The organism is Polaribacter sp. WD7 (assembly GCF_003335085.1).
GTDB lineage: Bacteria > Bacteroidota > Bacteroidia > Flavobacteriales > Flavobacteriaceae > Polaribacter.
This window is the reverse complement of sequence record NZ_QPEJ01000017.1, coordinates 519,043-576,713: the sequence shown is the minus strand read 5'-3', so window position 1 is coordinate 576,713 and position 57,671 is coordinate 519,043. Positions and strand designations below refer to the sequence as shown.

The 57,671-nt window shown below is 29.6% G+C and carries 55 protein-coding genes (2 of these 55 only partly in view); 30 read left to right on the top strand and 25 right to left on the bottom strand.

Annotated features, from left to right (window positions below):
- Positions 1 to 1,599, top strand: partial view of a S8 family serine peptidase gene (locus tag DUT90_RS08985; RefSeq protein WP_114426815.1) — the 3' portion only. It extends 513 nt beyond the left edge of the window; the window shows 1,599 of its 2,112 coding nt (coding positions 514-2,112); its start codon lies beyond the left edge, outside the window; its stop codon occupies positions 1,597 to 1,599.
- A 420-nt stretch (positions 1,600 to 2,019) separates the two neighbouring features.
- Positions 2,020 to 2,958, top strand: a complete 939-nt coding sequence (locus DUT90_RS08980) for a hypothetical protein (RefSeq protein WP_114426814.1) — start codon at positions 2,020 to 2,022, stop codon at positions 2,956 to 2,958.
- 155 nt (positions 2,959 to 3,113) lie between these two features.
- On the opposite strand, the gene uvrB is transcribed toward DUT90_RS08980, so the two are convergent.
- The 5 genes from uvrB to DUT90_RS08955 form a co-directional block, all read right to left on the bottom strand.
- Positions 3,114 to 5,102, bottom strand: coding sequence for an excinuclease ABC subunit UvrB (gene uvrB, locus DUT90_RS08975; RefSeq protein ID WP_114426813.1), 1,989 nt, complete (start codon positions 5,100 to 5,102; stop codon positions 3,114 to 3,116).
- A 76-nt stretch (positions 5,103 to 5,178) separates the two neighbouring features.
- Positions 5,179 to 8,106 (bottom strand): T9SS type B sorting domain-containing protein, encoded by a 2,928-nt coding sequence (locus DUT90_RS08970; protein ID WP_114426812.1) that lies wholly within the window; start codon positions 8,104 to 8,106, stop codon positions 5,179 to 5,181.
- Between the two features lie 41 nt (positions 8,107 to 8,147).
- A complete protein-coding gene (locus DUT90_RS08965; protein ID WP_114426811.1) occupies positions 8,148 to 8,993 on the bottom strand; it encodes an ABC transporter permease in 846 nt (281 codons plus the stop codon).
- A gap of 22 nt (positions 8,994 to 9,015) precedes the next feature.
- On the bottom strand, positions 9,016 to 9,915 hold the full coding sequence (locus tag DUT90_RS08960; protein ID WP_114426810.1) for an ABC transporter ATP-binding protein: 900 nt from the start codon (positions 9,913 to 9,915) through the stop codon (positions 9,016 to 9,018).
- A gap of 122 nt (positions 9,916 to 10,037) precedes the next feature.
- On the bottom strand, positions 10,038 to 10,529 hold the full coding sequence (locus DUT90_RS08955) for an IS1096 element passenger TnpR family protein (protein WP_114426809.1): 492 nt from the start codon (positions 10,527 to 10,529) through the stop codon (positions 10,038 to 10,040).
- A 72-nt stretch (positions 10,530 to 10,601) separates the two neighbouring features.
- Between DUT90_RS08955 and DUT90_RS08950 the strand changes: the two genes are divergently transcribed.
- Together DUT90_RS08950 and DUT90_RS08945 are read left to right on the top strand one after the other, a co-directional pair.
- Entirely contained in the window at positions 10,602 to 11,018 is a 417-nt protein-coding gene (locus tag DUT90_RS08950; RefSeq protein WP_114426808.1) for a PaaI family thioesterase, read from the top strand.
- A 13-nt stretch (positions 11,019 to 11,031) separates the two neighbouring features.
- On the top strand, positions 11,032 to 12,093 hold the full coding sequence (locus tag DUT90_RS08945; protein WP_309477133.1) for a chorismate-binding protein: 1,062 nt from the start codon (positions 11,032 to 11,034) through the stop codon (positions 12,091 to 12,093).
- A gap of 128 nt (positions 12,094 to 12,221) precedes the next feature.
- On the opposite strand, the gene DUT90_RS08940 is transcribed toward DUT90_RS08945, so the two are convergent.
- Positions 12,222 to 12,581, bottom strand: a complete 360-nt coding sequence (locus tag DUT90_RS08940) for a PUR family DNA/RNA-binding protein (RefSeq protein ID WP_114426807.1) — start codon at positions 12,579 to 12,581, stop codon at positions 12,222 to 12,224.
- Positions 12,582 to 12,659: 78 nt separating this feature from the next.
- Positions 12,660 to 14,414, bottom strand: a complete 1,755-nt coding sequence (locus DUT90_RS08935; RefSeq protein ID WP_114426806.1) for an ABC transporter ATP-binding protein — start codon at positions 14,412 to 14,414, stop codon at positions 12,660 to 12,662.
- A 145-nt stretch (positions 14,415 to 14,559) separates the two neighbouring features.
- Here DUT90_RS08935 and nusB point away from each other — a divergent pair, with 145 nt between their 5' ends.
- The 8 genes from nusB to DUT90_RS08895 all read left to right on the top strand — a co-directional run bounded on the left by nusB (position 14,560) and on the right by DUT90_RS08895 (position 21,061).
- Complete coding sequence (gene nusB / locus DUT90_RS08930; protein ID WP_114426805.1) at positions 14,560 to 15,498, top strand: transcription antitermination factor NusB; 939 nt, start codon at positions 14,560 to 14,562, stop codon at positions 15,496 to 15,498.
- 56 nt (positions 15,499 to 15,554) lie between these two features.
- The gene (locus tag DUT90_RS08925; protein ID WP_114426804.1) at positions 15,555 to 16,022 is read left to right on the top strand and encodes a DUF1573 domain-containing protein; all 468 of its coding nucleotides are present in this window, start codon (positions 15,555 to 15,557) and stop codon (positions 16,020 to 16,022) included.
- 5 nt (positions 16,023 to 16,027) lie between these two features.
- Positions 16,028 to 16,348: a preprotein translocase subunit YajC gene (gene yajC / locus DUT90_RS08920; RefSeq protein WP_114426803.1), complete on the top strand. Its 321-nt coding sequence runs from the start codon at positions 16,028 to 16,030 to the stop codon at positions 16,346 to 16,348.
- A 178-nt stretch (positions 16,349 to 16,526) separates the two neighbouring features.
- On the top strand, positions 16,527 to 17,387 hold the full coding sequence (locus DUT90_RS08915) for a CdaR family protein (RefSeq protein WP_258848531.1): 861 nt from the start codon (positions 16,527 to 16,529) through the stop codon (positions 17,385 to 17,387).
- Between the two features lies 1 nt (position 17,388).
- Entirely contained in the window at positions 17,389 to 17,985 is a 597-nt protein-coding gene (coaE, locus tag DUT90_RS08910) for a dephospho-CoA kinase (protein WP_114426801.1), read from the top strand.
- 103 nt (positions 17,986 to 18,088) lie between these two features.
- Positions 18,089 to 19,657, top strand: a complete 1,569-nt coding sequence (locus DUT90_RS08905) for a sensor histidine kinase KdpD (protein ID WP_114426800.1) — start codon at positions 18,089 to 18,091, stop codon at positions 19,655 to 19,657.
- A 10-nt stretch (positions 19,658 to 19,667) separates the two neighbouring features.
- Positions 19,668 to 20,369, top strand: a complete 702-nt coding sequence (locus DUT90_RS08900; protein WP_114426799.1) for a response regulator transcription factor — start codon at positions 19,668 to 19,670, stop codon at positions 20,367 to 20,369.
- 71 nt (positions 20,370 to 20,440) lie between these two features.
- Positions 20,441 to 21,061 (top strand): L-threonylcarbamoyladenylate synthase, encoded by a 621-nt coding sequence (locus DUT90_RS08895; RefSeq protein WP_114426798.1) that lies wholly within the window; start codon positions 20,441 to 20,443, stop codon positions 21,059 to 21,061.
- Between the two features lie 7 nt (positions 21,062 to 21,068).
- Here DUT90_RS08895 and DUT90_RS08890 read toward each other — a convergent pair whose 3' ends face one another.
- Both DUT90_RS08890 and DUT90_RS08885 read right to left on the bottom strand, forming a co-directional pair.
- On the bottom strand, positions 21,069 to 22,067 hold the full coding sequence (locus DUT90_RS08890; protein WP_114426797.1) for a glycosyltransferase family 2 protein: 999 nt from the start codon (positions 22,065 to 22,067) through the stop codon (positions 21,069 to 21,071).
- Between the two features lie 90 nt (positions 22,068 to 22,157).
- A complete protein-coding gene (locus DUT90_RS08885) occupies positions 22,158 to 22,610 on the bottom strand; it encodes a type I restriction enzyme HsdR N-terminal domain-containing protein (protein ID WP_114426796.1) in 453 nt (150 codons plus the stop codon).
- 17 nt (positions 22,611 to 22,627) lie between these two features.
- Here DUT90_RS08885 and holA point away from each other — a divergent pair, with 17 nt between their 5' ends.
- Both holA and DUT90_RS08875 read left to right on the top strand, forming a co-directional pair.
- Positions 22,628 to 23,629, top strand: a complete 1,002-nt coding sequence (gene holA / locus DUT90_RS08880; RefSeq protein ID WP_114426795.1) for a DNA polymerase III subunit delta — start codon at positions 22,628 to 22,630, stop codon at positions 23,627 to 23,629.
- A 60-nt stretch (positions 23,630 to 23,689) separates the two neighbouring features.
- Positions 23,690 to 24,142: a DUF1569 domain-containing protein gene (locus DUT90_RS08875; RefSeq protein ID WP_114426794.1), complete on the top strand. Its 453-nt coding sequence runs from the start codon at positions 23,690 to 23,692 to the stop codon at positions 24,140 to 24,142.
- A gap of 113 nt (positions 24,143 to 24,255) precedes the next feature.
- On the opposite strand, the gene DUT90_RS08870 is transcribed toward DUT90_RS08875, so the two are convergent.
- The 5 genes from DUT90_RS08870 to rlmH are packed head-to-tail and all read right to left on the bottom strand — an operon-like array spanning position 24,256 to position 28,290.
- Entirely contained in the window at positions 24,256 to 25,263 is a 1,008-nt protein-coding gene (locus tag DUT90_RS08870) for a M28 family metallopeptidase (RefSeq protein ID WP_114426793.1), read from the bottom strand.
- A gap of 44 nt (positions 25,264 to 25,307) precedes the next feature.
- Entirely contained in the window at positions 25,308 to 26,108 is an 801-nt protein-coding gene (locus DUT90_RS08865) for an ABC transporter ATP-binding protein (protein WP_114426888.1), read from the bottom strand.
- A complete protein-coding gene (locus DUT90_RS08860; protein ID WP_114426792.1) occupies positions 26,101 to 27,129 on the bottom strand; it encodes an iron ABC transporter permease in 1,029 nt (342 codons plus the stop codon). The genes DUT90_RS08865 and DUT90_RS08860 overlap by 8 nt, the downstream gene beginning before the upstream one ends.
- 51 nt (positions 27,130 to 27,180) lie before the next feature.
- Complete coding sequence (locus DUT90_RS08855; RefSeq protein ID WP_114426791.1) at positions 27,181 to 27,759, bottom strand: non-canonical purine NTP diphosphatase; 579 nt, start codon at positions 27,757 to 27,759, stop codon at positions 27,181 to 27,183.
- Positions 27,760 to 27,816: 57 nt separating this feature from the next.
- Entirely contained in the window at positions 27,817 to 28,290 is a 474-nt protein-coding gene (rlmH, locus tag DUT90_RS08850; RefSeq protein WP_114426790.1) for a 23S rRNA (pseudouridine(1915)-N(3))-methyltransferase RlmH, read from the bottom strand.
- Positions 28,291 to 28,456: 166 nt separating this feature from the next.
- Here rlmH and nadC point away from each other — a divergent pair, with 166 nt between their 5' ends.
- The 5 genes from nadC to DUT90_RS08825 all read left to right on the top strand — a co-directional run bounded on the left by nadC (position 28,457) and on the right by DUT90_RS08825 (position 33,194).
- Entirely contained in the window at positions 28,457 to 29,317 is an 861-nt protein-coding gene (gene nadC / locus DUT90_RS08845; RefSeq protein ID WP_114426789.1) for a carboxylating nicotinate-nucleotide diphosphorylase, read from the top strand.
- Between the two features lie 35 nt (positions 29,318 to 29,352).
- Positions 29,353 to 30,297: a YihY/virulence factor BrkB family protein gene (locus DUT90_RS08840; protein ID WP_114426788.1), complete on the top strand. Its 945-nt coding sequence runs from the start codon at positions 29,353 to 29,355 to the stop codon at positions 30,295 to 30,297.
- Positions 30,298 to 30,392: 95 nt separating this feature from the next.
- Positions 30,393 to 31,757 carry a histidine--tRNA ligase gene (hisS, locus tag DUT90_RS08835; RefSeq protein WP_114426787.1) on the top strand — a complete coding sequence of 455 codons (1,365 nt, stop codon included), beginning with the start codon at positions 30,393 to 30,395 and terminating at the stop codon, positions 31,755 to 31,757.
- A gap of 154 nt (positions 31,758 to 31,911) precedes the next feature.
- A complete protein-coding gene (gene folE, locus DUT90_RS08830; RefSeq protein ID WP_408962308.1) occupies positions 31,912 to 32,580 on the top strand; it encodes a GTP cyclohydrolase I FolE in 669 nt (222 codons plus the stop codon).
- A 53-nt stretch (positions 32,581 to 32,633) separates the two neighbouring features.
- Positions 32,634 to 33,194 carry an HNH endonuclease gene (locus DUT90_RS08825; RefSeq protein WP_309477132.1) on the top strand — a complete coding sequence of 187 codons (561 nt, stop codon included), beginning with the start codon at positions 32,634 to 32,636 and terminating at the stop codon, positions 33,192 to 33,194.
- A 77-nt stretch (positions 33,195 to 33,271) separates the two neighbouring features.
- Here DUT90_RS08825 and secA read toward each other — a convergent pair whose 3' ends face one another.
- From secA to DUT90_RS08805, 4 genes are all read right to left on the bottom strand, one after another.
- Positions 33,272 to 36,613 (bottom strand): preprotein translocase subunit SecA, encoded by a 3,342-nt coding sequence (gene secA / locus DUT90_RS08820; RefSeq protein ID WP_114426784.1) that lies wholly within the window; start codon positions 36,611 to 36,613, stop codon positions 33,272 to 33,274.
- 142 nt (positions 36,614 to 36,755) lie between these two features.
- On the bottom strand, positions 36,756 to 36,977 hold the full coding sequence (locus DUT90_RS08815; RefSeq protein ID WP_015479930.1) for a DUF2795 domain-containing protein: 222 nt from the start codon (positions 36,975 to 36,977) through the stop codon (positions 36,756 to 36,758).
- Positions 36,978 to 37,069: 92 nt separating this feature from the next.
- Positions 37,070 to 37,642: a cob(I)yrinic acid a,c-diamide adenosyltransferase gene (locus DUT90_RS08810; RefSeq protein WP_114426783.1), complete on the bottom strand. Its 573-nt coding sequence runs from the start codon at positions 37,640 to 37,642 to the stop codon at positions 37,070 to 37,072.
- Positions 37,643 to 37,697: 55 nt separating this feature from the next.
- Entirely contained in the window at positions 37,698 to 38,465 is a 768-nt protein-coding gene (locus DUT90_RS08805; protein ID WP_114426887.1) for an O-methyltransferase, read from the bottom strand.
- Positions 38,466 to 38,558: 93 nt separating this feature from the next.
- On the opposite strand from DUT90_RS08805, the gene DUT90_RS08800 reads away from it, so the two are divergent.
- Genes DUT90_RS08800 through DUT90_RS08790 form a run of 3 tightly spaced genes read left to right on the top strand, consistent with a single transcriptional unit; the run spans position 38,559 to position 42,352 of the window.
- The gene (locus DUT90_RS08800) at positions 38,559 to 39,356 is read left to right on the top strand and encodes a polysaccharide biosynthesis/export family protein (RefSeq protein WP_114426782.1); all 798 of its coding nucleotides are present in this window, start codon (positions 38,559 to 38,561) and stop codon (positions 39,354 to 39,356) included.
- Between the two features lie 5 nt (positions 39,357 to 39,361).
- Entirely contained in the window at positions 39,362 to 41,839 is a 2,478-nt protein-coding gene (locus DUT90_RS08795) for a tyrosine-protein kinase family protein (protein ID WP_114426781.1), read from the top strand.
- A gap of 6 nt (positions 41,840 to 41,845) precedes the next feature.
- On the top strand, positions 41,846 to 42,352 hold the full coding sequence (locus DUT90_RS08790; RefSeq protein ID WP_114426780.1) for a DinB family protein: 507 nt from the start codon (positions 41,846 to 41,848) through the stop codon (positions 42,350 to 42,352).
- Positions 42,353 to 42,393: 41 nt separating this feature from the next.
- On the opposite strand, the gene fumC is transcribed toward DUT90_RS08790, so the two are convergent.
- A complete protein-coding gene (gene fumC, locus DUT90_RS08785) occupies positions 42,394 to 43,791 on the bottom strand; it encodes a class II fumarate hydratase (RefSeq protein ID WP_114426779.1) in 1,398 nt (465 codons plus the stop codon).
- 159 nt (positions 43,792 to 43,950) lie between these two features.
- Between fumC and DUT90_RS13360 the strand changes: the two genes are divergently transcribed.
- The gene (locus DUT90_RS13360; RefSeq protein WP_181858172.1) at positions 43,951 to 44,124 is read left to right on the top strand and encodes a hypothetical protein; all 174 of its coding nucleotides are present in this window, start codon (positions 43,951 to 43,953) and stop codon (positions 44,122 to 44,124) included.
- Positions 44,125 to 44,179: 55 nt separating this feature from the next.
- Here the strand turns inward: DUT90_RS13360 and arsC are convergent, their stop codons facing one another.
- The gene (gene arsC / locus DUT90_RS08780) at positions 44,180 to 44,521 is read right to left on the bottom strand and encodes an arsenate reductase (glutaredoxin) (RefSeq protein WP_114426778.1); all 342 of its coding nucleotides are present in this window, start codon (positions 44,519 to 44,521) and stop codon (positions 44,180 to 44,182) included.
- A 118-nt stretch (positions 44,522 to 44,639) separates the two neighbouring features.
- Positions 44,640 to 45,737: a peptide chain release factor 2 gene (gene prfB / locus DUT90_RS08775; protein ID WP_114426777.1), complete on the bottom strand. Its 1,098-nt coding sequence runs from the start codon at positions 45,735 to 45,737 to the stop codon at positions 44,640 to 44,642.
- An 87-nt stretch (positions 45,738 to 45,824) separates the two neighbouring features.
- Here prfB and DUT90_RS08770 point away from each other — a divergent pair, with 87 nt between their 5' ends.
- Complete coding sequence (locus DUT90_RS08770) at positions 45,825 to 48,242, top strand: zinc-dependent metalloprotease (RefSeq protein ID WP_114426776.1); 2,418 nt, start codon at positions 45,825 to 45,827, stop codon at positions 48,240 to 48,242.
- Positions 48,243 to 48,432: 190 nt separating this feature from the next.
- Here the strand turns inward: DUT90_RS08770 and DUT90_RS08765 are convergent, their stop codons facing one another.
- The gene (locus tag DUT90_RS08765; protein WP_114426775.1) at positions 48,433 to 50,895 is read right to left on the bottom strand and encodes a hypothetical protein; all 2,463 of its coding nucleotides are present in this window, start codon (positions 50,893 to 50,895) and stop codon (positions 48,433 to 48,435) included.
- Between the two features lie 57 nt (positions 50,896 to 50,952).
- Here DUT90_RS08765 and DUT90_RS08760 point away from each other — a divergent pair, with 57 nt between their 5' ends.
- Entirely contained in the window at positions 50,953 to 51,972 is a 1,020-nt protein-coding gene (locus DUT90_RS08760; RefSeq protein ID WP_114426774.1) for a low specificity L-threonine aldolase, read from the top strand.
- Here DUT90_RS08760 and DUT90_RS08755 read toward each other — a convergent pair.
- From DUT90_RS08755 to DUT90_RS08745, 3 genes are read right to left on the bottom strand one after another with little or no spacing between them, the layout of a single operon-like run.
- Entirely contained in the window at positions 51,969 to 52,460 is a 492-nt protein-coding gene (locus DUT90_RS08755) for a hypothetical protein (RefSeq protein ID WP_114426773.1), read from the bottom strand. The two genes, DUT90_RS08760 and DUT90_RS08755, sit on opposite strands and share 4 nt — an antisense overlap.
- A 6-nt stretch (positions 52,461 to 52,466) precedes the next feature.
- The gene (locus tag DUT90_RS08750) at positions 52,467 to 53,081 is read right to left on the bottom strand and encodes a hypothetical protein (protein ID WP_114426772.1); all 615 of its coding nucleotides are present in this window, start codon (positions 53,079 to 53,081) and stop codon (positions 52,467 to 52,469) included.
- A 3-nt stretch (positions 53,082 to 53,084) separates the two neighbouring features.
- Positions 53,085 to 53,579 (bottom strand): RNA polymerase sigma factor, encoded by a 495-nt coding sequence (locus DUT90_RS08745; protein WP_114426771.1) that lies wholly within the window; start codon positions 53,577 to 53,579, stop codon positions 53,085 to 53,087.
- 118 nt (positions 53,580 to 53,697) lie between these two features.
- On the opposite strand from DUT90_RS08745, the gene DUT90_RS08740 reads away from it, so the two are divergent.
- The 5 genes from DUT90_RS08740 to DUT90_RS08720 form a co-directional block, all read left to right on the top strand.
- The gene (locus DUT90_RS08740; protein ID WP_114426770.1) at positions 53,698 to 54,591 is read left to right on the top strand and encodes a MerR family transcriptional regulator; all 894 of its coding nucleotides are present in this window, start codon (positions 53,698 to 53,700) and stop codon (positions 54,589 to 54,591) included.
- A gap of 61 nt (positions 54,592 to 54,652) precedes the next feature.
- On the top strand, positions 54,653 to 56,119 hold the full coding sequence (locus DUT90_RS08735; RefSeq protein ID WP_114426769.1) for an NAD(P)/FAD-dependent oxidoreductase: 1,467 nt from the start codon (positions 54,653 to 54,655) through the stop codon (positions 56,117 to 56,119).
- 1 nt (position 56,120) lies between these two features.
- Positions 56,121 to 56,963 carry a phytoene/squalene synthase family protein gene (locus DUT90_RS08730; RefSeq protein WP_114426768.1) on the top strand — a complete coding sequence of 281 codons (843 nt, stop codon included), beginning with the start codon at positions 56,121 to 56,123 and terminating at the stop codon, positions 56,961 to 56,963.
- Positions 56,964 to 57,410: a sterol desaturase family protein gene (locus DUT90_RS08725; protein ID WP_181858171.1), complete on the top strand. Its 447-nt coding sequence runs from the start codon at positions 56,964 to 56,966 to the stop codon at positions 57,408 to 57,410.
- A 94-nt stretch (positions 57,411 to 57,504) separates the two neighbouring features.
- On the top strand, positions 57,505 to 57,671 hold the 5' portion of the coding sequence (locus DUT90_RS08720) for a lycopene cyclase family protein (RefSeq protein ID WP_114426767.1). It continues 979 nt past the right edge of the window; only the first 167 of its 1,146 coding nucleotides appear in the window; its start codon is at positions 57,505 to 57,507; the stop codon falls past the right edge of the window.

The window sequence follows — 57,671 nt, the reverse complement described above, 5'->3', positions numbered from 1 at the left end:
CTTAGATTAGACCACGAAGAATTTGTAGGAAGAGTTTGGGTAAATGAAGATGAAATACCAGGTAATGGTATAGATGATGATAATAATGGTTACATAGACGATATTAATGGATGGGATTTTGTAAATGACGATAATGATCCTAGTGATGACAATAGGCACGGTACTGTAGTTGCTGGAATAGCCGCAGCAACAGGAAATAATGGAGTCGGTATTGCAGGAATGGATTGGAAATGTAAAATAATGGTGTTAAAAGTATTGGATGATAGAATTGATGGATTAATTTCTAACGAAATTGAGGCAATTTTTTATGCTGTAGATAATGGTATACATATAGGTAATATGTCATTTGGAGGGTTAGAGCGTTTAGATTCTTTTCAAGAAGCAGTAGACTATGCAGAATCAAAAGGAGTTTTGCTTATTGCTGCAACTGGTAATGAAGGTGAGGAAATAGCCCAGTTTCCAGCAGCCTATAGTTCTGTTATGGCAGTCGGAGCCTCTCATCCAGATGATACTAGAGTAACAAAGGCAACTACACGAGGTAATTTTGGTAGTAATTACGGTGACCATGTAGATGTTTTAGCACCTGGTTCAGGTATTTTTTCTTCTAGAATAGTTAGGTCAAATGCCTATGGTTTTTTTGGAGGAACCTCTTTCTCATCTCCTATGGTTGCAGGACTTGCTTGTTTAATAAAAGGACTAGACTTAACAAAGACTCCGCAAGAAATAAGGGCTATTATTCAAAATTCTGCTGAAGATGAAGTAGGGGATCCCAAAGAAGATACCGCGGGGTTTGACAAATTTTATGGTTTTGGTAGAATAAATGCACATAAAGCACTTTTGCTAGCTCAATCTAACTTTAATTTAAATGCAGAGTTTAATGTTTCTAAAAATTTTATATGTAAAGATGAGACTGTAACTTTTACAAATAGTTCATCAGAAAATGCAACTTCTCTTAAGTGGACTTTCGGAGAAGGAGCTTCTCCTGCTACTGCCGTAGGAAATGGTCCTCATAATGTAACATATACTAGTAAAGGTTTTAAATCAGTAATATTAGAGGTAAAAAATAGTGAAACTAGAGATGCAGAAGTAAAAAGAGAATTTATTGGAGTTGGTACAGGATTTTTAGAAAACATATCAGGTCCTAGATTGGTTGGAATAAATCAAACAGCAACATATTCTGTAGCACCTGTAGAGGGTATAGAAGAATATATATGGAGTATTCCAAGTGGAGCTACAATTATTTCGGGTAAATTAACAAATACTATAGAAGTAAAATTTGACAATCAGGCAGGTAATGAAGAGATTAGTGTTTTGATAATTAACGAATGTGGTGAAGAAGAGTTTACAGATATATTGATTGAAATAAGCACAACACTTTCCACAAAAGAAAACGATCTATCAAGTTCACAAATAACTGTTTTTCCAAACCCATCATCTAAAGGTTTGTTTTATTTATATAATTCACAAAAATATTCAGTTTACGACGTAAGAGGTCGTATTTTGTTGAAGGAAGAGGGTGTATTGGTAGATCTTCGTAATTATTCCGGTAATATATTTTTCTTAAAAATAAGTGGAAAAACTATAAAATTATTACGATGATATATTGATTTTTCTCTTTAAATATTTAGTATAAATCATAGATGATAAATAAGTAAAATATATTGATAGTCGCAAAGTAAGTAATTGCAACTGCAATAGAGTTCTAAAAAAAATCGATATTGGTTATAGTCATTTAATAAAAAGAATAAAGATAATAGATAAAAAGTCTCGTGAAAACGAGGCTTTTTTTTTAAAAAATTAAATTTTTGAATTTTATGTTTTTTAAATTTTTTCAGTATTAATCAAATGCTTTAAATTAATGCGAAATCCCTTATTTTTTAAGTTTTTTTTTGAAGATTTTGTTGTGTTTTCTGCTAAAAAATTATTGTATTAAAAACATCTTACAGGATGCTGCAGGATACCTCAGGTTACTTTTGTTTATAAATTTGAAACAACAATATATACTAAATTAACTCAAACATGAAAAATTTTAACATTAAAATTGGAGCTTTAGCAGTAGTAATAGCTCTGGGAACTTTTACTTCTTGTCAAGAAGATGATGATAACCTTTTTAATGAAAATGATATTTCTTCTGTAGAAGAAAATGATTTTCTTGCTAAGGGCACTTGCGATCCTAATAAATTTATGCTTATTGATGCTATTACTGGAACTGATTATAACTCTAAAATCAGTACAATGATTGATGATAGAAGTTGTTCTTATGATTATAAACAATCAACGTATGGTTCAAGTTATAGATGGGGTGGTTATAGATTAAACAGCGCCAATAACCAGTCAGGTAAACTTCAAGTAAGAATGGAGCGTACCACACCAAAACTTAACTATGCTCATAATAAGTACATCCAGCTTTCAGCCACTGTAAGAATCTTAAATGCAGGTTCAGTAAAAGATATGGTAGCTGATACTTCAATGTCTGATAATGATGGTACATATATAGCACAAGTAAAAGGGAAACATGATAAAATCCAAGGTAAAGAATCAAGAGATCCAGCAATTGCGTTATTTATTGCAAAACCAAAAAGGGAAAATAATGGAAAAGGAGATATAATTTATGAAAATGGAAAAGTAAAAGAATTTAAGATATTTTCAGAACAAGTTACAAAACGTGGAGGTTCTGGATCTTCTGGCAGAAAATTGGTTTACATTACAACAGTTAAACGTAATAAAAATTTTGATGTAGTTATAAAAAGTACATTTAAAACTGTAAACGGCCTAAAGAAACAATTTATTGATTATACAATAAACGGTGTAAGTAAATCAATACCTGTTTCATCAAAAAATACAGCAAATCAAACAACAGTTCCTTTAGAAACAAGAATTCGTATGGGTGCATACAGATGTAAAGGTGGAACTGCAGAAATTTTATGGAGAGACAATTTGACGGTTACAAAAAACTAAGTTAAATCTTAAAATAATATCATAAATTAAACCCAAAGCAAATTATTGCCTTGGGTTTTTTTATTTTACTAAAATAAGAGTTCTCTTTACCTTAATTTTATTAGATAGAAGATTCTGTATTTCCGGTAATCTTTTACTATTTATGTAAAGTGTACTTAAACTTTTTCTTTTAAGATGGCTATTTCGTCTCGTAATTTTGCAGCAGCAATAAAATCTAAGCTCTTTGCTGCAATTTCCATTTGTTTCCGTTTGTCTCTAATTCTTTTCTCAATTTCTTCTTTAGGTAAATACTGTAAATCTTGTTCTGCAGCAACTTGTTTTGCATTGTCATAATGATAACTTGAAACTGCAGATTTAGATAATGTATCGTCTATTTTTTTGTTAATTTGGGTTGGGGTAATATCATGTTTAGTATTGTAAGCAATCTGCTTTTCACGCCTTCTATTTGTTTCATCTATTGTTTTTTGCATACTATCAGTAACTTTATCTGCATACATAATAGCTAAACCATTTACATTTCTTGCGGCTCTACCAACAGTTTGTGTTAAAGATTTGTTGTTACGCAAAAAACCTTCTTTATCGGCATCTAAAATAGCCACCAAAGAAACCTCGGGTAAATCTAAACCTTCTCGTAAAAGATTTACACCAATTAAAGCATCAAATAATCCTTTACGTAAATCTTGCATGATTTCTACACGCTCTAAAGTATCTACATCAGAATGAACATACCTACATCGAATGTCTACTCGTGTTAAATATTTTGTCAATTCTTCTGCCATTCTTTTGGTTAATGTAGTTACCAAAGTACGTTCGTCTTTTTCAACTCGTAATTGAATTTCTTCTATCAAATCATCAATTTGATTCAAACTTGGACGAACCTCAATTGGAGGGTCTAATAAACCTGTAGGCCTAATAATTTGCTCTACAAATACACCTTCTGTTTTTTGAAGTTCGTAATCTGCAGGAGTTGCTGATACAAAAATAGTCTGATTTTGAAGTGCTTCAAACTCATCAAACTTTAAAGGTCTATTGTCCATTGCAGCAGGTAGCCTAAAACCATATTCCACTAAATTTTCTTTTCTGCTTCTGTCTCCTCCATACATAGCGTGAGTTTGAGGAACGGTTACGTGACTTTCATCAATAACCATTAAATAGTCATCAGGAAAGTAGTCTAACAAGCAAAAAGGTCTAGTGCCAGGGTTTCTACCATCTAGATAACGCGAATAATTTTCGATACCAGAACAATATCCTAGTTCTCGAATCATTTCCAGATCAAATTCAGTACGTTCTTTTAAGCGTTTTGCTTCTAAATGTTTTCCTATTTCTTGAAAATAAGCAACTTGATGCACCATGTCTTCTTGTATTTGATGTATGGCATTTTGCAAAACATCAGGAGAAGTAACAAATAAATTTGCAGGGTAAATATTTAATTGTTCAAATTGTTCTAATACTTGTTGATTCTCTAAATCAAATGCTTCTATTTCTTCAATTTCATCTCCAAAAAAGTGTACACGGTAACCATTATCTCCATAAGACGGATATATTGTTACAACATCTCCTTTTACTTTAAATGTTCCGCTTTTAATTTCATGCTCTGTTCTAGAATATAGACTTGTAACCAATTGGTGTAAAAATTTAGTTCTAGAAAGTAGTTGACCAACTTCTATAGGAATTACATTCTTTTTAAATTCTGTAGGGTTTCCAATACCATATAAGCAAGAAACAGAAGCAACAACCAGTACGTCTCGTCTTCCAGAAAGTAGCGATGAGGTTGTGCTCAAACGCAAACGCTCTATATCATCATTTATAGATAAATCTTTTTCTATGTAAGTACCTGTTACTGGTATATAGGCTTCTGGTTGATAATAATCATAATAAGAAACAAAATATTCAATAGCATTTTTAGGGAAAAATTGTTTAAATTCAGAATACAGTTGAGCTGCTAATGTTTTGTTATGAGCTAACACCAAAGTAGGCTTTTTTACTTCTTTTACAACGTTAGCTATGGTAAAAGTTTTTCCAGAACCAGTTACACCAAGTAAAGTTTGAAACCTTTCTCCAGACACAATACCTTGAGAAAGTTCTTTGATTGCCTGGGGTTGATCTCCTGTAGGAGAAAAATCTGATTCTAAATTAAATTCCATAAAAAGTATAACAAATATTCAGTTTCCGTAGCACTAAAATAGTTAGTTTTTATGAGTCAATCTCAAAAAAAGTGCGTTATCTAGTAATTAAAGAAAAGTGACCAGTTTCTGTTCTTACATTACCATTAATATCAACAAGTGTGGCTTTAAACCAATAATCATTTTGGGGTAATAATTTACCTTGATAAAAACCGTTCCAGCCGTTGGAGGTTTTTAAATCAAGTTTTTTAAGAAGTGTACCATATCTATCAAAAATTTCTAAATTAGCAATAATATAAAAAACGTTATTTATTCCATTAATTTTCCAAGTATCTAAGACTCCATCTTCATTAGGAGAGAAATGTTTAGGGATTTGTAAAAAAGAGATGCTCTCAGATGCTGAAATACCACAGCCTTTTTTATCTCTTACAAACACCGTGTTTAAACCAGGTTCTACTTCATTGAAAGTAAAAGAAAGATTATTTTCTCCTTGTCTAAAAGATGATAAATCTTGACTGTTTAGAGAGTATTCGTAATCGCCTTCTCCAGAAATATTTATAGTAATAGAATTACCGGAAATAGAGTTTTGGTCTTCAGTCACTGTAATATTTTGAATTACTGCTCTATTTGACTCTAAAACGATAAACGTATAATACCCCCTACAAGTAATATCGTCATTAAGATCTGATCTATCATTTTCATAGTCTCTAAATATTTCTACTCTGTAATTACCAGCTTCTTTCACTTTTAAAATAGGTGTTGTAGCACCAATTATTCTTTCATTATTTTTATACCATAGAAAAGTATCACTACTTAAACCTGTTGAAGCATCTATATCTACGCTTCTTTCTTGAGGTACATCTCTTGGGTTATTAACACATAAGACAACTGAGTTTGAATCTCTATTTAAAAAAGGCAAATCTTGTATTATGACTTTAAAGTTACCAATACTTTGGCAAGTACCTGAGTTCTTTAAAGAAATTCTCACAAAAATATTATCATTTTCATTTAGTAATGTATCTTCAAAAGGTTCGGTTATTTCTGCAGTTTGTGTAATTGCATCATTTCTATTTCTATAATATTGAAAGTTATGGGTATTTAAGGATAAGCTTTCATTAGAGTTTGCAATTATTTGAGTAGTTTTTTCATTAAAATTAAAAAAACCAGTTCCATTACCTAAACTATTTAAAGCATCTGGACTGTTTTTATTTACGTCGAATTCACAAGTATATACATCTCTAAAATTAGCTACACCAGAAGGAGTTGCTTTTAATTCTATTTCTGTGGTTAAAAAACATTTGGTTTCAATAATTGTAACTTTAGCAACAATTTTATGAGTATCATCAGCTGTTTTAGTGGGGGTTGAGTTTCTGTAGTTAGTTTTATTTAGTGGAGATGAGAAGTTGATATCTGTACTTTCAAAAAAATCAATTTCTACCTCTTGATTCCCATCGTATATTTTTTTTTCTAAAACTTCAAGATTAAAATTAGTAATACCATCTGAAGGGTCATTGTCAAAATCACATTGGTCAATTAAAGGAACAGTACTAAGATTTGGTTTTGGAGTGAATTTAATTTTAATTGAACTATTAAAAGTTTCAGGTTTTCCACATTCATTTCTGGTTATTATTTGAAGATTATAAGTTCCGCTTCCAAAATTTGAATTAGTAATTGATATTCGTCTTGTTTTTATATTTACAGCATTATTGCCTTCTTTCGTCCATAAATAATCGTAACTAAATAATGGGTTTTCAATAAGTTCTGGCTCAATATTTAAATTTTCACCAATACATACAGTTTGCTCATTTTCATTTAATATCTTAGTTCTGTCATCAGAGTTAACAATATTAACAGGAGAGAAAAATGACTGAATAAAAGGTGGGAGTCCTTGTTGAGTAATTTTTCCTTTTAGATCTACAGCATTTTCTATATATCTAACATTAGTTCCAAGGTCATTTGGATTTTCAATTACATCAAGAAATTTTTTTTCAGGAATAGAAGCATAAATTTTGCCATCAGGACCTAATTGTAAGGCGCTTCTAAAGCCTTCTTGATCATATATTTTTGTTTTAGAAGAAAAAATATTGTCACTTCTAAGGTCAAATTGAAAGACCAAGTTTCTATCTTCAATAATAGTTGATGTATATAATCTACTAGAGTTTTGAGAAAATTCAACTCCGTAAGGTATGCCATCAGTAGATAAATTAGTTAATATTGAAGAACTTGGAGAAACAATTCCAGTTTGGTCGTTAAATTCATAAAGCACTAGCTTAGCTTCGGGATCAAAAATATTATTTGTAGAAAATTTAAAATCAGCTAAAGCTACATATTTCCCGTTAGGAGATATTTTTAAATAGCCTCTTTTGTCTACTAACTCATAGTCAGTTGTACTTATAACAGGATTAGCAACATCAACTCCATTTTCACTTATATTGTATGCATAAAATTGATTTTTTACAGCTGACAAAACCCAAATTGAATTACAATCTCCCTGAATTGCTGTAACCTTTTCAGAAAAGTCTTCACTTATATCTTTGCCCGTTGAAGGTTCTATACCTAGTGTTATTGGTCCGTCTATAATTTGGCCTAATCCATTTTCTTTAGATTTATCTATGGTGTAAAATTTTAAACCTGGATTTTCTATACCATCAATTACTGAGTTTGTACCAAGTGTAAATAAATAATAGAGGTTTTGATTTTCAGGATTTGGAACAAATAATGCAGATTGAGTACTAGATGGGTTACCTCCTAAATCGTTAGCAAGGTTACCATTAGAAAATGTCATTACCTCATGGTTGGAGTTGTATAAAATAATACCATCAGAATAAAATAACAGGTTACCGTCTTTATCAGAAATTGTAGAACATCCTTCTTGAGTATTAAGTTCTCCATTTGTTAATGCTACAGGGGCTCCAGAACTAAAATCTAAACCAGCATTTTCACCAAAATACCAAAAATTAGCTTCTTTTTGAGCGTAGAAATTGGTAAAGTATAGTAGAAATATTAAGAAATAATATTTTTTCATTTAATAAAGGCAATTTCTTACATCAAATATATTTAAAAAAATTACAAATCTCTCTTTTTTAACAGTGTAAGAGAAATATAAATAAAGATGAAAGTCCAACCAGAAACGATTAAAATATTAAAAAAAGAGACATCATAACTTTTAGTAAATGTTTCTCCTATTTGGTTGGCTACAGATTTTACAGCACCTAATCTAGAAAAAGGTTCTTTAATTAAATTGGCCATAGATTCAAACGGAAGAAACTGCATGATGCTATCTACTTTTTCGCTTGTATTTGTAGCTTTCTTAAAAGTCCAAAATAAGTATCCTTTAAACATACTTTCTATAATAAACCAAACTACCATTGCACCTACTGCAAAAGCAGATCGTTTTACTAAAATCCCGAAAAACAGTCCCATAGAGAAAAAACTGACTAGTTTTATAAAAAAAGCAAAAAGATATTTTAAATCAGAAACAATAATTGCAAACTCATTGTAATCAGAATATACCAAGCCTAGTATAAGAGAAACAACAAAAACAAAAACAGTTGACACAAATGCAAATGCAATAACCGTGTAGAATTTAGATAAAATAAATTCTTTTTTACTTAACCCATCTATTAAATTTTGCTTTAAAGTTTTGTAACTGTATTCATTAGCCATCATGGATACAATAACTAACAACAAGAAAAACTTTAAAATAGAAGCTATATAAGTGTTAAAGTGCCATATGTAAGGGAAATTAAAAATTCCAGCATCAGCTAAGTGAAATTTTACTGGGCCAATATCAAATTTTATAGCAGCAATAAGAGCGATACAGGAAAGTAAACCGAAATATATTATAGATAGTATCTTACTTGCTCTATTGTATTTAAGTTTATGAAATTCTATAGTTAGTAGTCGTAACATAACTTTTGAGATTTAGTAATGATTAATTGTTGTTGGTTAGGTCTAAAAATTGTTGTTCTAAACTAGGTTTACGCTTTATTAAATGAGATAAAACAATACCTTTGTTAAATAAATAGTCATTTATTTCAGTGGCAGAAATAGAGCTTTGGATGGTAGCTATTATAGTCTCATGGTCTTTAGTTATTTTTGCGATATGTGGGTTTTCTTCTAAAGCGTTAAGTAATTTTTCTTCATTAGTTTCAACCTTTAATTCAAATAAACCATTAGAAGCGGTCATTTCATCTACTCTTCCGCTATATAATTTAACACCTTGTCTAATTACAACAACGTGAGAACATACTTTCTCTACTTCATCCAATAAATGAGAAGCTAGTAAAATTGTAGTTCCTGTAGCCGCAATTTTTTTGATAATTTGACGAATTTCATGAATTCCTTGAGGGTCTAGACCATTAGTGGGCTCATCTAAAATAAGAATTTCAGGATCATTTAACAATGCAGATGCAATTGCTAAACGCTGTTTCATCCCTAAAGAATAGGTTCTAAATTTACTATCTCTTCTTTCAAATAAATTTACAATTTTTAATTTTTCATCAATTTTTTGGTTTGTAATTCCTTTTATTTTACAGATGAGTGACAGATTTTCTGAGGCTGTCATATAAGGATAGAAATTTGGACGCTCTATAATAGCACCTACTTTTTTTAAAGCTTCGTGAGTTGATAATTTTCCATCAAACCAAGAGAATTCGCCAGAAGTTCTGTTTACAACATTTAATATAATACCTAAAGTAGTAGATTTTCCACTTCCATTAGGACCTAAAATTCCGTATACATTTCCTTTTTGAATGTCAAAAGAAAGATTGTTTACAGCATGGACTTTTCCGTATTTTTTGTCGAGGTTTTTAAGAGATAAGATAGTTTCCAAAGAAATAAATTTAGTCGGTTATGAGTGTATGACGACTAATTTACAATTTTGTTACCAAAAAAGTAGATTGTTTTTTAAGAAAGCTCTTTATCTAAATAAATGTTCTGATAGACTTCTAAATATTAATACTCGTTAAAATCAAAATCGTCATCAAAATGACCAAATTCATCATCTATATCTTCTTGATCACCAAAATTTTCTGCTTTAAATTCTTTATCAGGAGCCTCTTTTGGTAGATTACCTACATTTAAAATGGTTTTTGGTAAATCATCTCTAGTTTGAGAAGAGATTTCTATAACATCAACATAAAAAGTCCACATGTTTAAAAAGTCATAAACATAAATTAGCTTGCTATTTTCTATAGGCAAAGTTTCTTCTAAAATACATGTTTGCATAGCAATTCCTTCTCCTGCTTCTGCCATGTTAAACAACGGAATTTCTTCGCCTTGATTCCATTCATCATCAGTTCTATAAAAAGAAGCCATTTCTTGCCCTTCAAAACCAAATGATTTTGCAATTGTAAAATGCAATTCTTCTAAATTAAGACTATTTTCAACTAAAATAGTTCTAATTACATCTTCTTTTGTATCTAAAATTACACGTATTTTGTACATAAAGTGGTTTAACTTTTCTACAACAAAAATACAATTTTTTATATGTATTTTTACATATCTAAACAATTGTTGATGGATAAAATAAAAACACTTGCAACTCTAAATAATCTTAATAAAAATACTCTAATGGAAACGTTAGAAATAGAGTTTGTAGATGTAGGTGAAGATTTTGTAATCGCCAAAATGCCTGTTAATAGTAAAGTATATCAGCCTTACGGTATTTTACATGGTGGTGCAACAGCTGCTCTAGCAGAAACAGTAGGTAGTTGTGCTTCTGTACTTTTTATAAATGCTAAAACAAAAATTGTAAAAGGGATAGAGCTTAGTATCAGTCATATAAAAAGCAAAAAAGAAGGTTTTGTATTTGGTATTGCAAAGCCAATACATAAAGGAAGAACAACGCATTTGTGGGAAATTAAAATTTTAGATGAAGAGAATAATTTAATTTCTATATGTAAACTTACCAACATTGTTTTAGATAAACAATAATTGCTTTTTTATATTGAATACAACTTTTAAGAAAATAGAAACTGCTTACAAAAACAAGAAACCTTTTGTAAGTTATAGCGAGCCAGAATCAACAACAATATCTTCTTTTTTTATGAAGGAAGAGACGCTTTTTTTTACGTCTGATTTTACCGAAAGCGGATTTGTATTTTCTCCTTTTGATGCAGAAGAAAATACTGTTTTGTTTCCTGTAGATAAAGCTGATTTTCTGCAAGAAAAAATAGAACGTCTGGATAATTTTGAGTTTTTTAATAGGTATACAGATGATGAATCTGAAAAAGAAGCACATATAAATTTAGTAGATAAAACAATTTTAAAGATAAAAAACTCCTCTTTACAAAAAATAGTAATTTCTAGAAAAGAACTGATTTTATTAAAAGATTTTGATGTATTGCTTCTTTTTAAAAAACTTTTAAAGCAATATAAAGCAGCGTTTGTATATGTTTGGTACCACCCTAAAATAGGATTATGGTTTGGGGCAACACCAGAAACATTATTGCATATTTCTAATCAGCGTTTTAAAACAATGTCTTTGGCAGGTACCCAACTTTTACAAGAAAACACAGCTGTAGCTTGGGGGGCAAAAGAACTAGAAGAGCAGCAATTGGTAACCGATTTTATTGTCAATCAACTAAAACCTATAACAACATCATTAAAAGTAAATCAAAAGGAAACTGTACAAGCGGGTAGTTTATTACATTTAAAGACGAAAGTAGAAGGAGAGGTAAAAAGTAATTCTGATTTAAAACAATTAATAAGAGCATTGCATCCTACACCAGCAGTTTGTGGATTGCCTAGAAAAGAAGCATTTGTATTTATAACAGAAAACGAACCTTATAAACGCGACTTTTATACAGGTTTTTTGGGTGAATTAAACTTAGAGTCAAATCTTGATAAAAGTAAGCTATCGAAACTTTACGTAAATTTAAGGTGCATGCGTATTGATGGTAAAATGGCTTCGCTTTACGTGGGTGGAGGAATAACTAAGGATAGTAATGCTTTTAAAGAATGGACAGAGACAGTTTCCAAAAGCAAAACTATGAAAACAGTACTATGATTATTTATAAAAAAAACCGTAAGTAAATCTTACGGTTAGTTGTAGATGTAAATTGAATTTGAATTAAACTATTTATCTTTAAAGATAAATGGTGTTTTTCATAAAATTTAATATAAAAATTTTAACTTTTAGATATCGTCAAAAGAAACATCTGTAAAATTCTGTGCAGAACTTGTTTCTTCATTTGTTTCTTCCTTTTTAAAATCTTTTTGATGACGCTCACTAATTACTTCATTTCCTTTCTCATTAATGATGTAATCTGTTGCTTTTGTTAGCATTTCTTTAAAGTCAGAAAAATCTTCTTTATATAAATAAATTTTATGTTTTTGATAATGAAAAGTTCCATCATCATGAGTAAATTTTTTACTTTCTGTAATTGTTAAGTAGTAATCGTCTGCTTTTGTTGCTCTAACATCGAAAAAATAAGTTCTTCTACCTGCTCTTAATACTTGAGAAAAAATTTCTTCCTGTTCAACTCTCTCTGCCATAATCTTAAAATAGTTATTATATAATGTTTGTTATCTAAAACAAATCTAACAAAATATTTTATCTAGCAATGTTAAAGATTAAAATTCTTTTTCTAAAAGTTGTTGATTGTAAAGTTCCTTGTAGTATCCTTCTTCTGTTATTAGTTGATTATGAGTTCCTTGTTGAGTAATTTTACCATTATCTAATACTATGATTTTATCTGCGTTTTTAGCAGAAGAAACTCTATGGCTAATTATAAAAGTAGTAATGTTTTTTGAAATTCGTTCTAAATTCGATAGTATTTTCTCTTCTGTTTCTGTATCTACGGCAGATAAACAATCGTCAAAAATCAAGATTTTAGGTTTTTTAATAATTGCTCTTGCAATAGAAACACGTTGTTTTTGTCCTCCAGAAAGTGTTACCCCACGCTCTCCTAAAACGGTTTTATAACCATTAGGAAAATCTACAATATTTTTATGTACATCAGCATTTTTTGCTGCAGTAATAATTTCTTCTTCTGTAGCATCATCTTTACCAAATTTAATATTGTCTTCTATACTTTCAGAAAATAAGAAAGGGTCTTGTGGTACAAACCCTATTTGGTTTCTAACGTCATCTAAATTAGCATTCTTAATTGGTTTATCATCTAAAAAAATAGAACCATTATCAGTATCATATAATCTAGAAATGAGCTCTATAACAGTAGATTTTCCTGATCCTGTTTTTCCTAAAATAGCTAGTGTTTCTCCTGATTTTACAACAAAACTAATATTTTTTAAAGCCGTAATATTAGTGTCATCATAAGTAAATGTAACATTTTTAAACTCTACTTTTCCTTCTAATTCTGTAGTTGATGTATTGTTATTTTGAATTTCGGGTACTTGTTTTAAAAACTCATTAATTCTAAGTTGAGAAGCCTCTGCTTGTTGAATCATAGAAGTTACCCAACCTACAACTGCAACAGGCCATGTTAAAATATTAACATACAACATAAACTCTATAATAGTACCTATCTGTATTTCTCCATCAATATATTGTTTTCCACCCACGTAAATTACCAAGATATTGCTAATTCCTATCAACAAAACCATTAACGGAAAAAACAATGCGTTTGCTTTATGTAAGTGAATGTTTTTCTCTTTGCTTTCATCTGCAATGTCATCAAAATCTTGAATAATACTCTTTTCTATACCGTAAGATTTTACCACGCTTATACCTGAAATAAATTCTTGGTTAAAAGTGGTTAGAGTAGATAAATATTGTTGTACTACAGTACTTCTTTTATGTATAACCTTACTAAGTATAAAAATAGATATAGATAGTAAAGGGAAAGGAATCAATGTATACATTGTTAATGTTACATCTATGCTTATCATTTGTGTAAAACCAACAGCAAACAAAACAATCATGTTCATGCTATACATAATTGCAGGTCCTGCATACATTCTTACTTTAGAGACATCTTCAGAAATTCTATTCATCAAATCTCCTGTTCTGTTTTTCTTGTAAAAATTAAGTGATAGTCTTTGGTATTGCTGATAAATTTCATTTTTTAAATCAAATTCAATCAATCTAGAAGTTACAATAATTGTTTGTCTCATTAAAAACGTAAAAAAACCAGAGAGCAATGCAACTCCAATAATTATAAGTACATTGATTAAGAGTTGATGTGTAACAGCATCATAATCTGTAAGTATGCCTTTTTGATAGTCTTCTACAACATTTAAAGAATCTCCAACAATTTGAGGTACTTTTAATGCCAAAAGTTTAGCTAAAATGGTAATAACAAGACCTATAAGTATACGCCATTTGTATTTTGAGAAGTACTTATTTATATATTTTAATTCTTTCAAAAGGGTAAATTAATTATCTAAAATAGAAGTACGAAGATACAAGATTAACCACTAAACTTTTTCTTAAAAAAGAATTAAAAAGGATTCAAATTAAAAATAAAATAACACTACTTTTGCACCCATATTTATACCAGTTCTTTAGAAAATGATTAACAGAAGACATATTCGAGTTAAAGTAATGCAATCTGTGTACGCTATGTTACAGTCTCATAATGATGATATTATTAGGGAAGAAAAATTCTTAAAACATAGTATTTTAAAAATGTTTGATTTATATGTTCTAAATCTTTTACTTTTAGTAGAAGTTCAAAAACTTGCAGCTAAAAAAATTGCACTTTCTAAAAAGAAAATATTAGCTACAAAAGAGGATTTAGCACCTAATACAAAATTTATAGATAACAAAATTATAAACTCTATATCAGAAAGTGTTAGCGTAGAAAGTTATATGGAAGTTAACAGTTTAAAAAATTGGGAACTTGATGATGAGTATGTAAAAATTATTTTTGATGAATTACAAAAAAATAATTTATATAAAAAATATTTAGATACTGTAGAGGATTCTTTTAAAGTAGATAAAGCCTTTGTTATAGATTTTTTTAAAGAAATTATTGCACCAAATGAAAAACTAGCAGAATATTATGAAGACAAGATGATATCTTGGGTAGATGATATTCCTTTTGTGAATACTTGGGTTGTTAAGTCTCTTAGTAAATGTAAAGAGAACAAAACCTTTATGTTGGGTACATTGTATAAAGACAAAGATGATGAAGATTTTGTGGCTAATCTATTTAGAAAAACAGTTTTAAAACACAAAGAATTTGAGGCAGATATTGAGGAAAAAACTCCAAATTGGGAAAGTGATAGAATTGCCGAAATAGACATGATTTTGATTAAAATGTCTCTTACTGAGTTTGTGCATTTTCCTTCAATACCTACAAGGGTTACTATTAATGAATATATAGAGATTTCTAAAGATTACTCTACAGAAAAAAGTAGCTACTTTATAAATGGAGTTTTAGATAAAATTTCTAAAGACTTTCTAAAAAATAAAAGAATCGTTAAAATTGGTAGAGGTTTATTGTAAAATATGGATATCGTTCTATAATTTACTATTTTTACGCAAATTAATTAATATTTAAGATGAAAAAAATAACACTTTTAGTATTGGCAATAACTATGGTATCTTTTTTTACAGCATGTAAAGATGGGGCTGATGCGGCAAAAAAAATAAACAAAGAAAACTTAGATCAAGCAGTAAATAGAGATGCAGAGATTAAAAAAGGAACAGCTTCCATTACTTTTGATAAAAAAACATATGATTTTGGAACTGTTAATGAAGGAGATATAGTAAAAACATCTTTTACGATAACAAATTCAGGTAAAACAGATTTAGTAATTACAAATGCACAAGGGTCTTGTGGATGTACAGTTCCAGAGTGGCCAAAAGCCCCTATTAAACCAGGAGAAACAGGAGAAATAAAGGTTAAATTTAATACTTCAGGTAAACCAAATAGACAACAAAAAACAGTAACATTAACAACAAACACAGAATCGGGTAGAGAAGTATTAACCTTAAAAGGTTCTGTAACACCAAAACAAAAATCATAAGTATAATGAATTTTACAATTATCGCTTTACAAGAAGCAGCAGGAAGTTTAATGAGTATGTTACCTTTCTTGGCAATAATAGCCGTTTTTTACTTTTTTATGATAAGACCACAAATGAGCCGTCAAAAGAAAGAAAAAGCATTTCAAGCAGAGATAAAGAAAGGAACAAAAGTGGTAACATCTAGTGGGATTCATGGTAAAATAGCAGAAATTAATTCTTCTGACAATACAGTTACTGTAGAAACAGGTGCTGGTAAAATTAGATTTGAACGCTCTGCGATTTCTATGGAGCTTAGTAAAAAGCAATCTAACCCAGTAAAAAAATAAAATAAATTTTACAATTTAAAAAAGTGAGTTTTTATAGTAAAAAAACTCACTTTTTTTTTGTGTCATTTTTATGTAGCTTGCAACAAATAAGTTTATCAATTTGAAAAAAAGGAGAAAAATTTCAAAAAGTTTCATAGGATTCTTGTTTGTTTCTATGCTTATTTGGGTATTAATTACAATGTCTAAAGAATATGTAACAACGACAGAGGTGCCTATAGCGTATATTAATATCCCTCAGAACTTGTTGTTACAAAAACAACCCAAAAAAACAATTGAAATTACTGTTAAAGCATCTGGTTTTAAGATAAGTATGTTAAACTTAAGAAAAAAGGTAATAGATATAGAACTTAATACACTTTCAAAAAAAAACACGAATACTTATTACGTCTTAACTAGAAATTATTTCTCAAAAATAAAAAATCAACTTGCAGATGGTGTTACCCTTCAGCAAATAGAAATAGATACTTTATTTTTAAGTTTGGGTAGTTTACAAAGTAAAAAATTAGTAGTGGTACCCAATTATAAAATTAATTACCATATAGGGTATGATTTGTCTGAGGCAATTGCAATTTCTCCAGATAGTATTTTAGTTTCTGGTCCAAAAAATCAAATAGAACAATTGCAAGAAATTCAGTTAGAACCCTTTGAGTTATCTAATGTTAAAGAAAATTTTTCAAAAGAAATACATATAGCAAAACCCAAAAAGCTATCTAATTTGCGGTTTGAAACAGAAATTGTTACCCTAAAGGGTAAAGTAGAAAAGTTTACAGAAGGTACTATAAATGTAGATTTTGAAATAATTAATGTACCCAAAGATTTTAACATTACAACCTTAGTAAAATCCATAAGTTTAACTTTTATAGTTTCTCTATCAGATTTTAATAAAGTAAACGAAGACTCATTTAAAGTTGAATGTGATTACAACATATCTTTAACTAATAATTTAAATTATTTAGTGCCAAAAATTGTAAGAAAGCCTTCATTTGTAAAAAGTATTAAATTTGTTCCTAGTAAAATTGATTATTTAATTCAGAAATAATATGATAGTTGGTGTAACTGGAGGAATTGGCAGTGGAAAGAGTACAGTAGTAAATTTTTTTTTAGAGTTAGGTAACATTGCTTTTTATCACGCAGATATAGAAGCAAAAAACATAATAAATTCCTCAGTAAAAGTAAAAACTAAAATAGAAGCATTTTTTGGTAAAGAAGCATACAAAGACAATGTTCTTAATAAAAAGTATATTTCTAATATTGTATTTCATAATCCAGAAAGTTTAAAACAATTAAATGCAATTGTACATCCAGAGGTAAAAAAACATTTCAAAAACTTTGTAAATCAACATAAAAATAAAGAATATATTTTGTATGAAAATGCAATTTTATTTGAAACAAAAAGCCATCATACTTGTGATTTTATAATTAGTGTTTATTGTGATTTAAAAACTAGAATTTCCAGGATAAAAAATAGAGACAATATTTCTGAAAATGCAATTTTAGACAGAATAAATAACCAATGGAAAGAAGATAAAAAATTACTTCAATCTAACTACCTAATTACTAATTTCGCTCAAATAGAAACTAAAAACCAAGTAAATCATATCCATAATATTTTAACAAAAAAGCGTAAATTGATTTAAATAAATTCAACGTTTTTGTTAAAAGTTACTTAAATTTTTCTATAATTTGTTAATTTAGGTTAAAAATCTTAAAATCAAATTTTGAAAGCAGTAAATTTGGTTCATGGGTAAGAAGATGTTTATTCTCATTGTTATTTTAATGAGTATTTCTCTTATAGGAATTATAGCTGTACAAGTGTATTGGATTAATAATGCATTAGCTAGTAAACAAGAACAGTTTAAAAATGATGTGCAAAAATCTTTGGGTAGTGTTTCTCAAAGAATTGCAGACAAAGAAGAAGCTAGTTTAGAGAAAGATATTGAAAATATTATTAGAGATAAAGGAGTTGCAGATAATGCTCAAATTAAAAATTATCTTTTTCAACAAATAGATACTACAACAAAACAAAAATTTACTTTTGGAGCCACAATTTTAGAAGAAAATTTTAAACTACCTACAGATTTTTTAGACAACGATACAATTATTTGGAAACGAATTTCAGGTAAAAAAGATTTTTTTAGTTCAAGCTATATAAAAGGTGTAGACAATTACTTTACAGATACAGATGAAAGTAGGTTTTCTGTTTCACAGAGAATGGCAGCAGTAGAAAAAAGTCAGTTCAAAGAGGTTTTTAAAGACTTTTTGAGTATAAAACCCATACATCAAAGAATAAGTAATAGAGAATTAAAAAAAACTATTGCAGATGAGTTAAAAAAACGAGATATCGATCTTGATTTTAAGTATGGCGTGTACACCAATGATGGTTTGGCAACAAAATTAAAATCTGGATATTATACTATAAATACAGAAAATGGTTACGCTTATCCATTTATATATGGAACCGATGGTGAGTTAGATTATAAACTATATGTTACGTTTCCGACTAAGAATGAACATATTTTGGCAGGCATATCAGGTATATTACTACTTTCTTTATTGTTTATCTTTATTATAATTATAGCTTTTTCAAGTTCATTATATCAATTAATACGTCAGAAAAAAATATCAGAAATTAAAACAGATTTCATTAATAATATGACCCATGAATTTAAGACTCCTATTGCAACTATAAATTTAGCATTAGATTCAATAAGAAATCCTAAAATATTGGGTGATGATGAAAAGGTTTTAAGATACATTCAAATGATCAGAGATGAAAATAAAAGAATGCATGCTCAAGTAGAAAATGTATTAAGAATCTCTAGATTAGAAAAGAATCAAATAGAAATTAGTAAGGAAACTGTAGATGTCCACGACATTATTGATGATGCTATTTCTCACGTCAACCTACTAATAAAAGATAGAAAAGGAAATATAAACACTCATTTTGAGGCGATTACTTCAGAGATTAGTGGAAACGAGTTCCATTTAACCAACGTAGTTGTAAACATGTTAGAGAATGCATTAAAATATTCTCTAGGTTCTCCTAAAATTGATGTGTATACAGAAAGTACCAATAAATTCTTTCTTTTTAAAATTAAAGATGAAGGAATTGGGATGAGTAAAGTAGTTCAGAAACAAGTTTTTGATAAGTTTTATAGAGAACAAAAAGGAAATATACACGATGTTAAAGGACATGGGTTAGGTTTAGCTTATGTAAAAGAAATTGTAGATAAACATCATGGAACAGTATTTGTAGAAAGTGAAAAAGGAAAAGGAAGCATATTTACAGTTAAACTACCGTTAATTTAAAAAGTATAAAATGGGAAGTAAAAAAATTTTATTAGTAGAAGATGATCCAAATTTTGGTACAGTCTTAAAAGATTATCTAGCATTAAATGACTATAATGTTACACATGCTAAAGATGGTATAGAAGGTTTAATCATGTTTAAAAATAGTGATTATGATCTGTGTATTTTAGATGTGATGATGCCTCGTAAAGATGGTTTTTCTTTGGCACAAGATATAAGAAGTACCAATAAAGAAATTCCAATCATCTTCTTAACAGCAAAAACCTTAAAAGAAGATGTGTTAAAAGGATATGCTGTAGGAGCAGACGATTATTTAAATAAACCTTTTGATTCTGAAGTATTGTTACATAAAATAAAAGCAATTTTACAAAGAAAAGAAACAGATAAATCAACAGAATCTGAACAATTTGAATTTACTATAGGAGGTTTCTTTTTCAACTCTAAACTACGTCATTTATCGATTGGTGAAGATGGAGAACCTACAAAATTATCTCCTAAAGAAAGCAAGTTGTTAAGAATGTTAGCTATTCATAAAAACGATTTGATGCCACGTGAATTAGCGTTGACAAAAATATGGAGAGATGATAATTACTTTACCTCAAGAAGTATGGATGTTTACATTGCTAAACTGCGTAAATATTTAAAAACAGATGAAAATGTAGAGATATTAAACATACATGGAGAAGGTTTTAGATTGGTAGATAAATCTTAATCAATATTAAATACTTCCCTTATAAAATAACTCAACTTAATTTTAAGTTGAGTTTTTTGTACCTTTAATCTATGGCAGAATTTATCAAAATATATAATGAAAACCCTAATCAAAAAGAAATTGATAAGGTTGTAAAAATATTAAAAAAAGGAGGTTTGGTTATTTATCCCACAGATACAGTCTATGGTTTAGGCTGCGATATTTCAAATACAAAAGCTTTAGAAAGAATAGCACAAATAAAAGGTGTTAAGATAGATAAAGCAAAATTCTCTTTCATTTGTGATAGTTTAAGTCATTTATCTGACTATGTAAAACAAATAGATACGGCAACATTTAAGATTTTAAAAAGAGCGCTACCAGGGCCGTATACTTTTATTTTACCAGGAAATAGTAGTTTGCCAAAAATATTTAAAAAGAAAAAAACAGTTGGAATTCGTATTCCAGATAACAATATTATTAGAACTTTAGTAGCACATTTAGGAAACCCAATAGTATCTACTTCTATTAGAGACGATGATGAAATTTTAGAATATACAACAGATCCAGAACTCATCTACGAGAAATGGCGTAGTAAAGTAGATGTTGTTGTAAATGGTGGTTATGGAGATAATACAGCGTCAACTATTATAGATTTAACAGAAGATGTGCCCAACGTAATAAGAGAAGGTAAGGGTAGTTTAGATGTTTTATAATGTCTTACTAATTTAAATCATCAAACTTTTTTTTACCCAAAACAAAGTGTTGCCATACAATACTAGTATGTAAATTGTAATTTTGTTTTTTTGATAGTTTTTTTCTTTTCTTTAAAAAAGGTAAAATGTTTTTATAAAAGCTCATATGTGCTTTTAAAATGGCAATTGTATGCACAGGTCTTACTTCTAAAATAAATTTAATTCCAGCAATACCATCTAAAATCAAACGCGAAAAAATTACAAATAGAAACCATTTTTTAGGTACATTTTTTACCACATTTAGCAAACTATTTCTAAAATTTAAAAAGGTTTTCTGCGGATTAGTTTCTTGCAGTGTAGCTCCTCCAACATGATAAACAGTAGATTGTCCAACATATTTTACTTTGTAACCAATGTTTTGTGTTCTCCAGCACAAATCAATTTCTTCTTGATGGGCAAAATAATCTTCATCTAACCCGCCAACTTTTTTATAAACCTCAGATCTTATAAATAAACAAGCACCAGAAGCCCAAAAAATATCACTAATATCATTAAATTGATTGTTGTCTTTTTCTAGGTGATTAAAAACACGCCCTCTACAATAAGGATATCCAAATAAATCTATAAATCCACCACCAGCACCAGCATATTCAAATGTTGTTTTATTTTTAAAATCTAATAATTTTGGTTGAATAATGGCAGTTTTTTCATCGTTTTTAAAAACTTCAATAATGGGTAATAGCCAATTTTTTGTAACTTCAACATCAGAATTTAGTAAACAAAACACGTCTGCGTTTATAGATTGCAGAGCATCATTATAACCTTTGGCATAACCGCCATTAGTAGCATTTTTGACAATTTTAACCGAAGGAAAAAATTCTTTAACATAAGCTATAGAATTATCTGTAGAAGCATTGTCTGCAACGTAGATATCTGCTTGCTGTGAACTATAATTCACAACAGATGGTAAAAATTGTTCTAAGAGCTTTTTACCGTTCCAATTTAATATAACAATTGCTAATTTCAAGGATGCGAATTTACACTTAAATACTGAGTTTTAGGCTAAAGTTTTCTTAATTTGACAAACTCTATTGATGTTTTTTAAACGCAAAAAAGATTACAGAGCACTTTTGTAATCAGGAATTTCTTTTAAAAAAATGTAAGTTTCATTATCAAAATCCATTCTACAATAATAATGTTCTAAACCGTTGGTAACAATTAGAAAATTTGCTTTCAATTTTAGGTTGTAACGCGCAATTTGATCAAAAGTATCTTGAGTTATTTTTACAGACGGCGCTTTACACTCCACTACAATATCATGATGCCCCATATTGTTAAAAACAAGTATATCTGTTCTTTTAGTTCTATTGTTTATAGTTAATTGCTTTTCTATAGCAATTAATGAGGTAGGGTAATCTTTGTCATCAACCAAAAAACGAACAAAATGTTGGCGTACCCATTCTTCTGGTGTCAAGACCAGGTATTTTTTTCTCAAATTATCAAAAATAAGCGTCTTATTTTCGCTATTTTTGAGTTTAAAATGATAAGTTGGTAGATTGAGTTTTTGCATCAATCAAAAGTAAGAAAATGAACGACATAAGAACTATAGTTTCTAATATCAAACAAGGAAATCTAAAGCCTATTTATTTTTTAATGGGAGATGAGCCTTATTACATAGATAAAATTTCTGATTTTATTGAAGAAAACGTCTTAGAAGAGTCTGAAAAAGGATTCAATCAACAAGTAATGTATGGTAGAGATGTGAGTGTAGAAGATATTGTTGGTGCAGCAAAACGCTATCCAATGATGGCAGAAAAACAGGTTTTAATTGTTAAAGAAGCTCAAGATTTAAGTAGAACTATAGAAAAATTAGTGTCTTATGCAGAAAATCCTCAGCCAACTACTATTTTGGTAATTAACTATAAATATAAGAAATTAGATAAACGAAAAAAGTTACATAAAGCTGTTGCAAAAACCGGACTTATATATGAAAGTAAAACCTTATATGAAAATCAAGTTTCTGATTGGATTAGACGTGTTTTAGGAGGAAAAAAATATCATATAGAGCCAAAAGCAGCTCAAATGTTAGTAGAGTTTTTAGGAACAGATTTAAGTAAAATAGCAAACGAATTGTCTAAGTTGATGTTAATTCTTCCAAAAGAAACGATCATCAACGATCAACATATAGAAGAAAATATTGGGATTTCTAAAGATTATAATAATTTTGAGTTGAGAAAAGCTGTTGGAGAAAAGAACACAACAAAAGCCAACAGAATAATCAATTATTTTGCAGAAAACCCTAAAAATAATCCTTTAGTAATGACCATTTCATTACTCAATAGTTTTTTTACTCAATTATTACTTTTTCATGGTTTGCAAGATAAATCTAAAAATATGGTTGCTAAATCTTTGGGTGTTAGTCCTTATTTTGTTGATGAGTATTTTTTAGCTGCTAGAAATTATCCTATGAGAAAGGTAGCCCAAAATATAGCAATTTTACGAGATGCAGATGTAAAGAGTAAAGGAGTAGGAGCCAATTTATCTAATAAAGATATTTTAAAAGAATTGTTATTTAAAATTCTTCATTAAACCTACACCCAAAGAGTTTACGATAGTATTTTTTAGTGAACAAAATAAAAATCAACCAAAATGAAAGATATTTTTAATAAAAAAGGAAGTCAAGAAGTTATTGATAGAATTGAAAGTTTAACAGCATCAACTCAACCTAATTGGGGTAAAATGTCTGTTGCACAAATGCTAGCACATTGTTGCGTTACTTACGAAATGATGTATACCAACAATCATCCAAAACCAAATGCGTTTACAAGATTTATTTTAAAAACCTTTATTAAAAAAGTTGTGGTTTCTGATAAACCTTATGCTAAAAATGGGAAAACTGCCCCACAGTTTATCATTACAGGTGAAAAAGAGTTTCTAGCTGAAAAAAAACGTTTGGTAGATTATATATACAAGACACAAGAATTAGGAGCTGCTCATTTTGATGGAAAAGAATCACACTCTTTTGGAGTACTAAACAAAAATGAATGGAATAATATGCTTTATAAACATTTAGATCATCATCTAACACAGTTTGGAGTCTAACTTTTTTTGATGATGATTAACACTAAAAACAATTCTGTTTTATTTGAATAATGTCAATCTTTAGAACAAAAAACCACGCATTTTGCGTGATTTTTTTTGTTTTTATAAATACCTTATTTTTTAGTTACAGCTTTGTCTACTATAATTCTTTCTTTTCTGTTAGCAATTTCCCAAGCTGTATGAAAAATTAAACGAGCTCTTTTTTCAAGTAACTCATAATTTATTTTATCTGGAGTATCTGTAGGTTTATGATAATCTGCATGAGTTCCGTTAAAATAAAAAATTACAGGAATGTTATGTTTTGCAAAATTATAATGATCAGATCTATAGTAAAAACGATTGGGGTCATTGTCATCGTTATATTTATAATCTAAGTTGATATTGGCGTATTTTTTATTAATATTTTCAGAAATTTCATGCAATTCTGTACTTAACTTATCAGAACCAATTAAATATACATAATTAGAGTCTGTTTGATGAAATTTATCAACTCTACCAATCATGTCTATATTTAAATTAGCTACAGTATTGGCTAGTGGAAAAATAGGATGTTCTGTATAATATCTAGAACCTAATAAACCTTTTTCTTCTCCGGTAACATGCAAAAATAAGATAGATCTTTTTGGTCCGTTTCCTTTTTTAGCTGCTTTTTTAAAAGCTTCAGCAATTTCTAAAATTGCTACAGTACCAGAACCGTCATCATCAGCACCATTATAAATTTCTCCATTTTCAGTACCTACATGATCTAAATGAGCAGAAATTACAATGATTTCTTCTGGTTTTTCTGAACCTTCTATAAACGCTAATACATTTTCCGAATCTTTTAAAGATCCTCTTCTAGAAGCATTGGTTAACCATGCAGAAGAGATGGGTTGAAAGTAATTTTCTGTTCCTTTTGCAGCAGTAATTTTATTTTTTGTGTAGTAATTTCTTAGATATTCAACTGCCTTTTTTTGTCCTGGCTCACCTGTATCTCTACCTTCAAATTCATCAGAGGCATAAATATATAAGTGCTTTTGTAAATCTTTAGCTTTTATTCTTTTGGCAAATTTGGTTGCTTCTATATTAGAAGCACAACCTGTAAGTGCAATTACACTTAATAGAAATATAATTTTTTTCATGAATGAATGAGTTTTTAAGAACATCAAAAATAAACAAATAAAAGTTAAATGTCTTTAATGATAAACTGTTGTAAATTAGAATTAAAGTAAACCAAATCTTCTGGAAAAAGATTGGTAAACGCTTTTTTTTGAATGAGCTGTTTTGGTGTTGCAAACTCATATTTATTTTCTTTTAAAAGCAACACATAATCTGCCAACTGAATAGCTAAGTTAACTTGATGAGAGGAAATTAGAATAGTTTTATTAGTTTCTGAAACTAATTTTTTTAGAAGCGAAAATATTTTGATTGTATTGTGTAGGTCTAAATGAGCTGTAGGTTCGTCTAAAATGATAATTTCTGTATCTTGTGCTAAGGCCCTTGCTATTAAAACACGTTGTAGTTGTCCGTCGCTTAACTCATAAAAACGTTTGTTTTTTAGGTGATAAATTTCTGTTTGCTGTAAGGCCGTATCAATTTTTTTAAAATCGTTTTCAGATAGCTTATCAATCCAATTTGTATAAGGCTGTCTACCTAAAGCAACCAATTCGTATACGGTTAACTGACTTTCTGGTAAACGTTCTGTAAGTACTAAGCTTAATTTTTTAGAGAGTTCTTTTTCAGAAAGTGTAGTAATATTTTTAGACTCAAAATAAATATTTCCAGAGATTGGTTTTTGGATTTTAGAAAGCGTTCGTAATAGCGTAGATTTTCCTATTCCATTTTTTCCTAAAACAGCAATCAATTTTCCGCTTTCAATAGCAATATTAATATCAGAAAGTACAACTTGTTGATGTTTTTTGTTTTGATAACCAATGCAGAGGTTTTCAGTTTTAAGAATGTTATGTTTATTGAGTTTTTTAGACATACATTCTTTTTTTTCTAACAAGTAACCAAATTACAATAGGTGCACCAAATAAAGACGTAATGGCATTAATGGGTAGGGTAAATTCACTTGTTGGCAATTGTGCAATACTATCAGAAATTAATAAAATAATAGCCCCTAAAATACCAACTGCAGGCAGTAATATTTTATGATTAGCACTAGAAAATAACAATCTAGCTATGTGTGGTACAACTAAACCAATAAAAGCAATTGGTCCAGAAAAAGCAGTAATAACCCCGGTTAAAATACTAGTAATTAGTAAAATAAGGTTTCTGTTTTTTTTAATATTGATACCTAAACTTTTCGCATAATCTTCTCCCAATAAAAAACTATTTAAGGGTTTTATAAGTAATATTGTAGCTAAAATACCAATACTATATATAAAACCAAAAACAGATAATTCGCTCCAAGTTAAATTTCCTAAACTTCCAAAACTCCAAAATAAATACTGCTGAATTCTTTCTGCTTCACTAAAATAAGCCAAAACACTAATTACAGAAGAGGTTAAGCTACCAAACATTAAACCAATAATTAAAATAGACATGGTATTTCGTATAGTATTGGCAGTTATAATAACTGCAAAAAGCACCAAAAAAGCACCTAAACTAGCGGCTATTGGTAAAGACCAGTTAGAAACACCACTTGTTAATAGCAACCCACCAAATAAAGATGAACCTAAAACCAAAATAGCAACCCCCAAACTTGCTCCAGAGGAAATACCAAGTACAAAAGGACCAGCAAGCGGATTTCTAAATAAAGTTTGCATTAACAAACCGCAAATAGATAAACCAGAGCCTACTAAAATGGCAGTTATTGCTTTAGGTAACCTAAAATTAAGAATAATAGTTTGCCAGCTTTCTTTTGAACTAGAGTTACCAATAATAGTGTTAACAATATCATCTATAGGAATAGCAACAGAACCTAAGCTTACATTAACAAAAAATAAAATTACCAATACTATTGATAGTACTATAAAATGTTTTTTGAATGATTTTTGTTCCATTATTATAAATAAGACTTAACATGTTTTAAAAATGCTAAAAACCTAGAGTTGTTATTTGTATTTAGATAAAAAATCTACTAATTTTTGAATGGCTAAACCTCTATGAGAAATTTTATTTTTTTCATCAGAACTCATTGTTGCAAATGAGTCATCAAACCCATTTGGTTTAAAAATAGGATCATATCCAAATCCTTTGTCACCTTGTTTTTCTGTTAAGATTTCTCCTTTACAAATCCCTTCAAAAAGAAATTTATCACCATTTAGATTTAAAGCAACAGCGGTTCTAAACTGAGCATTTCGCTCTTTTTGGTTACGTAATTCAGACAATAATTTTTGCATGTTTTTTTCTGAGTTTGTAGGCTCACCAGCATATCTAGCAGAATACACTCCAGGTTTTAAGTCTAAACAAAAAACCTCTAACCCAGTATCATCCGCAAAACAATTGTATCCAAATTTATCGGTAATATAATCTGCTTTTAACTTAGAGTTACCTTCTAGCGTAGTTTCTGTTTCTTCAATTTCATCAAAACAATTGATATCTTTTAAACTTAAAAGAGTTATAGATTTAGGTAACATCTCTTGAACTTCTTTTAATTTATTAAGGTTATTTGTAGCAAAAACAAGTTTCATAATGCAAAAATAATCATTTTAAATCCAGAATAGGCAAATACTTAAATTTGACTATTACTATTCGTGATGATAAGGTTCATTCTTTAAAATTGTATAACCTCGATACAATTGTTCTACAATAAACAAACGAATCATTTGATGCGAAAACGTCATTTTAGATAAAGATATCTTTCCTTGAGCTTTTTTATAAACAGCTTCTGAAAACCCGTAAGGTCCCCCAATAACCAAAACAAGTTGTTTGAGGCCAGAATTCATTTTTTTTTGTAAATATTTAGAAAATTGGATAGAAGTAAAATCTTTCCCCTTATCGTCTAATAAGATCAATTGATCTGTATTTTGCAATTTAGATAAAATTAAACTTCCTTCTTTTTCTTTTTGTTGAGTTTCACTAAGATTTTTCGCGTTTTTAATGTCAGGAATAATTTCTAACTCAAATTTTATATAGTGTTTTAAACGGTTTTGGTATTCATCAATCAATTGAATTAAATTTTTGTTATCCGTTTTTCCAATAGCAAGTAATTTAATCTTCATATTAAAACTGTCATTTCTAGTAATTTTTCGAATTTTTAGAAAATACCATCAAAAAATCATTTTATTTTTTCACTACAAACTTATCAGTTTTAGAACATAAAATCATCAGAACTCACATAAAATTGAAAATCATTCTTATTTTTACATCATTATAAAGCTATAACGAATGATATCAAAAGTACAATTTGAAAAAGAATTAGATTTAATTATTAAAAATGCAATACGAGAAGATATTGGAGATGGAGATCACACTTCATTGTCTTGTATTCCTAAAAATGCTAAAGGGAAAGCAAAATTATTGGTAAAAGATGAAGGGATTATAGCTGGCGTTGCTTTTGCAAAACAAGTGTTTCAATATGTAGATGCAGACTTAAAAGTAGAAACGTTTATACAAGATGGTGAAGCAGTAAAATTTGGTGATGTTGTTTTTCATGTTTCAGGAAAATCTCAATCTATATTAATGGCAGAACGTTTGGTTTTAAATGCAATGCAAAGAATGTCTGCTATAGCCACAAAAACAAAGTTTTTTGCCAATTTGTTAGAAGGTACAAAAACAAAAGTATTAGATACAAGAAAAACAACTCCAGGAATTAGAGCTTTAGAAAAGTGGGCAGTAAAAATAGGAGGTGGAGAAAATCATAGATTTGCTTTATATGATATGGTAATGATTAAAGACAATCATATCGATTTTGCAGGAGGAATTACAGCAGCCATTACAAAAACTAAAAAATATTTAGAACAAAAAAATCTTGATATTAAAATAATTGTAGAAGCAAGAAGTCTAGATGAAATCAAAGAAATTCTGTCAAATAAAGGTGTATATAGAATTTTGATAGACAATTTTAATTATGAAGATACTAAAAAAGCTGTAGCATTAATTGGTAATACTTGTTTAACAGAATCTTCTGGAGGAATTAATGAAAAAACCATCAGAAATTATGCAGAGTGTGGGGTAGATTATATATCTTCTGGTGCATTAACACATTCTGTTTACAATATGGATTTAAGTTTAAAAGCAATAGATTAGCTTTACAACAAGAGTTAGAAGCTAAAATGCTACTTATGACTAAAGAAATAGAAGACAAACTAGATAAACTTCCAATAGTAAATATATTGGTGCGTTTTGGAAAGAAGATAAAAATTCCGAGACTAGAAGGTATGTCTTTGTATGATGTCATAGAGATGTATATTATTGGTATTATAGAAGGTGCATTAACAACAAGAGCAGGAGGTATAGCATATAGTTTTTTTATGGCTATTTTTCCGTTTTTACTTTTTGTACTCACACTCATTCCTTTTGTACCCATAGACGGAGCTCAAGAAGGTTTACTTTCTATAATTGCAGATGTGTTACCACCTAAAACTTTTGATGCTGTAGATTCTGTTCTGGTAGATATTATTAAAAATCAATATGGTGGATTATTGTCTTTCGGATTTATAGCTTCTATTTTTTTAATGACAAATGGGATAAATGCTATTTTTGGAGGGTTCGAGTATTCGTACCATGTCAAAGAAGTTAGAAACGTTTTTAGATCATATTTTATAGCAATGTTTGTTTCAATCATCATTGTATTTTTTTTAGTAATTACAGTTGTTCTTATTCTTTTTTTCGAATTAATTTTAAAAGATTTGGTTACCCTTGGTTGGTTAGAAGACAACTTAGTTTGGCTACAAATGGGTAGAGGTTTTATTTTTCTAAGTATGATTTTTATAACAGTTTCTATTTTATATCATTATGGAGTAAAAGAGGGCAAACACTCTCGTTTTTTCTCTCCAGGAGCAGTATTTACAACAATCTTATCTATCCTCACCTTTTATTTATTCGGTTTTTATGTAAATGAATTTGCCAAATACAACGAGTTGTACGGTTCAATAGGGACGTTGTTAATTTTAATGTTATTTATCTGGTTAAATGCCATTATTTTATTGTTGGGTTTTGAGTTAAATGCATCTATTTATGCATTAAGAAGAGGAAATAAAACCTTTACAACCCCTAAAAAATTATAAGTTTTTCACGATATTTGCGCACTCAATTAAAAATTATCATTTCGTATATATTGCTCTAGTTGATAATTGATAAATAACACTGATAATAGATTTATATGAAACCAAGTATCCCAAAAGGAACAAGAGATTTCTCACCAACAGAAGTTGCCAATCGTACCTATATTATGAATACGATTAAAACAGCTTTTGAAACTTTCGGTTTTCAACCTATAGAAACACCAAGTTTCGAAAATTCTTCTACATTAATGGGAAAATATGGAGAAGAAGGTGATCGCTTAATTTTTAAGATTTTAAATTCGGGAGATTTTTTAGTTAAAGCTGATGAAAAGTTACTTTCAAACAAAGAAAGTACAAAGGTAATAAGTCAAATATCAGAAAAAGCATTACGCTATGATTTAACAGTCCCTTTTGCAAGATATGTTGTGCAACACCAAAATGAAATTACATTTCCTTTTAAACGTTACCAAATACAACCCGTTTGGAGAGCAGACAGACCTCAAAAAGGACGTTTTAGAGAGTTTTATCAATGCGATGCAGATGTAGTTGGTAGTAAATCTCTTTGGCAAGAAGTAGAATTTATTCAGTTATATGATACTGTTTTTTCGCAGTTAGGATTACAAGGAACTACAATAAAAATTAACAATAGAAAAATATTATCAGGTATTGCAGAAGTTATAGGCGCACAAGATAAATTAATAGATTTTACTGTTGCTTTAGACAAATTAGATAAAATAGGTAGAGAAGGTGTTATTAAAGAAATGCTTAGCAAGGGTATTACAGAAGATGCCATAAAAAAAGTAGCGCCTTTATTTAGTTTTAAAGGGTCAAACTTAGAAAAATTAGATGCTCTACAGCAAATGTTAGCTGCATCAGAAGAAGGAAAAAGTGGAGTAGAGGAGTTGCGTTTTGTTATAAATGCTATTGACCAATTAGGTTTAACATCTGCTAGTTTAGAGGTAGATGTTACGCTGGCAAGAGGGCTAAATTATTATACAGGTGCTATTTTTGAAGTTGCTGCACCAAAAGGTGTAAAAATGGGTTCTATTGGTGGCGGTGGAAGATATGATGATTTGACAGGTATTTTTGGAATGCCAGATGTTTCTGGAGTAGGTATTTCTTTTGGATTAGATAGAATTTACCTGGTCTTAGAAGAGTTAGAATTATTTAAATCTGTAAACTTGCCCAAGCCCAAAGTGCTCTTTTTAAATTTTGATAAAACAACAGATATTGCAAAAATGAAAGCTATAACAGTTTTAAGAAATAGAGGTGTAAAATCTGAAATGTATCCTGATTTGGCAGGCAGTAATAATCAGCAAAAAAAACAATGGAAATATGCTACAAACAGAGAAATACAATATGTAGTTTCTAAAGTAGAAAATGATACCTATTTACTAAAAAATATGGAAAACTTTGAGCAGTTAACCTGTTCATTAAATGAAATCATAGAAAAAGTAAAATAATTACTATTAATATTTGACAGACTTAAGAAGCAATTTAAAATTAAAGTATTTATTTTCAGTTTGTCTAAGTTTATAAATTATCTAAATTATACAAAATAAAGGCGTAAATTTGTACCTTATAATTTAGATTGAAATGTTTGAATTGAACAGCAAAATGAATGACGATAGAATAGAAGAGCTAGGAGAAAACCATGTTGGTACTTCTGCAAAAACACCCTTAAGAGCAGATGCTTTTGATATTTCTGATGAAGAAAAAATAGCTAAAATCCAAGAAAGTGTAAAAGATATATTACAAACTTTAGGTATGGATTTGACTGATGATAGTTTACAAGGTACACCCAAGAGAGTTGCTAAGGCATTTGTAAATGAGATATTTATGGGACTAAATCCAAAAAACATGCCCAAACCATCTACATTTGACAATAATTACAATTACGGAGAAATGTTGGTGGAAAAAAATATTGTTGTATATTCCACCTGCGAACACCACTTATTACCAATCATTGGACGTGCTCATGTAGCATATATTTCTGATGGTAAAGTAATCGGTTTGTCTAAAATGAACAGAATTGTAGAGTACTTTGCAAAAAGACCACAAGTTCAAGAAAGATTAACAATGCAAGTTGTGCAAGCAATGCAAGAAGCTCTCGGCACAGATAACGTAGCTTGTGTTATAGATGCTAAGCATTTATGTGTAAACTCCAGAGGAATTAAAGATATAGAAAGTTCTACAGTAACTGCAGAGTTTGGAGGAAAATTCAAAGAAAAGGAAACCAAAAGAGAATTTTTAGATTACCTAAAAATGGATACAGATTTTGATTAATTAAATTTTTAATTGTTATACTGATCCTTATTATAAATTAAATATAGTTTATTATGATGATAAGAAATTATCCAAATGAGCTATGGAAAGAAATAGAATTAGATAGTCGTTTTAAAAAAGTAGAAAAGTTTATCATATCTAACTATGGTAGGGTTATCAAAGAAAGCGATGGTGTACAAAGTTTATTGCAACAAAAGTACATTAATGATTATGAAGTTATTTATGTAAAACTAAGCAACGAAAAATCAAAAAGAAGAGCGTTGTATGTTCATAAATTAATGGCACAAACTTTTTTAGAAAAGTCAGAAGAACACAGGTTTGTAATTCACAAAGACTACGATAAAAAAAACAATCATTTAGATAACTTACAGTGGACTACTAAAAGAGAAAAAGAGGTTCATCAATTTAAAAACCCACATTACAAAACAAGAGAAAAATTTATCCCTGCAAATGCAAAATTAAATGCAGGAAGGGTAAAGTTGATTAAGAGGAAACTTTTTGACCCTAATAGAAAAACACGGTTAAAAATGATTGCCAAACAATTCGGAATTTCAGAAATGCAATTACAAAGAATTAAAACTGGTGAAAATTGGGGAGAAGTAGTTGATTTTTAAGTTGTAATGTTAAATTACATAAAAAAACCTCTAGTAGGAGTATCTACTAGAGTTTTTTTTATGAAACTAGTATAATTCTAATTATTAACTAAAACCCATTCTCCTTTTTCAAGTAAAGGAATAGCTTGTTTAAACTTTACTGTTTTTTCTTCTCCGCTCATTACATTTTTAATGGTAACACGCTCGTTTCTACCAATTTTTGGTTGTTCTCTTACTATAGTTTCAACAGGTTCAGCTTGTTGCTGGCGAGAGTTTTGAATAGCTTGTTCAGTTGTGTTTTGAATATCAGCTTTACTTGTACTCAATTGCTCTCTTTTTTGTTGACGAGCCTCAGAAATTTGATTTTTGTCTTGAGAAGGTAATTCTCCTTTAAATAAGAAAGATAGTACCTCTTTATTAATTTTATCTACTGTTTGTTTAAATAACTCAAAAGCTTCAAATTTGTAGATTAATAAAGGATCTTTTTGTTCGTAAGATGCGTTTTGTACAGATTGCTTTAAATCATCCATCTGACGCAAATGATCTTTCCAGTTTTCATCAATAATTGCTAATGTAATGTTTTTTTCAAAATCAGTAATTAAAGATTTTCCTTCAGATTCATAAGCCTCTTTTAAATTGGTTACTACTTGTAAAGATTTAATTCCGTCTGTAAAAGGAACTACAATTCGTTCATATCTATCACCTTCATTTTCATATACATCTTTAATAACAGGAAAAGCTAAAACTGCATTTCTTTCAATTTTATTTTTATAATGTTCTGTTACAAAATCATATAACTTATCTGTAATTTCTTTTTCAGAAGATTTTTCAAATTCCTCTTCAGAAAAAGGAGAAGTCATTGAAGAAAAACGAATCAATTCAAATTCAAAATTTTGAAAATCTTTTACAGCTTTATTTGAGTTTACAATAGATTCGCAAGTATCATAAATCATATTTGCAATATCAACTTGTAAACGTTTTCCGTCTAAAGCATGTCGTCTTCTTTTGTATACAAATTCACGTTGAGAGTTCATGATATCATCATACTCTAACAAACGTTTACGAATACCAAAGTTGTTTTCTTCTACCTTTTTTTGGGCTCTTTCAATAGATTTGGTAATCATAGAATGTTGAATTACTTCACCTTCTTTTAATCCCATTCTGTCCATCATTTTGGCAATTCTATCAGAACCAAATAAACGCATTAAATTATCATCTAAAGCCACGTAAAATTGAGATGACCCCACATCTCCTTGACGTCCTGCACGACCTCTTAACTGTCTGTCTACACGTCTAGAATCATGGCGTTCTGTACCAATAATAGCCAAACCACCAGCAGCTTTTACTTCATCAGACAATTTAATATCTGTTCCACGTCCTGCCATATTGGTAGCAATGGTTACTACACCTGGTTTTCCTGCTTCTGCAACAACATCAGCTTCTTTTTTATGCAATTTTGCATTTAAAATATTATGCGGAATTTTACGCATTTGTAACATTCTACCTAATAATTCTGAAATCTCTACAGAAGTTGTACCAACTAAAACGGGGCGTTTTTGATCTACTAATTTTACAATATCATCTATAACAGCATTGTACTTTTCGCGAGCTGTTTTGTAAACCAAGTCCTCTTTATCATCTCTTGCAATTGGTTTGTTTGTAGGAATTTCTACAACATCTAGTTTGTAGATTTCCCATAATTCTCCAGCTTCAGTAATCGCAGTTCCTGTCATACCAGACAATTTGCGATACATTCTAAAGTAATTTTGTAAGGTTACCGTTGCAAAAGTTTGTGTTGCATCTTCAATTTTTACATTTTCTTTAGCTTCAATAGCTTGATGCAATCCGTCTGAGTAACGACGACCGTCCATAATACGACCTGTTTGTTCGTCAACAATCATTACTTTATTATCCATCACAACATATTCTACATCTTTTTCAAAAACCGTGTAGGCTTTTAATAGTTGATTCATAGTATGAATACGTTCACTTTTTATGCTAAAGTCTTTGTATAATTCTTCTTTCTGAGCCGCTTTTTCTTCTGAAGCTATTGTGGAAGCATCAATTTCTCCAATTTTTACACCTATATCGGGTAAAACAAAAAAGGTATCATTGTTTGTTTTTTCTGATAAATGTGCAATTCCTTTATCAGTCAAATCTATTTGATTGTTTTTTTCTTCAACAACAAACCATAAATCTTCATCTACCTCTGGCATTAATTTGTTGTTATCTTGCATATAATAATTCTCAGTTTTTTGCAAGATTTGTTTAACGCCTTCTTGCGATAAAAACTTTATTAATGCTTTATTTTTAGGGAGACCCCTGTAAACTCTTAACAATAAGAAACCTCCATCTTTATCATTTCCTTCTGCAATTAGTTTTTTTGCTTCTGCCAATACACTAACTAAATGTTGTTTTTGAAGAGCAACTAAATCGGATACTAAAGGTTTTAATTCGTTAAATTCATGAACATCTCCTTTAGGTACTGGACCAGAGATGATTAACGGAGTTCTAGCATCATCAATCAAAACAGAATCTACTTCATCAATAATAGCATAGTTAGGCGCTCTTTGCACCAAATCATCTTTAGAATTTGCCATGTTATCACGTAGATAATCAAAACCAAACTCATTATTTGTTCCGTAAGTAATGTCTGCATTATATGCTTTTCTGCGATCATCAGAATTTGGTTGATGGTAATCTATACAATCTGTAGATAAACCATGAAATTCAAAAATTGGAGCCATCCACGCTTTGTCACGTTTTGCTAGGTAATCATTTACAGTTACCACGTGAACACCATTTCCTGACAAAGCATTTAAATAAACAGGTAGGGTAGAAACCAAAGTTTTTCCTTCACCAGTCATCATTTCTGCAACTTTACCTTGATGCAATACAGAGCCACCTATTAATTGTACGTCATAATGCACCATATCCCAAGTAACTGGTTTTCCAGCTGCGTCCCAAGAGTTAGCCCAATATGCTTTTTCATTTTCTAAGGTAATGTTGTCTCTTTCAGCAGATAGTTCTCTATCAAAAGGAGTAGCAGTAACTTCAATCTCTTCATTTTCTACAAAACGTTTGGCAGTCTCTTTTACCACAGCAAATGCTTCTGGCATGATGTTTTCTAAAACTTCTTCAGAAATTTTATATGCCTGATCTTTTAAGTTATCTATTTCAGTATAAATATCTTCTTGACGATCTATGTCTGCTGTTTTTGCTTCGCTTTCTAAAGTAGTAATTTTATCATCAAATTCTTTAGTAGCCGCTTTAATTTTATCTTTAAATTCCTGTGTTTTTGCTCTTAATTGATCATGAGTAAAATTAGAAAATTCTGTTTCAAACTTTCTAACGTTATCTACTATTGGTTGTAGCCCTTTTAAATCTTTTTGTTGCTTGTCTCCAACAAAAAGTTTAATTACTGAATCTAAAATTCCCATTTATATTTATGTTTTTCAGTTAGTTAACTAACTTTGTTTGTCTATTTAAATTTCAAGTACTATCAACTTGAAAATACAGTTTTCTGGATTAAAAGAAAACAAAAAAAAAGCCTCTTTAGAGACTTTTTATATTTTATTGAGTTTAGTATTCGTCCTCATTCCAAAGATAATCATCTTCGGTAGGATAATCTGGCCAAATCTCTATGATAGAATCGTATGCATCACCTTCGTCTTCGATATCTTGTAGATTTTCTACTACTTCTAAAGGAGCTCCAGTTCTAATAGCATAATCTATTAATTCATCTTTGGTTGCTGGCCAAGGTGCATCTGCTAAATAAGATGCTAATTCTAATGTCCAATACATTTCTTATTGTTTAATTTTGTGCAAAAATAATTTTTTTACGCAATTATGCAAGTCTTTTTTAAGAAATATGAAATCAATAAAAAAAGAACTTACTATTGTTTTTCAGGAATCCACTTAATTTCTTCCACTAATAGGTCTTTAGACAACATTCGTGCCAACGTAAAAAGGAAGTCAGAAAGTCGGTTAAGGTATTTAACAATGTCATTATTTAGAGGTTCTTGGTCATTTAACTCAACAGAAAGGCGTTCTGCACGTCTACAAACACATCTAGCTACGTGACATAATGACACTGCTTGATGTCCTCCAGGTAAAATGAAATGTGTCATTTGCGGAAGTTTTTGATCCATCTTATCTATTTCATTTTCTAAAAACTCAACAGAATTTAAATTAACTTTTGGTATGTTAAGACGTTCTTTGCCAGATTTTAGAGTTTCTTTTTCTGGTGGAGTAGCCAACATAGCTCCTAAAGTAAAGAGATCATTTTGAACTTTTAATAGCGTGTTTTTATTATCATCACTAATTTCTTGATCTCTAATAAGGCCTATGTAAGAGTTAAGCTCATCTACTGTTCCGTAGGCATCTATTCTTAGATTGTATTTTTTTACTCTAGTACCTCCAAAAAGTGCAGTTGTACCATTATCACCAGTTTTAGTATATATCTTCATTTAAAGGACTTTGTATGTTACAACAAAGTTACAAACTATAAGTTCTAAGAAATTGTTAAACTCTAATTTTAAAATGTTCTTTTGCCTGTTCTTTTCTGAAGAAGACTATCCCGAAGTGAAATAGATCTATAGTTACTGTAACTGTAGCATTTTTTTTTATTTCAGACCACGCTTCTTTCATGTTAGAGTTCCAATAAATATCATCAAAAATCCAAAAGGAGTCGTTTTTAATAGTAGGTAGGCATTCTTTAAAATAAGCTAGTGTAGCTTCTTTGGTATGATTTCCGTCAAAATAAATACAATCAAAATGATTATTTTCTGTAATTTTTGGTAAGGTTTTTTCAAAACTACCAATAATTATAGTTGTATTTTTAAAGTTATTGGAGAGAAATAGATTTTTTGCAACACTAGCCGTTTTTGGACAACCTTCTAATGTCGTTATAGTTGAATTTGGATATCCTATTTTAATACTAGATGTTCCTAATCCTAATGAAGTTCCCACTTCTAAAATATTTTTTGGTTTAAAATAAGCAATAACTTTAATGAGAATTCTTGCTTTTTTGTTGGATATTCCTGCAATTTTTGCAATTTTTGAAATTTGTCTATTTTTTGAAGTAAAGATTTTAGAACCAGAACCAAAATCTGTGACTTGTATATAATTTTTATTGTCTAATAGTTGTTGTTTTGTTTTTTTAAATAATTGCCATAGATTTTTATTTGTTTTTTTGTTAAAACATTCTGTAATCAGATTGAATACAAAAGGAGAATGAACACCGTGTTTATTGGTAGATTTTAAAATAAAGTTTGTATAATCTTTAATCAATTGAAATTCTTTTATTACAAAAAACGAAAATAAAATAAAATTATAGCAAACCACTTTTAAAAAGTATATTTGTACAAATTCATGATATTTAAAATGAAAAAAAACCTCTATTTAGCTTTTCTTACACTTTTTCTAATCTCATGTGTTCCAAGTAAAGATTTAATTTATTTACAAGGAAACCCAGTGAAAAAAAATGAAGTAAAAAGGATTAATAATGTTCCTTATAAACTCCAGGTGGATGATATTATAAATATTGACATTAAATCTGAGAACTTAGAACTTGTTTCTATTTTTAACAAACAATCTATTGGAGGAGTAAGTTCTGGTAATAATAATGCAAACGTAAATCAAGGAGGAGGATATTTTACTGATTATAGCGTAGATGACTATGGGAACATAAGATTACCCACTTTAGGAGAAATAAATGTCTTAGGTTACACAACTTTAGAGGTTAGAAAAAAAATTGAAAGTGCTCTAAAAGCATATATAAAATTAGGAGAAGAACTTTTTGTGTCTGTTAAATTATCTGGTATTCGCTATACTATAATAGGAGAAATTAGTAGGCCTGGTCCAAATATAATCTTTCAAAATAGAGTATCTATCATTGATGCGATTGCTAATTCAGGAGACATAACCATTGTAGGAAACAGAAAAAAAGTAGAAGTAATTAGACAAACTATATCTGGTGTTGAAAAATATTATATAGATTTAACAAAGGTAGATGCTTTTAATTCTGAAGTGTTTTATATAAAGCCAAATGATATTATAAACATTATTCCCTTAAAACAGAAAGCTTGGGGTACAGGTACTACTGGGCTACAAACTGTAACTACTGTGGTTTCTATATTTACTCTAATAACATCAACATTTATCTTAGCAAGAAACTTATAGCGTAAATGGATAACAATACTAAATTCGACGTAAATTCTATTCCGAATAGCATTGATATAAAAGGATATTTCTTTAAAGTCCTAGCATATTGGAAACTTTTTTTTGTAACTATAGTTATTGCACTAATAATAGCAAAATTTATGTCTGGTTACAAGGCTAAAAGGTATAGATTAGATACTGTAATTTCAGTTAAAGAAGAGAATAATCCTCTTTTTTCTACAGGAACAAACATAGCTTTTAACTGGGGAGGAGCAAGTGATGAAATTGAGACCATAAAAGTAATTTTAAAATCTAGATCTCATAACGAGAAGGTTGTGAAAAAACTAAAATTTTATATTAATTACCTTCAAGAAGGTAGATATAGAATGGAAGATGTATACGGTTACACACCCTTTGTTGTAGACTTAAATACGAGTAAGCCTCAATTATATGGAAAACTTTTAAAAATAGAACTTACTAGCAATGATAAATTTCTTCTGTCATTTAACTTTAACGAAAATGGTAACAACACATTAATATCTTATGATAACAATTCTTTAAGTAATTATTCATCAAATGAAATTTCATTTTCTAAAGAGTATAATGTTGGAGAGCTGATAAATACTCCTTTTTTGAATTTAACTTTAAAAAAGACAAATGACTTTAAAATAGGAGAAACTTACTATATAAGTTTTGGAAGTTTTGACGGAACTGTTGGTGGTTATAGAGGAGTGGTAGTAAGAGAATTAACAGATGCAGCATCTTTGTTAAGTTTGTCTATGCAAGGTTCTAATAAAAAACGAATAGAAACTTATTTAAATGCAACTGTAGAGGTACTTGAAGAAGATAAACAAGAGCAGAAAATATTATATGCAAAAAAAACAAAAGCATATATAGATGAACTCTTTATTAAAGAAGCAGATAGTTTAAATAAGATTGAAAAAGAACTAGGTATATACAAAAAAGCAAACAACATATTTGATTTGTCTGTAGAAGGTAGTCAAGTTTATGACGAAGTTATAGCTTTAGAAAAAGAAAAGAAACAAATCTTAGAATACAACGATTATTTAAGAAACTTAAAAAATTATATTTTAACACACAATAAATATTCAGGCGATATTCCTGTTCCTGCTTTAATAACAATACAAGACCCCAAAATTGTTGAAGGAATTTCTATATTAATTCAAAAATCTACGCTTAGAGAAAAACTAAGAAGTTCTGTTACAGAAAATTATCCGCCTTATATTAAATTAGGACAAGAAATACAGATAGCTAAAAATAGCTTAATAGAAAACATTTCTAATTTGACAGCTATAAATAAGTCTGCTTTAACAAAGATTAAAAAAGAGCTTTCTAAGGCTAATAAAGAGCTATCAAAACTACCATCAAGAGAACAAGGGTTGTTAAAATATCAAAGAAACTTTGCAATTTCTGAAGCAAATTATAATTACTTAAAACAAAAAAGTTATGAAGCTGGTACAGCAATAGCTGCAAATGTTTCTGATATTAAAATTATTGATAAGGCAAAAGATTTAGGGCAAGGACCAATATACCCAAAACCTCAATTTAATTATTTGGTAGGGTTAATGATGGGGTTTGTTTTTCCGTTATTCTACATTATCATTAGAGAAATTTTAGATAACAAAATTCATACAGCCGAAGAGATTCAAAACAACTATGCAATTCCAGTACTTGGAGTAGTAGGTAGAAACCAAGGCAAAAATAATTTAGTTGTTTTTGATAGACCAAAATCTTCAGTTGCAGAATCTTTTAGAGCTTTAAGATCTAACATTCAATTTTTATTTAAAAATGCTCAAAAAGATGAATCTAAAACTCTAATCTTAACATCTTCTGTTAGTGGTGAAGGAAAAACGATGATATCTATTAATATGGCAACAGTTTTTGCTTTGAGCGGAAAAAAAACAGTTTTGATCGGTTTAGATTTAAGAAAGCCTAAGATTTATGATGATTTTGATATGACAAATGATGTTGGTGTTGTTAATCATTTAATTAATCAAAAAACATTAGATGAAATTATCATTAATACTAAGGTTCCTAACTTAGATTTAATATTATCAGGACCCATTCCTCCAAATCCATCAGAACTTCTTTTAAATGAAACTGCAGATAACATGATAAAAAGCTTGAAAGAGCGTTATGATTATGTTATAATTGATACGCCTCCTGTTGGTTTAGTATCAGATGCACTAGAATTGTTTAAATACGGTGATGCCATTATTTATGTAATTCGTCAAAATTATACTGAAAGAGGAATGATGAAGATGATTGATGATAAATACAAAAATAAAGAAGTAACTAATATTAGTTATGTACTAAACGATTTCTCAGTTAAAAATAGATATGGATACGGCTATGGTTATGGATACGGTTATGGTTATGGGTACGGCTATGGCTACGGTAAGTACGGCTATGGCTATCATGAGAACGAAGAATCTAAAGGGTTTCTATCTAAATTTGTAAATTTCTTTATCCCAAAAAAATAGAATAATATGATTTCTAAAGAAGAATACGCATCTTATTTTGAGCAATATATAGCATTAGTTTCCAATGACAAATCTATCATAGAAAATCTAAAATGGTCTCAACAATTATTTGATGAAGTGTTAAGAAACCTTTCTAAAGATAAGCATAACTATGCTTATGCAGAAGGAAAATGGACTTTAAAAGAACTAATGCAACATATTATAGATACAGAACGAATATTTGGTTACAGAGCATTATGTTTTGCAAGAAATGATAGTACAGATTTACCTGGTTTTGATCAAGATATATTTGTGGCTAATGATAATGCCAATAAGCGAGATTATTTTGAAATGTTAGACGAAATGAAAACACTTAGAAAATCTACAATACAACTTTATGAAAGTTTTGAGGATATAGCATTATTAAGAATTGGTACTGCATCAGGTAATAAAATATCGGTAAGGGCCTTAGGCTATTTGTTTTCTGGGCATCAAATTCATCACCTAAATATTGTTAAAGAAAGATATTTATAAAAAAAACCGAAGTTTATAACTTCGGTTTTTTTTGTTTAGATTTATTTTAGACTACCAGTCATATTTTCTGGTTTAACCCATTCATCATACTCTTCTGGGGTAACATAACCTAAGTTAACAGCTTCTTCTTTTAATGTTGTTCCGTTTTTGTGTGCTGTATTTGCAATTTCAGCGGCTTTATAATACCCTATTTTAGTATTTAAAGCCGTTACTAACATTAAAGAATTGTTTACCAATTCTTCTATCCTAGTATGGTTAGGTTCAATACCAGCTGCACAATTTTCATCAAAAGAAATACAGGCGTCTCCAATTAATTGGGCAGACTGTAATACGTTAGCAGCCATAACAGGTTTAAAAACATTAAGCTCATAATGACCTTGGGTGCCAGCTACAGTTACAGCTACGTCATTACCCATTACTTGCGCACAAACCATTGTCATAGCTTCACATTGTGTCGGGTTTACTTTTCCAGGCATTATAGAAGATCCAGGTTCATTTGCAGGAATAATAATTTCTCCAATACCAGAACGTGGTCCTGAAGCCATCAAACGAATATCGTTTGCAATTTTATTTAAAGAAACAGCTATTTGTTTTAAGGCTCCATGAGTTTCTACTAAAGCATCATGAGCAGCTAGTGCTTCAAATTTATTATCAGCAGTTACAAAAGGCATTCCAGTAAATTCTGCAATATATTTAGCAACTAAAACATCATAACCAGCAGGCGTATTTAAACCTGTACCTACTGCAGTTCCTCCTAATGCTAGTTGAGATAAGTGTTCTAATGTGTTTTTTAAGGCTTTGATACCAAAATTTAATTGTGCTACGTAACCAGAAAACTCTTGACCTAACGTTAATGGAGTAGCATCCATTAAATGTGTACGACCTATTTTTACTACATCAGAAAAAGCCTCAGATTTTGTTTGTAATGTATTTCTTAGTTGCTCAATTCCTGGTAGAGTAGTTTCAATAATTTTTTTATAAGCGGCAATATGCATACCTGTTGGAAAAGTGTCGTTTGATGATTGAGATTTGTTAACATCATCATTTGGTTGAATCGTTTTGTCACCTTCTCCAATTACTTTTCCAGCAATTTCATGAGCTCTGTTTGCAATTACCTCATTTACATTCATATTAGACTGGGTTCCAGAACCTGTTTGCCAGATTACCAAAGGAAATTGGTCATCGTGTTTACCAGCTAAAATTTCATCACAAACTTGTGCTATTAAATCTCTCTTTTCTGAAGCTAAAACTCCTAAATCAGTATTGGTGTAGGCTGCAGCTTTTTTTAAGTAAGCAAAACCATAAACAATTTCTAATGGCATAGAAGCAGGTGTACCAATTTTAAAGTTATTACGAGAACGCTCTGTTTGAGCTCCCCAATATTTATCAGCAGGAACATTTACTTGTCCCATAGTATCTTTTTCGATTCTATATTTCATGATTTGTATGTAAGATTTTTAACTGAGCAAAATTACAAAAAAGTATTAGTACCAATGGTTGATAAAAATTATTTATTGATGAAAAAAATATTTTTTTGATGCTGAATTTTTGAAAATAAGTATTATTTTTGCGTCAATTATAATTTACAAAACAAACAAATGTTAGATTTTTCAGAATTTTCAGGATTGGTTTTATTCATGTTTATTTTTACAGCTGGTTTTTGGTTGTTAATTTTCTTGTTAACATTTGTGGTACCTTATTGGATTGGAGGTACGATTTGGGAAAATTTAAAATTGAAAAAAGAGGCTAAAAAAGCTGCTGAAGGAAAATAATTATTCTTTACTAAATAATATAAAATAATGCTCACAATTTGTGAGCATTATTGTTTTATAAAATGTTGTTGATATTTTCAGAAGGTCTTCCTATTACAGCTTTATTTTTGTTTATTATAATAGGTCTCTCAATAAGTTTAGGATTTTCTATCATAGCGTGTACTATTTCAATATCAGACAATTCTTTTCCTTTAAACTGCTCTTTCCAGATTTTTTCATTTTTTCTAACCAATTGAATAGGAGTTATACCCAATTTTTGAATGATTGTAAGCAATTCTTTTTCTGAAGGAATGGTTTCTAAATATTTAATAATTTCAAAATCCTTTCCAGAATTTTCTAAAATGGTTAACCCTTCTCTAGATTTTCTGCAACGTGGATTATGGTATATTTTTATCATTTTTTTTAGGTTTAAAATTTCTGAGTAGCTCTTTCAAGAGTTTGGATCATAAAATGGAATGATTAATTTTTATTAGCAATTAACGAGTAACAATCTCACAGTTAAGAACAAACAACTATTAATTACTTTCTTTCTGTCCGTTTAACATTAAATAAGCTTTTAAAAAAGGTTGAATATTGCCGTCCATAACTGCATCTACATTACCTGTTTCATGAGCAGTTCTAACATCTTTTACCAATTTATAAGGGTGCATTACATAGTTTCTAATTTGGCTTCCCCATTCATTTTTCATTTTGTTAGCTTCTATATCATCTCTTGCTGCTTGTTGCTTTTGCAATTCAATTTCATACAATTGAGATTTTAACATCTGCATTGCAGTAGCTCTATTTTCATGCTGAGAGCGAGAGTTAGAACACTGAATTTGTATGCCTGTAGGTTTATGTAACAGCTGAACTTTAGTTTCTACTTTATTTACATTTTGACCACCAGCACCACTAGAACGAGCTGTGGTTATTTCTATATCTGCAGGATTGATTTCAATTTCTATAGAATCATCTGCAACAGGGTATACGTAAACGGAAGCAAAACTTGTGTGGCGTTTGGCATTAGAATCAAAAGGAGAAATTCTAACCAATCTATGCACACCATTTTCACCTTTTAACCATCCAAAAGCATAGTCTCCATCAATTTCTACAGTTACCGTTTTTATTCCAGCAGTATCACCAGATTGATAATTTAGTGTTTTTAATTTAAATCCTTGTTTTTCAGACCACATAGTGTACATTCTAAACAACATTTCAGCCCAATCGCAACTTTCTGTTCCACCAGCGCCTGCTGTAATTTGAATTGTAGCAGACAAAGAATCACCTTCATCAGAGAGCATGTTTTTAAATTCTATATCTTCTAAAAAAGAACTTGTTTTGTCAAATTGAGCAGTAATTTCTTTTTCGTCAACTTCACCTTCTTTATAGAATTCGTAAAGCACATGTAAGTCTTCATTAAGGGCAATAGCATTATGGTAATCTTCAACCCATTTTTTCTTAAAACGAAGCTCTTTCATTACATTCTCAGCAGCTTTTGGGTCGTTCCAAAAATTTGGATTAGCCGTTTTTTCCTCTTCATTGGTTATTTCAATCATTTTTTTATCGATTTCTAAATATGTTTTTAGTTTTTCGATTCTTATTGAAATATCTTTAAGTTGTTCTTGTGTAATCATAAGCTGAACAAAAATAAATGAAATTTTAAGATTAATGGTTTTAAAACTAGTGCTTTATTTTATAGATTTATAGAAAATATGATTATCATGAAAAAAATAGTTTTTCTCTTACTTTTTATAGCTCTTAGTTTTAATGGGTTCTCTCAATTTTTTATAGAAAAATCAGAAAAAAAACTTCAAAAAGGAGTTACAAAATATGAAGGATATTTTACATTTTATTATGATCAAAATACAGACAAAATCTATCTTCAAATAGATAAGTTAGAAGACGAATTTTTGTATGTAAGATCTTTGTCTGAAGGTATTGGATCTAATGATATTGGTTTAGATAGAGGACAATTAGGAGATGGAGTAGTGGTTTATTTTAAAAAAGCAGGCAATAAGATGCTAATGGTACAACCCAATTTAGATTATAGAGCAATTACCACAAATAAAGAAGAAAAAAATTCTGTTAAAGAAGCTTTTGCAAAATCTGTTTTACACGGTTTTACCATTCAAAAAAAAGAAGGAAATAATTATTTAGTAGATGCTACTTCTTTTTTTATGAGAGATGCTCATGGGGTAGCATTAACGTTAGCTAGAAATAAAGAAGGAAATTACAGCTTAGATAAAAGTAGAAGTGCTTTTCATTTAGAGCGTACAAAAGCGTTTCCTAAAAATGTAGAGTTTGATGTTATGCTTACTTTTAAAGGCGCACCTAAAGGATACAATATTAGAAGTGTAGCTCCAGATCCAAGCGCAATAACAGTTCATCAACATCATTCTTTTGTAGAATTACCAGATAGCAATTACACACCAAGAAAATACGACCCACGTTCTGGGTCTTGGCAAATGAGTTATCAAGATTACGCTACGCCAGTAAATAAAGCATTAACCAAACGTTTTATCTATCGTCATAGATTAAGAAAAAAGAACCCTGAAGCTAAAATATCTGAAGCAATTGAACCGATTATTTATTATTTAGATAGAGGAACCCCAGAACCTGTAAGAAGTGCATTGTTAGAAGGTGGTCGTTGGTGGAACCAAGCTTTTGAAGCTGCAGGGTATAAAAATGCGTTTCAATTTAAAATGCTTCCTAAAGGTGCAGACATGTTAGATGTACGTTACAATGTAGTGCAATGGGTACATAGATCTACCAGAGGTTGGAGCTACGGTGCTAATATTTCTGACCCTAGAACGGGAGAAATTATTAAAGGACATGTAAGCCTAGGAAGTTTAAGAATTCGTCAAGATTTTTTAATAGCCCAAGCCTTACAAGCACCTTATAAAAACAATACTATTGATGATGCATTTGCTCTAAAAATGGCTTTGGCAAGAATTAAACAATTGTCTGCTCATGAAATTGGACATACTTTAGGTTTTGCACATAATTTTGCAGCGAGTACTAATGGTAGAACTTCTGTGATGGATTATCCTCATCCTAAATTGACGCTAAATGATGATAAAATTGATTTTTCTAAGGCTTATGATGATAAAATTGGTGATTGGGATAAAGTTACTGTAGCGTATTCTTATCAAGATTTTCCTAAAAATACAGATGAAGACAAAGCACTACACACAATTTTAGTTGATGCTTTTGATAGCGGATTAAAATACTTGTCTGATGCAGATGCAAGGCCTCAAGGAAGTGCTAGTGCAACAGCACACTTGTGGGATAATGGAGCTACTATTTATGACGAGTTGTATACTGTTTTAAACATTAGAAAAACGGCTATTCAAAACTTCTCTACAGACAATATAAAAACCCAACAACCGTATTCTGTTTTAGAAGATGTTTTTGTTCCGCTTTACTTTTTTCATCGCTATCAGACAGAGGCAACTACAAAATTAATAGGAGGTTTAGATTATAATTACGCAGTAAAAGGAGGGAATCAAACTGTAGTAAAACCAGTTTCTGGAACTACAGAACGTATTGCTTTACAAGCCGTTTTAAAAACAATTGCTGTTGATGAAATAGCTATACCTAAAGAAAAATTAGCATTATTTCCTCCAAGAGCTATTGGTTATGCAAGAACAAGAGAATCATTTAAAAGTAAACTAGGTGTTGCTTTTGATGCGTATTCTGCAGTAGAAACAGCGTCTGAAATGTCATTAAGTTTACTACTAAACCCACAAAGAATGTCTAGATTAATAGCACATAAAAGTTTAGACAAAAAACAACTGGGTTTAGAAGAATTAATTGATGAATTGATTGTGAAAACATTTAAAACACATCATAAAGATACCTATTATCAAGAATTACAAAACGTTATCAATACTAAGGTATTAGAGCAGTTGTTTTATTTAGGAGTGTATAAAAATCAATACCCGCAGGTAAATGCTATTGTTTTGTATAAATTGAATGAAATAAAATTGATACTTTACAACAAATCGTCAGACGGAATTCAAAAAATATATGACAATGCTATGATTAAAAAGATAGACGAATATTTAAAAAAACCGTATTCTTTTAAAAAATTAACAGCACCTAAAATTCCTGACGGTTCCCCAATAGGGTGTTATTAATTTAAAAATATCGATACTTGTATTGTATTATGAATTGAAATGGCCTTTAAAGTGTTAACTCGATGACTTATTGAGAGAAAATATAGCGAGAATATATTTTGGAAGTTGAAGTTTTACTCTAGATATAAATTTTATATATGAAGTATATTCGAATTTATAAAGTTTCATCAAAATAAATAATAAAACGAGTTTACTCTATATAAATTTCCTTGGTTTCATATATAGGTACACCTTTGCTAGTAATTCCTTGTAGTTCTATGATGTAAGAAGTTTTAACATCAGAAGTAAAAAAACTAAACTCATTATCCTTAGTTGTACTTATTTTAGGATTCCAATATAAAGTTGTCCTTAAGTCAGGTTTTGTTTGTTCTTCAAATCCGTTTTCATGGTCAGTATTATAAAATTCTCTAGCAGTGTAAAACCCTGCTAAATTAAAATCTATAATACCAGGACTTCTTTTAACGTTACTAATAAATCCGTTTCCACTTTTGGTATAAATAGATACAACGGGTTGAGAACTTGTAAAACGAGCAGCCAAGGGGCCTATTAATACATCGTAAAAAGAAATATCTTCTGCATCTAAGAAGTTTAAATCTTCCATTTCTATCGGTATCTCGTCTAGCAATAGTAAAGGGACACCTTCATTGACAACTCTAATGCTCTCGTTAGAATAATTTACATCTATTCGTGGGGAATTTGCGAATAAATCTAACAATGTAATAGCACCGCTTATCCCATTTGTGGCAATATCATATCTAAAAAAGGTATTGCCATAGCTAGCTCGTTCTTTCATTTGTTTCTCTCTTGCTTCTTGTTTTGTTTTTAATCTTGCTTTTATAATTACCTCATCTAAAACATTATCTTGTTTTTCAAAGTCACTATTTAAGGAAGCTAAGTATTTTTGATATTTTACTACATAATCTGCATATTTAAAATTAGTAATATTTACAGAATCGTAGGCTATTTTAGGACTTGCAATTGCTGTATTAGGAACAATTGAAATATTTCTTAGTTTTTTATCTTTGGATTTAAAATTGGTGAGTCTTGCCTCTATAAATACAGATATAGTATCAAAAAAAACGTAAGGGCCATATGAGAACTCACCATTAGTATCAGAACGTTTTTCCATCTGTTTAACAAAATTACCTCCTTTTAACGATAATCTTGTGGCTGCAGATTTAATACCATAGGGTTGTTTTTTATCTAGTGTTTTACCAGATATTGTTATTCCTTTTTCTATTTTGTAAGTATTTTTTACACTATTATTGTTTAATAATTTTTGCCAAGTAAATCCTCGCCAACCGTTGCTCATCATTACTAGATCTAGTAAGTATTCTCTTTTACTATCTTTATTTTTTTCAAAGAAATAGTCTGCATTTTTAATATCACCCTTAATATCAGAACTTAATAAAAGCCATGATTTTATGTTATGAGAAGTGTTTTTTTGTAGCTTTGGAGTTGCTTTTTTAACAGTTAAAGAAAGGTTTGCAGGAATGTTTTGCTGTAAACTATCTGTTAAAGATATATTTAAATTGACTTTTTTGCGTGAAGTAAAAAAATCTTTTTGAGTTGATATTTTTGCAAAAGGATGTTGCTTTACGTTATTAACAAAATACAACCGTTCGCTAACGGGGTTGTGTTCTGCATTAAACAAGGTAATATTAACAACACCACTATTAAAATTTAATAAAGGAATTTTTAGCATTCCTTTTTTTTGTGAAAGATATACGGTGTTTTTAAAAATTAGTTTTCCTCTTTGATGTATTACAACAGTGCTACCAAATAATCCTTTTTCTAGATTAGTCTCTAGGTTAATTAGCAACTCCTGTCTTTTCTTTCTAACATTGAGGGTATGCCCATTTTGTAAAATTTCTGGGAGTTGATATGTATATGTAACGTCTGCAAGTGTAAGTTTTGCAACATAAGTTTTAAAAACGTTAGGTTTAATAATAAAAAAACCCAAACCAAATTTATAAGTAGTAAAGGTTGTTATTTGTTTACCAGTATTGTCTTCTATTGTAATTAAAGGTTTTAAACTGTCTAATCCATTTCCTTTAAGTTTTACAGCAACTTTACTTTTTAGATTATTTACCAAATATCCTCCTTCAGGATAAAAATTTAAAATAGGTTTTTCTATTTTATTTTTATTTTCATTATTTATCGTTTCGGAGTTTTGAGTAGTATTTATTGTCTTACTGTCATTAAAAACATCAGGAATCACATAAATTTTTTTGATAAAAAAAGAAGTACTTTCAAAGTTACGCATATAATTTGTGTATGCTCTAATAGTGTACACTCCTGCTTTGGCTTTTTTATCTAATTTAAAATCACCAGCACTATTAATATCAGTCATCAATAATTTTTTTGTAGCAATTATGCTATCTGTGGGACTTATCAATTCTACATGTAGTACTAAACTTTTTGTGGATTCTCTATGCGTAACAGCGTTAATCAAATATCCAGAAAACCATATATCTTCTCCTGCTAAATACGTATTTTTATCAGTATGAATAAAAACTTTTTCTGGATATTGCTTCAATTCATAAGTTCCCATCTTTTCTTCAATTAAGTTTTCAAAAACATTGTTTTTTTGTGAAAAAGAGATTGTTGATAGCACTAAAAAATAGTACATTAAAGATAGTTTTCTTTTCATGTAGATAATTTTTAAACGGATTAAGTTACAAAAAAATTATATTTGTTAAAAAAACAAATGACAATTGATTTAATTTCAGACACAAAAACTATACCAAGCAAAGCTATGTTAGAAGCTATGCTAAATGCAAAAGTTGGTGATGATGTTTTTAATGGAGACCCAACAGTTAATCAACTGCAAACTAAAATGGCAACAATGTTTGGAATGGAAGACGCTTTGTTTTTTCCTTCAGGAACTATGGCAAATCAAACCGCTATAAAATTACACACGCAACCAGGAGATAAATTGTTTTGTGATAAATACGCACATGTTTATAATTATGAAGGTGGAGGAGCAGCTTTTAATTCTGGAGTTACCTGTAAATTGATAGATGGAAATAGAGGTATGTTTACAGCCTCGCAATTAGAAGAAGCAGTTGTTGGTAGAGCAGATATTCATGTACCTTTTTCTAGGTTGGTGTGCATAGAAAATACAACAAATAAAGGAGGAGGCGCTTGTTGGGATTTTTCTGAATTGGAAAAAATTGGAAAAGTAACGCAATCAAATAAGTTGGCGTATCATTTAGACGGAGCTAGACTTTTTAATGCACTAGTAGCCAAAAACGAATCTCCCAAACAGTATGGGCAATTGTTTGACACTATTTCTGTTTGCTTATCTAAAGGTTTAGGGGCTCCTGTGGGTTCTGTGTTGTTGGGTTCTAAAACCCATATTCAAAAAGCCTACAGAATTCGAAAATTATTAGGTGGTGCTATGAGACAAATAGGTTATTTAGCGGCAGCAGGAATGTATGCTTTAGACAATAATATAGAGCGTTTGGCAGAAGACCATAAAAAGGCAAAAGAGATTGGTAAGGTACTATCTACGGTTTCTTATGTAACAAAAATAGAACCTATAGAAACCAATATTATTATTTTTTATGTCGATGAAAAGATAGGTGCACACAATTTTATTGAAAAAATGGCTACAAAAAATATACTGTTAACCCCAATGGGGGAAGGAAGAATTAGAATAGTTACCCATTTAGATTATACAGATGATATGCATCAAGTTTTATTGAAAGAGTTGCAAGATTTCTAAAAATAAAAACGAACTATAGGCGATATAGGAGAAGCAAATATACTTCTACTATCATCGTATAAAACATCATAACGAATACCAAAAGCAAAACGTCTACCTTGGTTATAAGCGATACCTAAATGAAGTGCAGGAAAATTAGTGGAGACTTCATCAAAGTTATCTCTCTGTCTAGCAAAATAATATTCAAACTCACCTGAAAATTGTATTCCATAATTAGTTTGGTAAAGAGAAATTATAGAGGTATTGTATGCTGTAGTTGTAAAATCGTTTATTCTGCTGCGTAAATACCCTAAACCGGCACCTAGTGCAAAACCATTATTAAAATTATATATTGCACTTGGTGAAATCCCTATAGTACTATTATTATTTCCAAAACCTATAGCTATACCTCCTCCGTAACTAACATTTTCCCAAAAATTAGACTTTTGTTGAGAACAAATAGATGTAGATAACAAAATGGTAAAAAATATGATGATAACTTTTTTCATGAAGGATTAATTTGTAGTTTCTAATTTAGCTAATTCCTTGTAATTCCTGTTTAATTTTCTTAATAAAATTCCATAAAGGAGTTGATAAAACAACCAAAAAACTCCTAAAATAAGTGTCGTGGCTATTAAAGTAGCTAAGATAACAAAAAGCAATTCTTTAGTATTTAAAACATCGAGGTCTGTCTTTACAGTAGCTGTAGTTACAGTTAACATTACCATTGCAATATAGGTTAAATTAAAAAGAACATAGTTTCTAACCGTTTTTCTTGTTTTCAATATTTTAGTCATCAGTTTAGATGTAGAATCTATAACAGATATGCGTTTATAATTCAAATAAAACATCACTAAAAAGTAAAAAAGAATGGTATATGCGGCAATTTGAGAATAAAGTACAAAATTACTCAAACCAAGTCTTTCGTATTCTTCCATAGCTTTACCTGTATCTACAAAAAAATAGAGAGAGTTTAATAGCACAAACTCTAAAATACTAATAATAAAAATCCATTTTACTATTGATGAAGAATTTGCTTGTGTCATTTTATAAATTTCTAGTGCAGAAAATTTACGGACTTCATCTGGTTGGTTTTCCCAGGCTTTTTTATAACTATCTAATACATCCATACATTATGGGTTTAGTATATTTTTTAATTTTTCTTTAGCCCTATTCATCTTAACTCTTGCGTTAACCGATGATATTCCTAAAGCTTCAGAAATTTCTTTGTAAGGTTTATCTTCAAGATATAAGAAAATTAGTGCCTTATCTATATCATTTAATTTGCGTACTGCTGCATAAAGCGCTTTTAATTGACGTTCTTCAGTATCATCATAATCATTAGACTTTATTTTAAAAGCAACATCGCTTATATCTTGTGTTTTTATAGTTCTGGTTGACTTTCGATACAGAGAAATAGCTGTATTTAAAGCAACCCTATACATCCAAGTACTAAACTTAGAATCCCCTCTAAACTTTGGATAGTTATTCCAAAGTTGAATGGTTATTTCTTGAAACAAATCATTATGAGCATCTCTATTTGTAGTATATAGTCTACAAATTTTATGAGCTATATTTTGATTTTTTTCAAAGTCCGATAAGAATTTATTTTCTAAATCTTTTTGCACTCTAGGTTAGTTAGTTTGTATAATAGGTAGCTTAAAAGTGTAATTTGTTACAAATTTCTTAAAAAATCTTTTATTTAAATTATTTATTTTAAATTTGTTTAATTAAAAAAACAATACTTTGAACAATATTAAACAAGATTTTACCATAAAAGACCTTGAAAATATTTCAGGTATTAAAGCCCATACCATTCGTATTTGGGAAAAAAGATACAATTTACTTCAACCAAAAAGAACTAGTACTAATATACGATATTACTCAAATGACAGTGTACAGAAGCTTTTAAACATTGTTTTATTAAATAATAACAACTTTAAGATCTCTAAAATTGCAAAAATGTCTGATAAAGAGATGTTGCTAAAGTCTAGAGAATTGGCTTTTGAGTCTGCAATTAATGATGAAGCTATAAACTCTTTTAAATTATCAATGTTTCAGTTTGACAAGGTTTTGTTTAACAATACCTATAACAAACTTTTACATAAAAAGACTTTTAGAGATGTTTTTAAAGATGTTTTTATTCCTTTTTTAACTCACATAGGTTTACTGTGGCAAACAGATACATTATTACCAGCTCACGAGCATTTTATATCTAATTTAATAGCTCAAAAAATACAAATTAATACAGAAAAACTTCAATACAGTGTTTCTAATTCAAATAAAACATATGTTTTGTTTTTACCTGAAAATGAGATACATGAATTAGGTTTATTGTATTTAAATTATGAGTTAGTGTTAAGAGGTAATCATACTATATATTTAGGTCAAAGTTTACCCTTAGACAATTTAGATTATTTCTTTAAAAACGGAAGAGATATTTGTTTTGTAACTTCTATGACTGTAATGCCTTATGATGACAAATTAGAGGCTTACTTTAGAGAAATTGATGATATTTTAGAAAACACAGATCATGAACTTATCGCAATAGGCAGAAAAACATCACTTCTAGAACATACCGACTTTAAATCAAAAATATCTTTACATGACAGAGTTTCTGACTTGTTAAAAGAATTATAATATTTTAGGGCTTACTTTAATTTGTTTAATATTTTGATATATTTGTTTAACAAATATATTTATGACCAAAAACATACACATAATAGGCTCCGGTTTCTCTGCATTATCAGCGTCTTGTTACCTTGCCAAAGCAGGATACAACGTAACTGTATTAGAAAAAAATAGTACATTAGGTGGTAGAGCTAGACAGTTTAAAAAAGAAGGCTTTACTTTTGATTTGGGTCCTTCTTGGTATTGGATGCCAGATGTTTTTGAACGCTTTTTTGCAGACTTTGGTAAAAAACCCTCAGATTATTACACCTTAGATAAATTAAATCCTGGTTATGAAGTATATTTTGGTGAAAACTCATCCATAAAAATATCTAAAGATTTAGAGGAAATATATAATACTTTTGAAGCACATGAAGAAGGAAGTGGTAAACATTTAAAACAATTTTTAGACTCAGCAAAGGCAAATTACGACACAGCTATAAAAGACTTGGTATACAAACCAGGAGTATCTCCCTTAGAGCTTGTTAATACAACAACTATAGCTAGAGTTTCTCAATTTTTTTCAACAATAAGAAAACAGGTAAGAAAAAACATTAAAAACCCCAAGCTTATTCAAATTTTAGAGTTTCCTGTCTTGTTTTTAGGCGCTAAACCTAGTAATACACCTGCTTTTTATAATTTTATGAATTATGCAGATTTTGGTCTTGGAACTTGGCATCCAAGAGGCGGTATGTATAAAGTAATAGAAGGTATGGTTACTTTAGCAAAAACTTTAGGAGTAGATTTTAAGACTGAAGCTAATGTTGAAAAAATTGTAGTAGATGCCAAAAAAAATGTTTCTGCTTTAATTGTAAATGATGAAAAAATAGAAACGAATTTGGTATTGAGTGGGGCTGACTATCATCATACAGAACAATTGTTAGACATAGATTACAGACAGTATTCTGCTTCTTATTGGGATAAGAAAACCTTTGCACCGTCTTCTTTATTATTTTATGTAGGCTTTGATAAAAAAATAAAGAATGCGAGTCATCACACCTTATTTTTTGATACAGACTTTGATGAACATGCTAAGGAGATTTATGATGATCCTAAATGGCCTAAAGATCCCTTATTTTATGCTAACTTTACTTCTATGACAGACATTACATCTGCGCCAGAAGGAAAAGAAGCAGGTTTCTTTCTAATTCCTTTAGCACCAGGTATTAAAGATACAGAAGAATTAAGAGAACAATATTTTGAGAAAATTATGAATAGGTTTGAGAAATTAACCAAACAAGAAGTTAAAAAATATGTTATCTTTAAAAGGTCTTTCTGTGTGAATGATTTTATAAAAGAATACAATTCTTTCAAAGGAAACGCTTATGGTATGGCAAATACCTTGATGCAAACGGCATTTTTAAGACCAAAAATAAAAAGTAGTAAAATAAATAACCTGTATTTTACGGGTCAATTAACCGTTCCAGGACCAGGAGTACCACCAGCATTAATTTCTGGTAAAATTGCAACTGAGTTAATCTTAAAAAAACAAGCATAGTATGAAAGAATTATTTGATCAAACCTCACACAATTGCAGCAAATTGGTAACCAAAAGTTACAGTACTTCTTTTTCATTAGCCGTAAATATGTTGTCACCTAGTATTAGAACAGATATATACAATATTTACGGATTTGTGCGTTTTGCAGATGAAATTGTAGATACATTTCATGATTATGATAAAGAAGTGCTTATGGCCAATTTTGAAAGAGATTATTATCTTGCCAAAGAACAGGGTATTAGCTTAAATCCTATTTTAAATTCCTTTCAACAAACAGTAAATAAGTACAAAATTAGCAATGATATGGTTCAGGCTTTTTTAAAAAGCATGAAAGCAGATTTACATAAAACAGAATACCAAACCAAAGCAGAGTATGATGAATATATTTATGGTTCTGCAGATGTGGTTGGCCTAATGTGTTTAAAGGTTTTTGTAAATGGAGATGATGACAAATATAATGAGTTAAAAGATGCAGCAATGCGTTTAGGATCTGCTTTTCAAAAAGTGAATTTTTTACGTGATCTTAAAGCAGATTATGAAGATTTAAATAGATCATACTTCCCTAATGTAGATTTAGGACAACTAAACGCAGCTTCCAAACAGATTATTATTGATGAAATTGAAGCAGATTTTGATTATGCCTATACAGAAGGAATTCTTAAATTGCCTGTAGAAGCAAAATTTGGTGTGTATATGGCTTACAGGTATTATAGACGATTGTTAAAAAAATTGAAGTCTATACCTTCAGAAAAAATTATGGATACTAGAATCCGTATTTCTGACCCTATGAAAATCAATCTTTTAGCAAGAAGTTACGTAAAATATAAATTAAATATTATTTAAATGATATATGCATTAATTACACTTGGTGTTTTTGTTTTAATGGAAGGCATTACTTGGTGTACGCATAAATATGTTATGCATGGTTTTGGTTGGTTTTTGCATGAAGATCATCATGAACCTGGATACCCTCATGTATTTGAAAAAAACGATGCTTTTTTTGTTGTTTTTGCAGTACCCAGTATGTTACTCTTTCTTTTTGGAACGTATACAGAATATAGATTTTTATTTTTTATAGGATTAGGAATTCTTTTTTATGGTATAGCTTACTTTTTAATTCACGATGTTTTAATACATCAACGTTTCAAGTGGTTTAAAAGAACAAATAATTGGTATTTAAAAGCATTGCGTAAAGCACATAAAGTACATCATAAAAATATGGGAAAAGAAGACAGTCAATGCTTTGGAATGTTATTTGTACCTATAAAGTATTTTAAAGAATACTTATAATACGCTCTTTATATTAAGTAATTGTAGCTACAACGTATAATTGACTTACACTTTAATCCATCAACCTTAAATGCAACAAAAATAAACCAATAATATGGATAATTTCGATTACATCATTGTTGGTTCTGGGGCATCTGGTTTGATGATGGTATACAGAATGTCTTTAGATGCTTTTTTTGATGATAAGAGTATATTGTTGATAGACAAAGAAAAGAAATCTATAAATGACAGAACTTGGTGTTTTTGGGAAACACCAAATGG

Excerpts from the sequence above, each read along its gene's own strand:
- DUT90_RS08980 (WP_114426814.1), top strand. The coding sequence starts at position 2,020 with ATGAAAAATTTTAACATTAAAATTGGAGCTTTAGCAGTAGTAATAGCT.
- uvrB (WP_114426813.1), bottom strand. The coding sequence starts at position 5,102 with ATGGAATTTAATTTAGAATCAGATTTTTCTCCTACAGGAGATCAACCC.
- DUT90_RS08970 (WP_114426812.1), bottom strand. The coding sequence starts at position 8,106 with ATGAAAAAATATTATTTCTTAATATTTCTACTATACTTTACCAATTTC.
- DUT90_RS08965 (WP_114426811.1), bottom strand. The coding sequence starts at position 8,993 with ATGTTACGACTACTAACTATAGAATTTCATAAACTTAAATACAATAGA.
- DUT90_RS08955 (WP_114426809.1), bottom strand. The coding sequence starts at position 10,529 with ATGTACAAAATACGTGTAATTTTAGATACAAAAGAAGATGTAATTAGA.
- DUT90_RS08950 (WP_114426808.1), top strand. The coding sequence starts at position 10,602 with ATGGATAAAATAAAAACACTTGCAACTCTAAATAATCTTAATAAAAAT.
- DUT90_RS08940 (WP_114426807.1), bottom strand. The coding sequence starts at position 12,581 with ATGGCAGAGAGAGTTGAACAGGAAGAAATTTTTTCTCAAGTATTAAGA.
- nusB (WP_114426805.1), top strand. The coding sequence starts at position 14,560 with ATGATTAACAGAAGACATATTCGAGTTAAAGTAATGCAATCTGTGTAC.
- DUT90_RS08925 (WP_114426804.1), top strand. The coding sequence starts at position 15,555 with ATGAAAAAAATAACACTTTTAGTATTGGCAATAACTATGGTATCTTTT.
- yajC (WP_114426803.1), top strand. The coding sequence starts at position 16,028 with ATGAATTTTACAATTATCGCTTTACAAGAAGCAGCAGGAAGTTTAATG.
- DUT90_RS08915 (WP_258848531.1), top strand. The coding sequence starts at position 16,527 with ATGTCTAAAGAATATGTAACAACGACAGAGGTGCCTATAGCGTATATT.
- coaE (WP_114426801.1), top strand. The coding sequence starts at position 17,389 with ATGATAGTTGGTGTAACTGGAGGAATTGGCAGTGGAAAGAGTACAGTA.
- DUT90_RS08905 (WP_114426800.1), top strand. The coding sequence starts at position 18,089 with ATGGGTAAGAAGATGTTTATTCTCATTGTTATTTTAATGAGTATTTCT.
- DUT90_RS08900 (WP_114426799.1), top strand. The coding sequence starts at position 19,668 with ATGGGAAGTAAAAAAATTTTATTAGTAGAAGATGATCCAAATTTTGGT.
- DUT90_RS08895 (WP_114426798.1), top strand. The coding sequence starts at position 20,441 with ATGGCAGAATTTATCAAAATATATAATGAAAACCCTAATCAAAAAGAA.
- DUT90_RS08885 (WP_114426796.1), bottom strand. The coding sequence starts at position 22,610 with ATGCAAAAACTCAATCTACCAACTTATCATTTTAAACTCAAAAATAGC.
- holA (WP_114426795.1), top strand. The coding sequence starts at position 22,628 with ATGAACGACATAAGAACTATAGTTTCTAATATCAAACAAGGAAATCTA.
- DUT90_RS08875 (WP_114426794.1), top strand. The coding sequence starts at position 23,690 with ATGAAAGATATTTTTAATAAAAAAGGAAGTCAAGAAGTTATTGATAGA.
- DUT90_RS08870 (WP_114426793.1), bottom strand. The coding sequence starts at position 25,263 with ATGAAAAAAATTATATTTCTATTAAGTGTAATTGCACTTACAGGTTGT.
- DUT90_RS08865 (WP_114426888.1), bottom strand. The coding sequence starts at position 26,108 with ATGTCTAAAAAACTCAATAAACATAACATTCTTAAAACTGAAAACCTC.
- DUT90_RS08860 (WP_114426792.1), bottom strand. The coding sequence starts at position 27,129 with ATGGAACAAAAATCATTCAAAAAACATTTTATAGTACTATCAATAGTA.
- DUT90_RS08855 (WP_114426791.1), bottom strand. The coding sequence starts at position 27,759 with ATGAAACTTGTTTTTGCTACAAATAACCTTAATAAATTAAAAGAAGTT.
- rlmH (WP_114426790.1), bottom strand. The coding sequence starts at position 28,290 with ATGAAGATTAAATTACTTGCTATTGGAAAAACGGATAACAAAAATTTA.
- nadC (WP_114426789.1), top strand. The coding sequence starts at position 28,457 with ATGATATCAAAAGTACAATTTGAAAAAGAATTAGATTTAATTATTAAA.
- DUT90_RS08840 (WP_114426788.1), top strand. The coding sequence starts at position 29,353 with ATGACTAAAGAAATAGAAGACAAACTAGATAAACTTCCAATAGTAAAT.
- hisS (WP_114426787.1), top strand. The coding sequence starts at position 30,393 with ATGAAACCAAGTATCCCAAAAGGAACAAGAGATTTCTCACCAACAGAA.
- folE (WP_408962308.1), top strand. The coding sequence starts at position 31,912 with ATGAATGACGATAGAATAGAAGAGCTAGGAGAAAACCATGTTGGTACT.
- DUT90_RS08825 (WP_309477132.1), top strand. The coding sequence starts at position 32,634 with ATGATGATAAGAAATTATCCAAATGAGCTATGGAAAGAAATAGAATTA.
- secA (WP_114426784.1), bottom strand. The coding sequence starts at position 36,613 with ATGGGAATTTTAGATTCAGTAATTAAACTTTTTGTTGGAGACAAGCAA.
- DUT90_RS08815 (WP_015479930.1), bottom strand. The coding sequence starts at position 36,977 with ATGTATTGGACATTAGAATTAGCATCTTATTTAGCAGATGCACCTTGG.
- DUT90_RS08810 (WP_114426783.1), bottom strand. The coding sequence starts at position 37,642 with ATGAAGATATATACTAAAACTGGTGATAATGGTACAACTGCACTTTTT.
- DUT90_RS08800 (WP_114426782.1), top strand. The coding sequence starts at position 38,559 with ATGAAAAAAAACCTCTATTTAGCTTTTCTTACACTTTTTCTAATCTCA.
- DUT90_RS08795 (WP_114426781.1), top strand. The coding sequence starts at position 39,362 with ATGGATAACAATACTAAATTCGACGTAAATTCTATTCCGAATAGCATT.
- DUT90_RS08790 (WP_114426780.1), top strand. The coding sequence starts at position 41,846 with ATGATTTCTAAAGAAGAATACGCATCTTATTTTGAGCAATATATAGCA.
- fumC (WP_114426779.1), bottom strand. The coding sequence starts at position 43,791 with ATGAAATATAGAATCGAAAAAGATACTATGGGACAAGTAAATGTTCCT.
- DUT90_RS13360 (WP_181858172.1), top strand. The coding sequence starts at position 43,951 with ATGTTAGATTTTTCAGAATTTTCAGGATTGGTTTTATTCATGTTTATT.
- arsC (WP_114426778.1), bottom strand. The coding sequence starts at position 44,521 with ATGATAAAAATATACCATAATCCACGTTGCAGAAAATCTAGAGAAGGG.
- prfB (WP_114426777.1), bottom strand. The coding sequence starts at position 45,737 with ATGATTACACAAGAACAACTTAAAGATATTTCAATAAGAATCGAAAAA.
- DUT90_RS08770 (WP_114426776.1), top strand. The coding sequence starts at position 45,825 with ATGAAAAAAATAGTTTTTCTCTTACTTTTTATAGCTCTTAGTTTTAAT.
- DUT90_RS08765 (WP_114426775.1), bottom strand. The coding sequence starts at position 50,895 with ATGAAAAGAAAACTATCTTTAATGTACTATTTTTTAGTGCTATCAACA.
- DUT90_RS08760 (WP_114426774.1), top strand. The coding sequence starts at position 50,953 with ATGACAATTGATTTAATTTCAGACACAAAAACTATACCAAGCAAAGCT.
- DUT90_RS08755 (WP_114426773.1), bottom strand. The coding sequence starts at position 52,460 with ATGAAAAAAGTTATCATCATATTTTTTACCATTTTGTTATCTACATCT.
- DUT90_RS08750 (WP_114426772.1), bottom strand. The coding sequence starts at position 53,081 with ATGGATGTATTAGATAGTTATAAAAAAGCCTGGGAAAACCAACCAGAT.
- DUT90_RS08735 (WP_114426769.1), top strand. The coding sequence starts at position 54,653 with ATGACCAAAAACATACACATAATAGGCTCCGGTTTCTCTGCATTATCA.
- DUT90_RS08730 (WP_114426768.1), top strand. The coding sequence starts at position 56,121 with ATGAAAGAATTATTTGATCAAACCTCACACAATTGCAGCAAATTGGTA.
- DUT90_RS08725 (WP_181858171.1), top strand. The coding sequence starts at position 56,964 with ATGATATATGCATTAATTACACTTGGTGTTTTTGTTTTAATGGAAGGC.